The 54,243-nt window shown below is 71.6% G+C and carries 50 protein-coding genes (1 of these 50 cut by a window edge); 29 read left to right on the top strand and 21 right to left on the bottom strand.

Annotated elements, in window-relative coordinates; all coding sequences use genetic code 11:
- Window positions 1-102 precede the first annotated feature (102 nt).
- The 8 genes from ACFC09_RS20580 (at window position 103) to ACFC09_RS20545 (ending at window position 7,155) form a co-directional block, all read left to right on the top strand.
- The gene (locus ACFC09_RS20580) at window positions 103-747 is read left to right on the top strand and encodes an HAD family hydrolase (protein ID WP_376530171.1); all 645 of its coding nucleotides are present in this window, start codon (window positions 103-105) and stop codon (window positions 745-747) included.
- Between the two features lie 100 nt (window positions 748-847).
- Window positions 848-2,065 carry an MFS transporter gene (locus tag ACFC09_RS20575; RefSeq protein ID WP_376530169.1) on the top strand — a complete coding sequence of 406 codons (1,218 nt, stop codon included), beginning with the start codon at window positions 848-850 and terminating at the stop codon, window positions 2,063-2,065.
- The gene (locus ACFC09_RS20570) at window positions 2,016-3,188 is read left to right on the top strand and encodes an acetoin utilization protein AcuC (RefSeq protein WP_376530166.1); all 1,173 of its coding nucleotides are present in this window, start codon (window positions 2,016-2,018) and stop codon (window positions 3,186-3,188) included. Before ACFC09_RS20575 ends, ACFC09_RS20570 begins: the two co-directional genes overlap by 50 nt.
- Before the next feature lie 258 nt (window positions 3,189-3,446).
- Window positions 3,447-4,262: a phosphatase gene (locus ACFC09_RS20565; RefSeq protein ID WP_376530163.1), complete on the top strand. Its 816-nt coding sequence runs from the start codon at window positions 3,447-3,449 to the stop codon at window positions 4,260-4,262.
- A 129-nt stretch (window positions 4,263-4,391) separates the two neighbouring features.
- Window positions 4,392-4,601, top strand: coding sequence for a helix-turn-helix domain-containing protein (locus tag ACFC09_RS20560; protein WP_067299677.1), 210 nt, complete (start codon window positions 4,392-4,394; stop codon window positions 4,599-4,601).
- 132 nt (window positions 4,602-4,733) lie between these two features.
- Entirely contained in the window at window positions 4,734-4,832 is a 99-nt protein-coding gene (locus ACFC09_RS20555) for a 30S ribosomal protein bS22 (RefSeq protein ID WP_003948845.1), read from the top strand.
- Between the two features lie 190 nt (window positions 4,833-5,022).
- The gene (locus ACFC09_RS20550) at window positions 5,023-6,084 is read left to right on the top strand and encodes an NAD-dependent epimerase/dehydratase family protein (RefSeq protein ID WP_376530160.1); all 1,062 of its coding nucleotides are present in this window, start codon (window positions 5,023-5,025) and stop codon (window positions 6,082-6,084) included.
- Window positions 6,085-6,108: 24 nt separating this feature from the next.
- The gene (locus ACFC09_RS20545; protein WP_376530158.1) at window positions 6,109-7,155 is read left to right on the top strand and encodes a lysophospholipid acyltransferase family protein; all 1,047 of its coding nucleotides are present in this window, start codon (window positions 6,109-6,111) and stop codon (window positions 7,153-7,155) included.
- A 66-nt stretch (window positions 7,156-7,221) separates the two neighbouring features.
- Here the strand turns inward: ACFC09_RS20545 and ACFC09_RS20540 are convergent, their stop codons facing one another.
- The 3 genes from ACFC09_RS20540 to ACFC09_RS20530 all read right to left on the bottom strand — a co-directional run bounded on the left by ACFC09_RS20540 (window position 7,222) and on the right by ACFC09_RS20530 (window position 11,072).
- Window positions 7,222-8,439: a DUF5667 domain-containing protein gene (locus tag ACFC09_RS20540; RefSeq protein ID WP_376530155.1), complete on the bottom strand. Its 1,218-nt coding sequence runs from the start codon at window positions 8,437-8,439 to the stop codon at window positions 7,222-7,224.
- Between the two features lie 247 nt (window positions 8,440-8,686).
- A complete protein-coding gene (locus ACFC09_RS20535) occupies window positions 8,687-9,520 on the bottom strand; it encodes an ECF subfamily RNA polymerase sigma factor, BldN family (protein WP_376530153.1) in 834 nt (277 codons plus the stop codon).
- 577 nt (window positions 9,521-10,097) lie between these two features.
- Window positions 10,098-11,072, bottom strand: a complete 975-nt coding sequence (locus ACFC09_RS20530; RefSeq protein ID WP_376530150.1) for an HAD family hydrolase — start codon at window positions 11,070-11,072, stop codon at window positions 10,098-10,100.
- 129 nt (window positions 11,073-11,201) lie between these two features.
- On the opposite strand from ACFC09_RS20530, the gene ACFC09_RS20525 reads away from it, so the two are divergent.
- The 7 genes from ACFC09_RS20525 to hemB all read left to right on the top strand — a co-directional run bounded on the left by ACFC09_RS20525 (window position 11,202) and on the right by hemB (window position 19,342).
- On the top strand, window positions 11,202-11,564 hold the full coding sequence (locus ACFC09_RS20525; RefSeq protein WP_376530148.1) for a glutaredoxin family protein: 363 nt from the start codon (window positions 11,202-11,204) through the stop codon (window positions 11,562-11,564).
- Window positions 11,565-11,844: 280 nt separating this feature from the next.
- Window positions 11,845-12,606 carry a redox-sensing transcriptional repressor Rex gene (locus ACFC09_RS20520; protein ID WP_376530146.1) on the top strand — a complete coding sequence of 254 codons (762 nt, stop codon included), beginning with the start codon at window positions 11,845-11,847 and terminating at the stop codon, window positions 12,604-12,606.
- On the top strand, window positions 12,603-14,375 hold the full coding sequence (locus tag ACFC09_RS20515; RefSeq protein WP_376530143.1) for a glutamyl-tRNA reductase: 1,773 nt from the start codon (window positions 12,603-12,605) through the stop codon (window positions 14,373-14,375). The genes ACFC09_RS20520 and ACFC09_RS20515 overlap by 4 nt, the downstream gene beginning before the upstream one ends.
- Window positions 14,372-15,334, top strand: coding sequence for a hydroxymethylbilane synthase (gene hemC / locus ACFC09_RS20510; protein ID WP_376530140.1), 963 nt, complete (start codon window positions 14,372-14,374; stop codon window positions 15,332-15,334). The genes ACFC09_RS20515 and hemC overlap by 4 nt, the downstream gene beginning before the upstream one ends.
- The gene (locus ACFC09_RS20505; protein ID WP_376530138.1) at window positions 15,331-17,040 is read left to right on the top strand and encodes a uroporphyrinogen-III synthase; all 1,710 of its coding nucleotides are present in this window, start codon (window positions 15,331-15,333) and stop codon (window positions 17,038-17,040) included. The genes hemC and ACFC09_RS20505 overlap by 4 nt, the downstream gene beginning before the upstream one ends.
- Before the next feature lie 268 nt (window positions 17,041-17,308).
- Entirely contained in the window at window positions 17,309-18,244 is a 936-nt protein-coding gene (gene bla / locus ACFC09_RS20500) for a class A beta-lactamase (RefSeq protein ID WP_376530136.1), read from the top strand.
- A gap of 105 nt (window positions 18,245-18,349) precedes the next feature.
- Complete coding sequence (hemB, locus tag ACFC09_RS20495) at window positions 18,350-19,342, top strand: porphobilinogen synthase (protein ID WP_376530133.1); 993 nt, start codon at window positions 18,350-18,352, stop codon at window positions 19,340-19,342.
- A gap of 183 nt (window positions 19,343-19,525) precedes the next feature.
- Here hemB and ACFC09_RS20490 read toward each other — a convergent pair whose 3' ends face one another.
- A complete protein-coding gene (locus ACFC09_RS20490; RefSeq protein ID WP_376530130.1) occupies window positions 19,526-20,341 on the bottom strand; it encodes a DUF4232 domain-containing protein in 816 nt (271 codons plus the stop codon).
- A gap of 214 nt (window positions 20,342-20,555) precedes the next feature.
- Between ACFC09_RS20490 and ACFC09_RS20485 the strand changes: the two genes are divergently transcribed.
- Window positions 20,556-22,154 carry a helix-turn-helix domain-containing protein gene (locus tag ACFC09_RS20485; RefSeq protein WP_376530127.1) on the top strand — a complete coding sequence of 533 codons (1,599 nt, stop codon included), beginning with the start codon at window positions 20,556-20,558 and terminating at the stop codon, window positions 22,152-22,154.
- Window positions 22,155-22,408: 254 nt separating this feature from the next.
- Here ACFC09_RS20485 and ACFC09_RS20480 read toward each other — a convergent pair whose 3' ends face one another.
- The gene (locus ACFC09_RS20480) at window positions 22,409-23,278 is read right to left on the bottom strand and encodes a DUF4253 domain-containing protein (protein WP_376530124.1); all 870 of its coding nucleotides are present in this window, start codon (window positions 23,276-23,278) and stop codon (window positions 22,409-22,411) included.
- 164 nt (window positions 23,279-23,442) lie between these two features.
- Here ACFC09_RS20480 and ACFC09_RS20475 point away from each other — a divergent pair, with 164 nt between their 5' ends.
- A complete protein-coding gene (locus ACFC09_RS20475; RefSeq protein WP_376530122.1) occupies window positions 23,443-24,390 on the top strand; it encodes a hypothetical protein in 948 nt (315 codons plus the stop codon).
- Between the two features lie 140 nt (window positions 24,391-24,530).
- On the opposite strand, the gene argS is transcribed toward ACFC09_RS20475, so the two are convergent.
- Window positions 24,531-26,297, bottom strand: coding sequence for an arginine--tRNA ligase (gene argS, locus ACFC09_RS20470; RefSeq protein ID WP_376530119.1), 1,767 nt, complete (start codon window positions 26,295-26,297; stop codon window positions 24,531-24,533).
- A 150-nt stretch (window positions 26,298-26,447) separates the two neighbouring features.
- On the opposite strand from argS, the gene lysS reads away from it, so the two are divergent.
- Window positions 26,448-28,217 carry a lysine--tRNA ligase gene (lysS, locus tag ACFC09_RS20465; protein WP_376530117.1) on the top strand — a complete coding sequence of 590 codons (1,770 nt, stop codon included), beginning with the start codon at window positions 26,448-26,450 and terminating at the stop codon, window positions 28,215-28,217.
- Between the two features lie 204 nt (window positions 28,218-28,421).
- On the opposite strand, the gene ACFC09_RS20460 is transcribed toward lysS, so the two are convergent.
- The 3 genes from ACFC09_RS20460 to ACFC09_RS20450 form a co-directional block, all read right to left on the bottom strand.
- Complete coding sequence (locus tag ACFC09_RS20460; protein ID WP_376530114.1) at window positions 28,422-29,819, bottom strand: DUF2637 domain-containing protein; 1,398 nt, start codon at window positions 29,817-29,819, stop codon at window positions 28,422-28,424.
- A gap of 117 nt (window positions 29,820-29,936) precedes the next feature.
- Entirely contained in the window at window positions 29,937-30,848 is a 912-nt protein-coding gene (locus ACFC09_RS20455; protein WP_376530111.1) for a DUF3558 domain-containing protein, read from the bottom strand.
- Window positions 30,849-30,964: 116 nt separating this feature from the next.
- Window positions 30,965-31,807 carry a DUF3558 domain-containing protein gene (locus ACFC09_RS20450; protein WP_376530109.1) on the bottom strand — a complete coding sequence of 281 codons (843 nt, stop codon included), beginning with the start codon at window positions 31,805-31,807 and terminating at the stop codon, window positions 30,965-30,967.
- A gap of 213 nt (window positions 31,808-32,020) precedes the next feature.
- Between ACFC09_RS20450 and ACFC09_RS20445 the strand changes: the two genes are divergently transcribed.
- Entirely contained in the window at window positions 32,021-33,214 is a 1,194-nt protein-coding gene (locus ACFC09_RS20445; RefSeq protein ID WP_376530107.1) for an RtcB family protein, read from the top strand.
- Window positions 33,215-33,261: 47 nt separating this feature from the next.
- On the opposite strand, the gene ACFC09_RS20440 is transcribed toward ACFC09_RS20445, so the two are convergent.
- Window positions 33,262-33,741: a MarR family winged helix-turn-helix transcriptional regulator gene (locus tag ACFC09_RS20440; RefSeq protein WP_376530104.1), complete on the bottom strand. Its 480-nt coding sequence runs from the start codon at window positions 33,739-33,741 to the stop codon at window positions 33,262-33,264.
- Window positions 33,742-33,764: 23 nt separating this feature from the next.
- A complete protein-coding gene (locus ACFC09_RS20435) occupies window positions 33,765-34,271 on the bottom strand; it encodes a hypothetical protein (protein WP_376530102.1) in 507 nt (168 codons plus the stop codon).
- A 262-nt stretch (window positions 34,272-34,533) separates the two neighbouring features.
- On the opposite strand from ACFC09_RS20435, the gene ACFC09_RS20430 reads away from it, so the two are divergent.
- Both ACFC09_RS20430 and ACFC09_RS20425 read left to right on the top strand, forming a co-directional pair.
- On the top strand, window positions 34,534-34,872 hold the full coding sequence (locus tag ACFC09_RS20430; protein WP_376530100.1) for a YnfA family protein: 339 nt from the start codon (window positions 34,534-34,536) through the stop codon (window positions 34,870-34,872).
- Between the two features lie 78 nt (window positions 34,873-34,950).
- On the top strand, window positions 34,951-35,727 hold the full coding sequence (locus tag ACFC09_RS20425; RefSeq protein ID WP_376530097.1) for an SDR family NAD(P)-dependent oxidoreductase: 777 nt from the start codon (window positions 34,951-34,953) through the stop codon (window positions 35,725-35,727).
- A 236-nt stretch (window positions 35,728-35,963) separates the two neighbouring features.
- Here the strand turns inward: ACFC09_RS20425 and ACFC09_RS20420 are convergent, their stop codons facing one another.
- Window positions 35,964-36,896: a DUF6597 domain-containing transcriptional factor gene (locus tag ACFC09_RS20420; protein WP_376530094.1), complete on the bottom strand. Its 933-nt coding sequence runs from the start codon at window positions 36,894-36,896 to the stop codon at window positions 35,964-35,966.
- Between the two features lie 201 nt (window positions 36,897-37,097).
- Here ACFC09_RS20420 and ACFC09_RS20415 point away from each other — a divergent pair, with 201 nt between their 5' ends.
- The 5 genes from ACFC09_RS20415 to ACFC09_RS20395 all read left to right on the top strand — a co-directional run bounded on the left by ACFC09_RS20415 (window position 37,098) and on the right by ACFC09_RS20395 (window position 42,949).
- Window positions 37,098-38,183, top strand: a complete 1,086-nt coding sequence (locus tag ACFC09_RS20415) for an LLM class flavin-dependent oxidoreductase (RefSeq protein ID WP_376530093.1) — start codon at window positions 37,098-37,100, stop codon at window positions 38,181-38,183.
- Window positions 38,180-38,968 (top strand): FMN reductase, encoded by a 789-nt coding sequence (locus ACFC09_RS20410; protein WP_376530091.1) that lies wholly within the window; start codon window positions 38,180-38,182, stop codon window positions 38,966-38,968. Before ACFC09_RS20415 ends, ACFC09_RS20410 begins: the two co-directional genes overlap by 4 nt.
- Window positions 38,969-39,142: 174 nt before the next feature.
- Window positions 39,143-39,892, top strand: a complete 750-nt coding sequence (locus tag ACFC09_RS20405) for a response regulator transcription factor (RefSeq protein WP_376530088.1) — start codon at window positions 39,143-39,145, stop codon at window positions 39,890-39,892.
- A gap of 90 nt (window positions 39,893-39,982) precedes the next feature.
- Window positions 39,983-41,491 carry an ATP-binding protein gene (locus tag ACFC09_RS20400; RefSeq protein WP_376530191.1) on the top strand — a complete coding sequence of 503 codons (1,509 nt, stop codon included), beginning with the start codon at window positions 39,983-39,985 and terminating at the stop codon, window positions 41,489-41,491.
- 189 nt (window positions 41,492-41,680) lie between these two features.
- Window positions 41,681-42,949 (top strand): ArgE/DapE family deacylase, encoded by a 1,269-nt coding sequence (locus ACFC09_RS20395; protein ID WP_376530085.1) that lies wholly within the window; start codon window positions 41,681-41,683, stop codon window positions 42,947-42,949.
- Between the two features lie 246 nt (window positions 42,950-43,195).
- Here ACFC09_RS20395 and ACFC09_RS20390 read toward each other — a convergent pair whose 3' ends face one another.
- Together ACFC09_RS20390 and ACFC09_RS20385 are read right to left on the bottom strand one after the other, a co-directional pair.
- Window positions 43,196-45,001, bottom strand: coding sequence for a phosphatidylglycerol lysyltransferase domain-containing protein (locus ACFC09_RS20390; protein WP_376530083.1), 1,806 nt, complete (start codon window positions 44,999-45,001; stop codon window positions 43,196-43,198).
- Between the two features lie 335 nt (window positions 45,002-45,336).
- Window positions 45,337-45,678, bottom strand: coding sequence for a hypothetical protein (locus ACFC09_RS20385; protein ID WP_376530080.1), 342 nt, complete (start codon window positions 45,676-45,678; stop codon window positions 45,337-45,339).
- Between the two features lie 127 nt (window positions 45,679-45,805).
- Here ACFC09_RS20385 and ACFC09_RS20380 point away from each other — a divergent pair, with 127 nt between their 5' ends.
- The gene (locus ACFC09_RS20380; RefSeq protein ID WP_376530077.1) at window positions 45,806-46,636 is read left to right on the top strand and encodes a M55 family metallopeptidase; all 831 of its coding nucleotides are present in this window, start codon (window positions 45,806-45,808) and stop codon (window positions 46,634-46,636) included.
- A gap of 74 nt (window positions 46,637-46,710) precedes the next feature.
- On the opposite strand, the gene ACFC09_RS20375 is transcribed toward ACFC09_RS20380, so the two are convergent.
- Both ACFC09_RS20375 and ACFC09_RS20370 read right to left on the bottom strand, forming a co-directional pair.
- Entirely contained in the window at window positions 46,711-47,766 is a 1,056-nt protein-coding gene (locus ACFC09_RS20375) for a cytochrome P450 (RefSeq protein ID WP_376530075.1), read from the bottom strand.
- Window positions 47,767-47,883: 117 nt separating this feature from the next.
- Window positions 47,884-47,964, bottom strand: coding sequence for a tryptorubin family RiPP precursor (locus ACFC09_RS20370; protein WP_359070958.1), 81 nt, complete (start codon window positions 47,962-47,964; stop codon window positions 47,884-47,886).
- Between the two features lie 438 nt (window positions 47,965-48,402).
- Between ACFC09_RS20370 and ACFC09_RS20365 the strand changes: the two genes are divergently transcribed.
- Window positions 48,403-48,591 (top strand): hypothetical protein, encoded by a 189-nt coding sequence (locus ACFC09_RS20365; RefSeq protein WP_376530073.1) that lies wholly within the window; start codon window positions 48,403-48,405, stop codon window positions 48,589-48,591.
- A 178-nt stretch (window positions 48,592-48,769) separates the two neighbouring features.
- On the opposite strand, the gene ACFC09_RS20360 is transcribed toward ACFC09_RS20365, so the two are convergent.
- The 5 genes from ACFC09_RS20360 to ACFC09_RS20340 all read right to left on the bottom strand — a co-directional run bounded on the left by ACFC09_RS20360 (window position 48,770) and on the right by ACFC09_RS20340 (window position 53,233).
- A complete protein-coding gene (locus ACFC09_RS20360) occupies window positions 48,770-49,633 on the bottom strand; it encodes a M23 family metallopeptidase (protein WP_376530071.1) in 864 nt (287 codons plus the stop codon).
- Window positions 49,634-49,924: 291 nt separating this feature from the next.
- A complete protein-coding gene (locus ACFC09_RS20355) occupies window positions 49,925-50,653 on the bottom strand; it encodes an SDR family oxidoreductase (protein WP_376530069.1) in 729 nt (242 codons plus the stop codon).
- 99 nt (window positions 50,654-50,752) lie between these two features.
- Window positions 50,753-51,421, bottom strand: a complete 669-nt coding sequence (locus ACFC09_RS20350) for a nitroreductase (RefSeq protein WP_376530067.1) — start codon at window positions 51,419-51,421, stop codon at window positions 50,753-50,755.
- A 344-nt stretch (window positions 51,422-51,765) separates the two neighbouring features.
- Window positions 51,766-52,251, bottom strand: coding sequence for a MarR family winged helix-turn-helix transcriptional regulator (locus tag ACFC09_RS20345; protein ID WP_376530065.1), 486 nt, complete (start codon window positions 52,249-52,251; stop codon window positions 51,766-51,768).
- 346 nt (window positions 52,252-52,597) lie between these two features.
- Window positions 52,598-53,233, bottom strand: coding sequence for a hypothetical protein (locus ACFC09_RS20340; protein ID WP_376530063.1), 636 nt, complete (start codon window positions 53,231-53,233; stop codon window positions 52,598-52,600).
- A gap of 484 nt (window positions 53,234-53,717) precedes the next feature.
- Between ACFC09_RS20340 and hemL the strand changes: the two genes are divergently transcribed.
- Window positions 53,718-54,243: the beginning of a glutamate-1-semialdehyde 2,1-aminomutase gene (gene hemL / locus ACFC09_RS20335; RefSeq protein ID WP_376530061.1), read on the top strand. Its footprint extends 806 nt past the window's final position; 526 of the gene's 1,332 nt are visible here — the first part of the coding sequence; its start codon is at window positions 53,718-53,720; the stop codon falls past the right edge of the window.

Genomic DNA, 54,243 nt, shown 5'->3' with positions numbered 1-54,243 from the left:
CTGCAGGGGGGACCCTGTGGGAGAGTAGGACGCCGCCGAACTAATTGTGGGGAATCCCCCGTGCTCTTGGGCACGGGGGATTTCTGCGTTTAGGGTCGGAGCATGCGCTACGACCTGGTCATCTTCGACAACGACGGTGTGCTCGTGGACAGCGAGCCCATTTCCAACCGGCTGCTCGCGGACTATCTCACCGAACTGGGGCATCCGACCTCCTACGAGGACTCGCTGCGGGACTACATGGGCGCCGCCATGCATCGCGTACACGATCTGGTGGCGGAACGGACCGGACAGCGGCTGCCGGACGACTTCGACGACACCTTCCACGCGCGCGTGTTCGCCGCGTTCGAGCGGGAGTTGAAGCCGATAGGCGGTGCCGTCGGTGTGCTGGAGAAGCTGGCCGCGGACGGAGTGCCGTACTGTGTGGCGTCCTCCGGGAGCCACGAACGGATCCGGGTGGGGCACCGGACGACGGGACTCGACCGGTGGTTCGAGGAAGCGCGGATCTTCAGCGCGCAGGACGTCGGACGCGGCAAGCCGGCGCCGGACCTGTTCCTGTACGCGGCCGAGCGGATGGGGGTCGCTCCCGGGCGGTGCGTCGTCGTGGAGGACAGCCCGCTGGGCGTGCAGGCGGCCGTCGCGGCCGGGATGGACGTGTACGGATTCACCGCCATGACACCTCCGGAGCGGCTCACCGGCGCCGATCGACTCTTCTCCGACATGGGGGAGTTGCTGGATCTGCTGGTCTGATCCCGGGGGCGGCTCCCGTCGGCCTCGCCGGCAAAGGTGAGGGAAATTCAGCTTTGGTGGGATCTACCCACCGGTACCGCAGGGCCTTACCCTCGCGGCCATGACAGATGTGCTGCGACGCGGCAGGGCTTCGTTGGCGTTCGGCTTCTTCGCCCAGGGCGTCGCGTTCGCCCTGCTCGTCACGCGCATCCCGGCCATGCAGGACCGTTACGGCGTCTCCGACGCGTTATTGCCCGTCTTCCTGGCGGCCGTACCGATCCTCGCCGGAGTCGGCAGCGTCAGCACCGAGCATCTGGTGAAGCGAATACGGCCAAGTCGGCTGCTGCGCTGGTCGCAGCCCGTGGTGCTGCTCGCGCTGCTCGGGGTGGGGGCCGGTGACCGGCTGGTCGTGCTGATGGTGGCGCTGGCGGCGTTCGGACTGGCCGTCGGCGCCCTGGACGCCTCGATGAACATGCTCGGGGTGAGCCTGCAACGGGCGTACGGGCGGAGCATCATGCTCAGCTTCCATGCCGTGTACAGCCTGGGTGGGATGATCGGGGCCTCGCTGGCCTGGGTGGGGGCGCACTGGGAGTTGGCGCTGTGGGTGTCGTACCTGCCGGTCGTGGTGGTGCTGTTGCCGGCGGTTCTGGTGGGGAGCCGGTGGTATGTGGACGGTGAGCCGACGCCTGCGGCGGACGGTCAGGGGGGAGCGGGCGGCGGGAGTGTCGTCTTCCGGATGCTGCTTCCGCTGTGCCTGGTGATGACCTTCGCGTACATCGGGGACTCGACCGTCTCCAACTGGAGCGCGAAGTACCTGAAGGATGTGCTGGGCAGTTCGGAGCAGCTGTCGACCGTTCCGTACAACGTGTACATGGTGACCACGTTGGCGGGGCGGGCCATCGGGGACTTCGGGGTGCGGCGGTTCGGGGCCGTGGCGGTGGTGCGGGTGGGGTCGTTGCTGGCGGCGGCCGGGTTCGCGGTGGTGTCGGTGGCGCCGGGCGCGTGGGTCGGGATGCTCGGGTTCACGCTGCTGGGGCTGGGTCTGTGCGTGTTGGTGCCGCAGACGTTCGCGGCGGCAGGCCGGCTGTTCCCGGGGGCCTCGGACGCGGCTGTCGCGCGGCTCAACATCTTCAACTACGTGGGTTTTCTGATCGGTTCGCCGTTGGTGGGGGTGCTCGGCGACGCCTGGAGCTATCGCGGGGCGATGCTCGTGCCGATGGTGTTGGTTTTGGTGACGCTCGTGTACGCCAGGTCGTTCGAGGCCGGATCGGACCGATACGGTGGCGAGCATGAGCGGCCGCACACAGCTGATGTGGGACGAGGCAGTAACGGGCTATGACTTCGGCGCGGGCCACCCGATGGACCCGGTCCGGCTGGCGTTGACGCGGAGGCTGGTCGGCGCCTTCGGGCTCGATCGCGAGGTGGACGTCGTCGCGGCGCAGCCGGCGGGGGACTCGACGCTGCGGCTGGTCCACCGGGAGGACTACATCGAGGCGGTGAAGGCCGCCTCGGCCGATCCCGCGTCCGCGGACGGTTCGTACGGCCTGGGGACCTTGGACGATCCCGCGTTCGCCGGCATGCACGAGGCGTCGGCGCTGATCGCCGGACAGTCGGTGGCGGCCGCGGAGGCGGTGTGGCGCGGGGACGCGCCGCACGCGGTGAACTTCACGGGCGGGCTGCATCACGCGATGCCCGGGGGTGCCTCCGGGTTCTGCATCTACAACGACGCCGCGCTGGCGATCGCGCGCCTGCTGGAGATGGGCGCCGAACGCGTCGCGTACGTGGATGTCGACGTGCACCACGGGGACGGGGTGCAGGCGGCGTTCTGGGAGGATCCGCGGGTTCTGACGATCTCGCTGCACGAACATCCCCGGACGTTGTTCCCGCAGACCGGGTGGCCGGAGGAGACCGGGGCGGAGACGGCCGCGGGGTCCGCCGTGAATCTGCCGCTGCCGGCCGGGACCGGGGACGAGGGCTGGTTGCGGGCGTTCCACGCGGTGGTGCCGGAACTGATCGCCGACTTCCGGCCCGAGGTCCTGGTGACGCAGCACGGCGCCGATACGCACTTCGAGGATCCGCTGGCGCATCTGGCCGTCTCGTTGGACGCGCAGCGGGCGGTGCAGGTGGCGTGCCATGAACTGGCGCACGCGCACACGGGTGGGAAGTGGATCGCGCTCGGCGGGGGCGGGTACGACGTGGTGGGTGTCGTGCCGCGGTCGTGGACGCATCTCGTGGGGATCGCGGCGGAGCGGCCGGTGGAGCCGGAGACGTTGATTCCCGAGGAGTGGCGGCAGGAGGTGTTCGCCCGTACGCGGCAGTTGGGGCCGATGCGGATGACGGACGGGCGCTGGCCCGTGTCGTGGGCCCACTGGGAGCAGGGGTACGACCCGGCCGACCGTCTGGACCAGGCCGTACTGGCGACGCGGCGGGCGGTGTTCCCGATGCGGGGGATGCTGGCCTGACGGGTCGTCGAGCGCTCTGCTTGGTGGGTGTGGTGGGTGTGGTGGGTGTGGTGGATCGGGTGGGTCGGGTGGGTCGGGTGACGTCTGCGGGTGGGGTGTGGCTGGGCGCGCAGTTCCCCGCGCTCCTGACGGGGCGCTGTGGTGCGGGTGTGGCGCCGTCCCTCCGGGGCCGGGGGTGCCGGCTCGGCGTTGGGCCATGCGTGGGGTCTTGGGGGGAATGCGTTCCGGTGGGGGGTGCGGTCCGTCAGGATCACATGAGTGTTGAGCACCGGAGTCCTCCGCGCGCATCTGCTGGCCGCCCGCCTGGCCGGGCCGGTGGCCACCTCGCGGGAGGCGAGCCTGCGCAGTTATCGGCTGTTCGCCGCTCGTGATCCCCGCGCGCTGATCGGGATCGATCCCGAACTTTCCTGGGGACAACGGGATTTGATCGAACTGATGGCGCAAAGATGTGGGGTTTCGGCGGATCCTCAGCACACATCCGGTCATGATGTGATTGACCCGGAGCTGACGCTGGCCGCGCTCGACGCCTTCGCGGAGCGCATCGGGGTGGTGGCCCGGCATGGTGCCCCCGTGCTGATCGGCACCGGGCACCCGCACCGCCTGCTCGGCTTCTACGCCGCCCTGGCGGACGCGCTCTCGGCGGCGGGATGTGACGTCCTCACCCCCGCGCAGGGTCACTGTGTCGACATAACGACCCGGTTCGGACTACGCACGTACAACCTTGATTACGTACGGGGAGTCGCGCTGGTCCGTGATCCCGGAGCGGAACGCCCCGGTTGTGAGCCCGGCGCGCACACGCACTCCCCCCTGCCGGTTCGGACCGTGCTGGCCGCCGCCGCGGAGGCCGGCGGGCCGCTGCCGGAGCTGGTGATCGGGGACCACGGCTGGGTCTGCGGAGCAGGTCAACTGGGGTTCGAGGCCATGGGGCTGGCCGACACCGACGACCCCGCGCTGTTCGTGGGTGAGGCGGAGGGGCGCGTGTCCGTCGTCGTTCCACTTGATGACGCTGTGCGGTCTGCTTACTACCGTCCGCTTACCCGCTACGTACTCAATCGAGCGTGTCTGTCACGGTAGGCCGCCGATGGGTGCACCTCTTCCCCACTCGCATCACCCGCATCTAGTCTGGGGAGTGAGCACGCAGCGACGAAGAGTCACCGGAAGGGGAAGCCGGTGGCCGTCGAGTGCGGAAGGTTCAGGTGTGTCATGGCTGCTGGCGAGAGGCCTCTGAACGAGGTCGTATTCCTGACCGTGGCGGAAGTCGCTGCGGTGATGCGAGTGTCGAAGATGACCGTGTACCGGCTGGTGCACAGTGGTCATCTGCCCGCGATCCGGGTGGGGCGGTCCTTCCGCGTCCCGGAGCAAGCGGTACACGAGTACCTCCGCGAGAGCTACGTGGGGGTCGAAACGGCCTGACGACGGCCCCGGGTGACCGCCCGGAGCACCTCGATTACGACCTCAGCCCTCGGGCGGGTAGGCTAGCCCCTTGTAGGTCGTATGGGCCCATGGCGCCCAGCACCGAGTGATGAGAAGTGAGCGAGGGTAGTCGTGGGCTCTGTTATCAAGAAGCGGCGTAAGCGGATGGCGAAGAAGAAGCACCGCAAGCTGCTCAAGCGCACGCGTGTTCAGCGTCGTAACAAGAAGTAGGGTTCGACGCGAGCCGCGAGAGCTGTGAATGTGGCCCCCCATCCGGAGTGATGCGGGGCCACAGGCATGTTCCGACCGGGGAATGACTGGGAAATTTCGGTCACCTCCTGCACCGGGTGGCCATGGCAGCGCCACGTCCACCCGCTAAGTTGGCTCGAACAGAGGGACATGCGGAAGGAAGGCGCTGATCTTGGGCAAGGTCGTGCTCGTGACCGGCGTGGCCCGGCAGCTGGGCGGTCGTTTCGTGCGGCGGATCCAGCGTGACCCCGAGGTGGACCGGGTGGTCGCCGTCGACGCGGTGCCGCCCGAGCACCACCTCGGCGGGGCCGACTTCATCCAGGCCGACATCCGGCAGCCCGGCATCGCGCGCGTCCTCGCCGAGACGGCCGCCGACACGGTCGTGCATCTGGACGTGACCGGCATGGCGCTGGGCAGCGGCAGCCGGGCCACGGTCAAGGAGACCAACGTCATCGGCACCATGCAGCTCCTCGGCGCCTGCCAGAAGTCACCGGCCGTGCGGCGGCTGGTCGTCAAGTCCAGTACGAACGTGTACGGGTCGGCCTCCCGTGACCCCGCCGTGTTCACCGAGACCACCCCGCCCAAGTCGCTGCCCAGCGGAGGCTTCGCCAAGGACACGGTGGAGGTCGAGGGGTACGTACGGGGCTTCGCGCGGCGGCGGCCCGACGTGGCCGTGTGCGTGCTGCGGTTCGCGAACATCCTGGGCCCGACCGCCGACACGCCGCTGGCCGCGTACTTCTCGCTGCCGGTGCTGCCGACCGTGTTCGGCTACGATCCGCGGTTGCAGTTCGTGCACGAGGACGATGTGATCGAGGTGCTGCGGATCGCGGCGCACGAACCGGCCCGGTCCACGCTCAACAGCGGGACCTTCAACATCGCCGGTGACGGCGTGCTGCTGCTCTCGCAGTGTTCCCGGCGGCTGGGACGGCCCACCGTGCCGCTGCTGCTGCCCGCGGTCACCTGGACCGGCTCCCTGGTGCGTACGCTGGGTATGACGGACTTCTCCCCCGAGCAGATCCGGCTGCTCACCCACGGCCGGGTCGTGTCGACGGTGCAGATGCGCGAGACCCTCGGCTTCCGGCCGAAGCACACGACCGCGGAGACCTTCGCGGACTTCGCCGGCAGCCGCGGACCCGGTCTGCTGCCGCCCCAGGCCCTGGCCGGGGCCGTCGACCGGATCGCCGCGCTGACCCTGCGGGGCAGCGGCCACAACCCGACGCAGAGCGCCGATTAGCGCCGATCGAGGAGCGCAGCAATCATGGCGGACGCCAAGGTCATTCCGTTCGACGACGACCGCTCCCGCGGCTCCGCCGGGTCGCGGCCCGCGCGGCGCCGGGGCACCGCGGCCCGGCGCTCGGGCGAGCCCGCGGCGGTGGGCGAGGTCCAGGCCCTCCCGGGACGGCCGACGGCGCAGGATGATGTTCCCGTGACCCAGGAGGAACAGCCGCAACAGCAGCCGCGGAGCCGCGGCCTGGACCAGCGCGTCGCGGGCGGCCTGGCCTTCCTGCGCCGCCGGCTGACCGGGGACTACGACGTCGACGACTTCGGCTACGACGAGGAACTGACCGACCAGCTCCTGATGTCGCTGCTGCGCCCGGTGTACGAGAAGTACTTCCGGGTCGAGGTGAAGGGCATCGAGAACATCCCGGCCGAGGGCGGTGCGCTGATCGTCGCCAACCACTCCGGGACGCTGCCGCTGGACGGGCTGATGATGCAGGTCGCCGTGCACGACCACCATCCGGCCGGGCGGCACCTGCGGCTGCTCGCGGCCGACCTGGTCTTCGCGCTGCCACTGGTCAACGAACTCGCCCGCAAACTCGGCCACACCCTGGCCTGCGCGGAGGACGCCGAGCGGCTGCTCGGGGCCGGTGAGCTGGTCGGGGTGATGCCGGAGGGCTTCAAGGGCATCGGCAAGCCGTTCGGCGAGCGCTACAAGCTCCAGCGGTTCGGGCGGGGCGGCTTCGTCTCCACGGCGCTGCGCACGGGTACGCCGATCGTGCCCTGTTCGGTCGTCGGGGCCGAGGAGATCTATCCGATGATCGGCAATGCCAGGACCCTGGCGCGGCTGCTGGGCATTCCGTACTTCCCGCTGACGCCCACCTTCCCGTGGCTGGGTCCGCTGGGCGCGGTTCCGCTGCCGACGAAGTGGACGATCCAGTTCGGCGAGCCGATCCCGACGGACGGCTATCCGCCGGAGGCCGCGGACGATCCGATGCTGATGTTCAACCTGACGGACCAGGTCCGCGAACAGATCCAGCACACGCTGTACAAGCTGCTGGTGCAGCGGCGGTCGGTGTTCTTCTAGCCGCGTGGCCGGGCAGCACGACGGTGGGGCCCTCCCGGGAGGGCCCCACCGTCGTGTCCGTACCGCCTAGTTCAAGTCGTCGCTGTCGATGCCCAGGCCGGGCAGCAGGCCCGGCAGCAGCGGCGGGAGCGTCACGTCCGGCTTGCTGGTGGGGCTCTTGCTGGTCGGCGGGGAGGCGCTGCCGCTGCTCTTCGGCGGGTCGAACAGGCCGCCCGTGGTGCCTCCGAGCAGTCCGTCCTGTGTGCTGCCGGTGGTCTGGTCGCTCGGGCTGCTGCTGGAGCCGCGGCCGGCGGAGGGACGGCTGCCGGCGGAGGGCGTGGACGAGCGGTGCGTGCCGGCGGAGTGCTCGGACGAGGAGCCGGAACCCTGACGCGACCCTTCGCCGGTCCGGGTCGGGGACTGCGGGAGCAGGGACTGGAGCGGCCCGACCTCTTCGTCTATGGCGTCGAACACCGACGAGACCTGGTCGCTGACGTCCCCGAGCTGGACCGGGAGCCTGTCGCGCAGCGCGCCCCACATCTCACGGTGGGAACGCGAGAAGGTGGACAGGGCCTGGATGGGGCCCAGTGAGTTCGGATCGCGCTCGTACGCCTCGTGCAGCAGGCGGTGGCCCTCGGTGACGTCGTGCTGCATGCCCGACAGGGTGCGGCGGATCTCGCCGATGGACTCGTGGTCGAGCCGGCCGCTCCGGTCCCGTTCGAGCAGCCGCCGGGCCTCGCTCAGCCGGGTCGATGCCTGGTCGAGATAGGTCTGGCCGCGCTCGTCGTTCCCGTCGCTGAGGTAGTTCAGCTTGAACTCCTCGATGCCCCGCTTCAGGCCGTACAGCGAATCGCCGGGCAGCGCGTCGGAGCTGGCGGCGGCGACGCCGCCGAAGGCCCCGGCGGCCACTCCGACGCTGAGTCCACCCGCGGCCAGCCCCTTGGACAGCCGGGAACGCGGCCGCAACTTGCCCAGTGGACTCGCCCGGTGCGCCCCCTTGGCCCGGTGCCCCCGCTGCTGGGGCACCGAAGGATCAGCCGCCCCGGGCACGGTGCCCTCTTGCAGCATGGCCTCCATGGCGGCCACGAGCTGGGCCCGATGGACGGCCTTGACCTCCGGGTCGAGCTGCGGCCTGGGCAGTGCGCCGAGATCTGCGGCGAGGGTCAACAACTCGCCCTGCTCCGGCCGTTCGGCTGCCGGGGCGGGTGCCTCGGGCTGCTCGGCCGCCGTGTCCCGGGCGGACTGCTCCTCCAGGGCCTGGGCGAAGGCGTTCGCCCGCCGGTGTGCCGATACGTTCGCGATCACTGGCGGCACCTCCTCTCGTCATGACGGTCGACTCCCCAGGGGGTCCTGAGGGTTGCACGTCCATGACCGCTTCCACACGATCAGGTGATCAGGGTCGGCCAGGACGTGACCACAGGGAGCCTGTATCCCGCACAACGAATGGCGCGGCACTTGGGTTACGGACGACGGATGATCGGCTGGGAAAGTCAACGCACCTTCACGGAGGGTGAGTTGGCCGCCGCGTACCGTGGCGGCGGCCGACCGGGCGTCAGCGTGCGTCGTCCGGCAGCAGCCGGGCGAGGGTGCGTACGGCCCGGTACTGGAGGGTCTTGATGGCGCCCTCGTTCTTGCCCATCACCCGGGCCGTCTCGGCGACGGAGAGACCCTGGAGGAAGCGGAGGGTCACGCACTCCTGCTGCTGGGGGTTGAGCCGCCGTACGGCGTCGAGCAGGGCCGCGTTGGAGAGGGACTCCAGGACGGAGTCCTCGGGGGAGCGCTCGACCTCGTTGGCGTCGAGCATCTCACCGGTGGTGACCTCCAGCCGGAAACGGCTGGACTTGAAGTGGTCGGCGACCAGGTTGCGGGCGATGGTGACCAGCCAGGCGCCGAAGTCGCGGCCCTGCCAGGTGAAGGTGCCGATGCGGCGCAGGGCGCGCAGGAAGGTCTCGCTGGTGAGGTCCTCGGCGGTCGCCTTGCCGCCGACCCGGTAGTAGATGTACCGGTACACGGTGTCGCTGTACTGGTCGTACAGACGCCCGAAGGCGTCGGCCTCACCGGCCTGGGCGCGCTCGACGAGGTCCATCATCCGGGCGCTGTCGCTGTCCGCGGCCGGTCGGCGGGCGGTGGCCGCGCCGGCCGTGCGCCCCCGTCTGCCGGCCGCCCGGCCGTCACCCGAGCGCCGCCCTTCGACGACGGCGCTGCGCGCCGGGCCCTGCTCGATGCCGTCGGCGAGTGCGTAGCACGGGCCTACGGGGGCGGCGGTGGCGAAGGCGGGTACGGCGTACGCGGTGGGGACGAAGCCGCGCAACAGTTCTTGGACCGTCGCGACCGTTGCGCGCAGCGTAGCCAGGCCCGAGGCGTCAACCCCGACGTGTGGGTACACGGGACTCCCAGAGGCAGAGCTTCCATCACGTGCAGTGCGGGACCTTTCACCCGTCGTAGCGACGGAGGGGTACCGGTATGCGTCTGAGGAGAATAACGCTTCGTGCAGGCACTGCTACGCCCAGTTGCTCAAATCATCGATTACGTCGCTTCTGTAACCGATTGACGACCCACCAAGTATCGACGAGTGACCGTTTGTTGATCAGAAGGGTGCGTGTTTCGGCGGAGTGGGGGGCGTGTTGGACAGCGTGCGGCATCATGCGGGCGCCGGGTCCGGCGGCCGGGTCGCAGGGGTTGCCGATACCGTCCGTGTCCGCCGGCGCGGCCCGCGCGTGTCGTCGCGGTGGACGGCCGGGTCGGCGGCGCCAACCGGTGCCGGTGGATACCGGTGAATGCCGATGGACGTCGATGGATGGCGACGGATGCCGGTGGATGTCGATGGATGCCGACATATGTCGGCGGATGCCGGTGGTGTCGCTCCAGTTTGTGGCGGCGTTCTCGTCGCGTGTCGTCATCGACGGTGACCGGTCGGCGTCCGGGGTCGGTCGCCGAGGTCCTTGCCCGGGGGTCTCCCGCCGCTACCGCCGGCGCCGGTGCAGCGCGATGGCCGCCGCCGTGCCGCCCGCGACCGCGCCCACGCCCGCCGCCGCCGGGATGCCGACCTTCGCCGCCTTGCGGCCGGTGCGGTAGTCCCGCAGGCGCCAGTCCTTCTCGCGGGCGTGCTTGCGCAGCTTGCTGTCCGGGTTGATCGCGTAGGGGTGGCCGACCAGCGACAGCATCGGGATGTCGTTGTGCGAGTCGCTGTAGGCGGCGCACCGGGCGAGGTCCAGGCCCTCCACCGCGGCCAGCGCCCGGACCGCCTCCGCCTTGGCCGGGCCGTGCAGCGGCTCGCCGACCAGCTTGCCGGTGTAGATCCCGTCGACCGACTCGGCGACCGTGCCGAGCGCGCCGGTCAGGCCGAGCCTGCGGGCGATGACCGTGGCGATCTCCACCGGTGCCGCCGTGACCAGCCACACCCGCTGGCCCGCGTCCAGGTGGGCCTGGGCCAGTGCCCGGGTGCCCGGCCAGATGCGCTCGGCCATGTATTCGTCGTAGATCTCCTCGCCGATCGACTGGAGCTCGGCGACGCGGTGGCCCTTCACGATCGACAGCGCGGAGTCGCGGGCGTCCTGCATGTGCTCCGGGTCCTCGACGCCGGCCAGCCGGAACCACGCCTGCTGCCAGGCGAACTTGGCGAGGTCGCGGGTCTCGAAGAACTTCCGCTTGTACAGCCCCCGGCCGAAGTGGAACAGCGCGGCGCCCTGCATCACGGTGTTGTCCAGGTCGAAGAAGGCCGCCGCCTTGTCGTCGCCGAGCACGGGGAACTCGGGTTCCTCCGCGGCAGTGTTCCGGGCGTTCTGGATGTCTTGGGCGTCTTGGGCGTCTTGGGCGCCTTGGACGTCCTGGGGGTCCTGCGAGGACTTGCGCGCTGCCTCTGCCGAAGCCTCGCCTGCCAACACGCTCCGCGCGGTGGCGGAGCGCCTACGGGGAGTGAGCCATCCGAGAGCGGCCATGGCGTGAGCATAGCCAGTTTGTTCGGTGCTTCCGGAGCCAAGAGGATGGCACGGTGTGAACTCTCCGCGACCGACCCGTTAAAGAAACGACGCGGGAGCCTGTCCCGGGGTGAGCGCGGGCGCGCGAGAATGGCCGGTATGAGTCCCCTCTTCCGCAGGAAGCCACCCTCCCCCGAGACCTCCGCGCCGCCCGGACGAAGGGGCGCCCCGGGCGTGCTCCCCGCCTCGTCCGGACGGGACGGATCCGCGGCGCGGGACCGGCGCGTCACCCTGATCCGCAAGCCCGGGTGCCATCTGTGCGACGACGCGCAGACCGTGATCGAGCGGGTGTGCGCCGACCTCGGCGTGCCGTGGGAACTGCGGGACATCACCGAGGACCCGCGCCTGCACGACCAGTACTGGGAGCAGATCCCCGTCGTCCTCGTCGACGGGGAGCAGCACACCTTCTGGCGGGTGAACGAGGGGCGGCTGCGGGCGGAACTGACCGGCTAGTCCAAGTGGCTCCGAAAGTCGCCTAGGATCGACCGGGTTCGGTCTCGGGGGCGGGATTCTTCAAGGAGTGTGTGCGATTTTGCCCCCATCGCGGGAAGAACGTCGATGCAGGTCCGCCGGTTCCATAGGACGGTGCCGGGGGCGCGTGACCCCGGTCACGTTGGGTGGACAAATTGGACACAATCTTTGTGCACGCGTTCACAAAGACATAGCCTGCTATCGACGGGGCGGTCCGGGAACGTATGGCCGCCCGCAGCCCCGCGCTACCCGCAGGAGCACCGTGGCAACTGGCCGAACTCACCGACCGGCGACCCGAAGCCGAGGGATTCCCGAGGCCACCGTCGCCAGGCTTCCGCTGTACCTCCGCGCCCTGACGGCGCTGTCCGAGCGTTCGGTACCCACGGTCTCCTCGGAGGAACTGGCCGCCGCCGCGGGGGTCAACTCCGCCAAGCTGCGCAAGGACTTCTCCTACCTCGGCTCCTACGGGACCCGGGGCGTCGGGTACGACGTCGAATACCTCGTCTACCAGATCTCCCGCGAACTCGGTCTGACCCAGGACTGGCCGGTCGTGATCGTCGGTATCGGTAATCTCGGCGCCGCGCTGGCCAATTACGGCGGGTTCGCCTCGCGCGGGTTCCGGGTCGCCGCGCTCATCGACGCCGATCCGGCGATGGCGGGCAAGCCCGTCGCGGGCATGCCCGTCCAGCACTCCGACGAGCTTGAGAAGATCATCGAGGACAACGGCGTGTCGATCGGTGTGATCGCCACCCCCGCGGGTGCCGCGCAGCAGGTCTGCGAGCGCCTGGTCGCCGCCGGTGTCACCTCCATCCTGAACTTCGCGCCGACCGTGCTGTCCGTCCCGGACGGTGTGGACGTGCGCAAGGTCGACCTCTCCATCGAGTTGCAGATCCTCGCCTTCCACGAGCAGCGCAAGGCCGGTGAGGAGCCCTCTCCCGACGGTGCCGCCCCGGCCGCCGCCGCCCGCAAGGAGACCACCGACCAGGGGCCCGACGGGGACGTACCCGCCGTGATGCCGGCATGAGCCTCCTGGTCGTCGGACTGAGCCACCGCAGCTCCCCGGTCAGCGTCCTGGAACGGGCCGCGCTCACCGCGGACGCCCAGGTCAAGCTGGTCCAGGACACGGTCGCCGCGGAACCGGCCGCCGAGGCCGCGGTCCTGGCCACCTGCAACCGGATCGAGCTGTACGCGGACGTGGACAAGTTCCACGCCGGTGTCGCCGAGCTGTCCACGCTGCTCACCCGGCACAGCGGGGTGGGCCTGGACGAGCTGACCCCCCACCTCTACGTGCACTACGAGGACCGGGCCGTCCACCACCTCTTCTCGGTGGCCTGCGGGCTGGACTCGATGGTCGTCGGCGAGGGCCAGATCCTCGGCCAGATCAAGGACTCGCTGGCCAGGGCGCAGGAGCTGCACACCGCGGGCCGGCTGCTGAACGACCTGTTCCAGCAGGCGCTCAGGGTCGGCAAGCGCGCCCACTCCGAGACCGGCATCGACCGCGCCGGGCAGTCCCTGGTCAGCTTCGGCCTGGAGCAACTGGCCCTGGGCACGGACGTGCCGACCTGGGCCCGCGGGAAGAAGGCGCTGGTCATCGGCGCGGGCTCGATGTCCTCGCTGGCCGCGGCCACGCTCGCGCGGGCCGGTGTCGCCGAGGTCGTCGTCGCCAACCGCACCGTCGCGCGCGCCGAGCGCCTCGCGCAGATCCTCGCCGCGGCGGGTGACACGGACGTGGTCGCCCGCGCGGTACCGATGGACGCGGTGCCGGCCGAGCTGGCACGGGCCGACATCGCTGTCTCCTGTACCGGCGCGACCGGACTCGTCCTGACCGCGGAGGCGGTCTCCGCCGCCGTCGAGGGCCGTGTCGCGGGCGGCCCGGACGCGCCCCGCACCGAGTCCGCCGCCGACGTCCGTACGGCCGCCGCCGCGGCTGCCACCGGCGTGACCGCCCCGGTTGAACAGGCCGGACCGGCCGGGCCGCAGGACGGCACCGACCGCGACGACGAGAACTGCCCGCTCGACCTGGCCGCCATGCCGGGCACCGCCGCCTTCTCCGTACTGGGCGAGGCGGCCGTGGCCGGCATGGCGGCGGCCGAGCTGGAGCAGCACGCGGTCTGGGTCGACAAGGGCGACACCGCCGGGCGCGCGCCGCGACGGCCGGGCGGCGAGGACGACGCGGCCGACGACGCCGACGCCATCGCCGCGCTGGCCGCCACCGTCGCGGTGACCGGGCGCGTCCCCGAGCGCCGGGGACCCGAACCGGTGCCCGCGATCCCGCGTCCGGCACCGGCCCTGTATGTTCTCGACCTCGCCATGCCCCGCGACGTCGACGCCGCGGTGCACCGGCTGGCCGGAGCGCGGCTGGTGGACATCGAGTCGCTGGCCGAGGCGTCCGCCGACGCTCCGATGGCGGCCGACGTCGAAGAGGTCCGGCGGATCGTCTCCGACGAGGTCGCCGCCTTCGGGGCGGCGCAGCGGGCCGCGCACATCACGCCCACTGTGGTCGCCCTGCGTACGATGGCCGCCGACGTCGTCGCGGGTGAGATCGCCCGGCTCGACGGGCGCCTGCCCGACCTGGACGAACGCCAGCGCGGCGAGATCAGGCAGGCCGTGCACCGGGTGGTCGACAAGCTGTTGCACGCGCCGACCGTACGGATCAAGCAGCTCGCGGCCGAACCCGGTGGCGCCGGGTATGCCGACGCGCTGCGGACCCTGTTCGACCTCGACCCCGAGACGGTGGCCGCCGTCTCCCGGGCCGGTGGCGGCGCCGACGAGAAGAACCGAGGGCCGGCATGAGCAAGACAGCGGCGCTGCGGCTCGGGACCAGGCGGAGCAGACTCGCCCTGGCCCAGTCGGGTCAGGTGGCGCAGACCGTGCGCCGGATCACCGGGCGCCCCGTGGACCTGGTCGAGATCACCACGTACGGCGACACCTCGCGCGAGCACCTGGCGCAGATCGGCGGCACGGGGGTGTTCGTGACCGCGCTGCGCGAGGCGGTGCACCGGGGCGAGGTGGACTTCGCCGTGCACTCGCTGAAGGACCTGCCGACGGCACAGCCCGCCGGCCTGGTGCTGGCCGCCGTGCCCGCGCGCGAGGACCCGCGCGACGTGATCGTCGCCCGGGACGCGCTGAAATTCACCGACCTGCCCCGCGGGGCGCGCATCGGCACCGGCTCGCCGCGCCGCATGGCCCAGTTGAACGGGTACGCGCGCGTCCACGGGCTGGACATCGAGACGGTCCCGATACGGGGCAACGTCGACACCCGCATCGGATACGTGCGGGCCGGCGAGCTGGACGCGGTCGTGCTGGCCGCGGCCGGCCTGAGCCGCCTCGGCCGCATCGACGAGGTGACCGACTTCCTGTCGGTCGACACGGTTCTGCCCGCCCCCGGCCAGGGGGCCCTGGCGATCGAGTGTGCCGCGGACGACGCGGACCTGATCGCCGTGCTCGGCGGACTCGACGACCCGCGCACGCGGGCCGCCGTCACCGCCGAACGTTCACTGCTCGCCGCCCTGGAGGCCGGCTGCAGCGCCCCGGTGGGCGCTTTGGCCGACCTTCTGGCCGACGGGCAGATTGTCAAGGAAATGCGCCTGCGGGGCGTCGTCGGCACGCCCGACGGATCCCGCATGGTGCAGCTGTCCACCACCGGTCCCGTGCCCGAGACCAACGACCAGGCAATGGCGCTCGGTCGCGAACTCGCCACCGAGATGCTTGCCCAGGGCGCGGCCGGTCTGATGGGGGAGCGAGCACATTGAGCCCCACCACCCTTCCCGCCGCCGGCCCTGAACACGGTCACGTCACCTTCCTGGGTGCCGGACCCGGGGATCCGGGACTGCTGACTCTGCGCGCCGTGGAGGCGCTGGCGAACGCGGACGTACTCGTCGTCGAGCACGATGTGCTGGACGTGGTCCGTACCCACGCCAGACAGGGCGTCGCCGTCCTGCGCGTCGACGCGGACCCCTCCGCCGACACGCGGCCCGGTCCGGGCACGTCCCAACGGGCGGTCGTCGACGGTGTGTCGACAGCCGCTGCGGTCCCGCCGACGCGGGATGCCGCTCATCTTGTCATGGAGGCCGCGCGGGGCGGCAGGCGGGTCGTCCGTGCGGTGTCCGGGGACCCCGGGCTCGACACGTACGCCGCCGAGGAGATGCTGGCGTGCGCCGCCGCCGGGGTGCCCTTCGAGGTGGTCCCCGGTGTCGCGGCGGCGGTCGGCGTGCCCGCGTACGCGGGGGTTCCGCTGCGGGACGCGCAGGGCGCGGACGTCCGGTTCGTGGACGCCCGGACCGCCTCGGACCGGTGCTGGACCGAGGTGGGCGCCTCGGACGGCACGGTCGTCGTCTCCGCCTCGCTGGACTCGGTCGCCGCGGCGGCCGGTGAACTGGTGGCCGCGGGCCGCAAGCCGGACACCCCGATGACGGTGACGGTCGCCGGTACGACGACCCGGCAGCGCACCTGGACCGCGACCCTCGGCACCGTCGCGCAGACCCTGAAGCAGTCGAAGGCGCTGCCGTCACCGGACGGCGGCCGGCCGGTGATAGCCGTGGTCGGCGAGCGTTCCGCCGCCGCCCAGCGCGACCAGTTGTCCTGGTTCGAGTCCAAGCCGCTGTTCGGCTGGAAGGTCCTCGTGCCGCGGACGAAGGAGCAGGCGGCGTCGCTCTCCGACCAACTGCGCTCGTACGGGGCCGTACCGCACGAGGTGCCGACGATCGCCGTCGAGCCGCCGCGGACGCCCCAGCAGATGGAGCGGGCCGTGAAGGGCCTGGTGACCGGGCGGTACGAGTGGATCGCCTTCACCTCCGTCAACGCGGTCAAGGCGGTGCGGGAGAAGTTCGAGGAGTACGGGCTCGACGCGCGGGCCTTCGCGGGGATCAAGGTCGCCGCGGTCGGCGAGCAGACGGCGAAGGCGCTGGTCGCCTTCGGTGTGAAGCCGGACCTGATGCCGAGCGGCGAGCAGTCGGCCGCGGGTCTCCTGGAGGACTGGCCGCCGTACGACCCCGTCTTCGACCCGATCGACCGGGTCTTCCTGCCCCGGGCCGACATCGCGACGGAGACCCTGGTGGCCGGGCTCATCGAGCTGGGCTGGGAGGTCGACGACGTCACCGCCTACCGGACCGTGCGGGCCTCGCCGCCGCCGGCGGAGACCCGGGAGGCGATCAAGGGGGGTGGCTTCGACGCCGTTCTCTTCACGTCGTCCTCCACGGTGCGCAATCTGGTGGGTATCGCGGGCAAGCCGCACAACGTGACCGTGATCGCGTGCATCGGTCCGGCCACGGCGAAGACCGCCGAGGAGCACGGGCTGCGGGTGGACGTGATGGCCCCGGAGCCGTCCGTGCACCGGCTGGCGGAGGCGCTGGCGGACTTCGGGACGAAGCGGCGGGCGGCGGCGCTGGAGTCCGGGGATCCGGTGACGCGGCCCAGCGAGCGCCGTCCGGGGGCACGCAGGCGCCGCAACTCCGGCTGACGGCCGCGCGGCTCGGGCACGGTTCGCCGTATGACGTCGGCAGTCGGTCGGCGTGATACGGCGAACCGTTTCTTTGTGGCACGGGGGTTGGGGCTGGGGGCTTGGGGGCTTGGGGGGTGGGGCTCGGAGTCCGGAGTCCGGAGTCCGGAGCGGTCAGGTGGCCGCGCCGCCCGCCGGGAACGTATGAGCGGACCGCGGCGGAACTGCATGATCCGTACAAGCGTCTCCATCTGGGAAAGGTGTGACACCAGATGGAAGGCAGTCAGTCTTGAGTGACGCGAAATCACGCCTGTCCCGTCGCGCGGCGCTGGCGCTCGGAGTCGGCGCGGGACTGGCCGCGGCCGTGCCCGCGACCGCGAGCGCGGCGGAGAGCGGTACGTCACCGCGCCGGAAATCGGGCCAGGAGGAAGTCCTGCGGCAACTGGCGGACCTCGAACGGAACCATTCCGCCCGGCTCGGGGTGTTCGCCCGGAACACCGCCACCGGGCGGACGGTGCTCTACCGGGCGGACGAACTCTTCCCGATCTGCTCGACGGCCAAGACCCCGGCCGTCGCGGCGGTCCTGCGGGACCTCGACCGCGACGGCGAGTTCCTCGCCCGACGCATCCGCTACACCGAGCAGGACACCACGGACTCGGGCTACGCCCCCGTCACGGGCCTGCCGGAGAACCTCGCGAACGGCATGACCGTCTCCGCCCTGTGCGCCGCGGCCATCGACTACAGCGACAACGCCGCGATGAACCTCCTGCTGCGCGAGTTGGGCGGCCCGACCGCGGTCACCCGTTTCTGCCGCTCCATCGGGGACCGGACGACCAGGCTCGACCGGTTCGAGCCCGAGCTGAACTCGGCCGAGCCGTGGCGGGTGACCGACACCAGCAGCCCGCACGCCATCGGGGAGACCAACGCCCGGCTCGTCCTCGGCGACGCGCTCGACCGCGCGGACCGTGAGCGGCTGACCGACTGGATGCTGGCCAACACGACCAGCGGCCAGCGTTTCCGCAAGGGCCTGCCCGCCGACTGGACGCTGGCCGACAAGACCGGCACCGGCGAGTACGGCACCACCAACGACGTGGGCATCGCCTGGACGCCGAAGCGGCAACCGGTGGTGCTGGCCGTGCTGTCCACCCAGCCGGAGGCCGACGCGGTCGCCGACGAACCGCTGGTCGCCGAGACCGCCGCGCTGCTCGCCGCCGCGCTCGGCTGACGGAAGCAGTACCGGCACGCCTCCCGCGCGGACCCGCCGCCGGGGGCGCGGCGGCCGACTGCGCGTCGGCAAAAGGGGTGCCGGGGCGGGCGTAGCGTAGCTGTCATGACGAAGTACGGATCCTTCCCCGGTACCCGTCCCCGGCGCCTGCGCACCACCCCCGCCATGCGCCGCATGGTCGCCGAGACCCGGCTGCACCCGGCGGACTTCATCCTGCCCGCGTTCGTGCGGGAGGGCGTCAGTGAGCCGGTGCCGATCGCGGCCATGCCCGGTGTCGTGCAGCACACCCGGGACAGTCTGAAGAAGGCCGCCGTGCAGGCGGTCGAGGCGGGGATCTCCGGGATCATGCTGTTCGGGGTGCCGGAGGAGGCCAAGAAGGACGCCGTCGGGAGCGCGGGGACCGACCCGGACGGGATCCTCCAGGTCGCGATCCGGGACGTGCGGGCCGAGGTCGGCGACGAGCTGCTCGTCATGTCGGACCTGTGCCTGGACGAGACCACCGACCACGGGCACTGCGGGGTGCTCGACGCCCAGGGCCGTGTCGACAACGACGCCACCCTTGAGCGGTACGCCGAGATGGCTCAGGTGCAGGCCGACGCCGGCGCCCATGTGGTGGGGCCCAGCGGGATGATGGACGGCCAGATCGGTGTCGTCAGGGACGCGCTGGACCAGATCGGGCGGGAGGACGTGGCCGTGCTCGCCTACACCGCCAAGTACTCCTCGGCCTTCTACGGGCCGTTCCGGGAGGCCGTCGCCTCCTCGCTGACCGGTGACCGGAAGACGTACCAGCAGGATCCGGCCAACTGGCGTGAGTCGCTGCGGGAGCTGGCGCTCGACCTGGAGGAGGGGGCGGACCTGGTGATGGTGAAGCCCGCCGGGCCCTACCTCGACATCCTGGCCCGGGTCGCCGACGCCGTGGACGTGCCCGTCGTCGCCTACCAGATCTCCGGCGAGTACTCGATGATCGAGGCCGCCGCGGAGAAGGGCTGGGTCGACCGGGACCGGGCGATCACCGAGACGCTGACCGGCATCAAGCGGGCCGGGGCCCGCACCATCCTCACCTACTGGGCCACCGAGGTCGCGCAGCGCCTGCGCTGACGGTCCGCGCACGGGCCGGCGGCCGGAGACCGGACGCGCCCCGGGCCGCACCGGCGCCCGGCGTCCCGCATCGCCCGGCTCCCGCATCGCACGGCGTCCCGCATCGCACGGCGTCCCGATCGCCCGGTGTACGGCCGCCGGCGTGTCGTCCGGGGGCCGTACGGCCTGGCCGGCGACCGGTGTTCACCACTGGAGGGCGTCGCTCGCCTCCTGCTGCCAGAAGCTGACCTTCAGCGAACTGTCGTAGTACACGCCCTTGGCCGGCAGCGTCGCGAGCGCGGACGCGCCGCCACTGCTGTTGGGCGTCTTGCCCTGGAAGGCGACGGTGAGCTTGTGGCCGGTCGTGCCGCCGTCGCCCTCGGGGGACTCCAGCATGACGCCCGCGTATCCGGACTCACCCGGCGCGAGGGTCACCACGGCCTGCGGCTGGGTCTTCTTCTCCCCCTGCGGCGCCCACTGCATCTCGTCGAAGCGGAGCACGGGGTAGTACGTCAGGTCGCAGTACTTCGAGCCGGTGTTCTTGACCGTGATGAGCATGTGGTTGAGGGGGCGGGACACCGGCTCGGCGGTGACCCGGGTGTTGGAGCCGTTGCACAGGACGCGGTTCTCCGGGTCCCACGGGTCCGAGGCGCTGCCCGAACCGGACGAACCAGACGAAGCCGCCGAACCAGACGACGCGGCCGAGCCGGAGGCCGAACCGGAGTCGGAGCCGGACGACTTGCCCGAACCGGAGTTGCCGCTCTGCTGGGAGGTGCCGGTGCCGGTGCCGGTGCCGGTGCCGGCGGTGGCCGACTTGACGGCATCGCCGGTCTTCTGCTCCGGCGGCGTCGAGTGGTCGGTGGAGCCGGCCGGGGTGGAGGCGGAGAACGACGCCCCCTCGTCCCGTGTACCGGTGCCGTCGTTGCACGCCGTGAGCGCGAGGGCGGCGACCGCGACGCCGGTCGCGGCGAGCAGCCGGGTGCGGGAGCGGGCGGAGCGGGCGACACGGAAGGCGCGCATGTCTGCATCCTTTGCGGGAGACGGAGACCGGGGCGCCGCTCGACCGGGTGCCGGGAGCGGCTGTGGACACGGCCACAGCCTGTGCGATGATCCGTCCCGACCACCACACACGACGGCCGATCAGGGACACTGGAACGGCTGCACCAGCTCTGACCTGAGGAAACGACCCATTCCTGGAACGGTGGGATGGGATACCGGGGGATGGAGGACACTCGTGTCGGACGGCACGTACGGATCCGATTTCGCGGAACTCCTGCGCACACTGAAGGACCGCTCGCGGCTCAGCTACGGGGTGCTGGCGAAGCGGCTCCACGTGAGCACGTCGACGCTGCACCGGTACTGCAACGGGGACGCCGTACCGACGGACTACGGTCCGATCGAGCGTCTGGCCCGGCTGTGCAAGGCCACGCCCGAGGAACTGGTCGAACTGCACCGGCGGTGGGTGCTGGCGGACGCGACACGGGGGAAGAAGACGGCGGCGTCGACGGGGACCGAGCCGGCCCCGGGGGAGACCGCCCCGGTCCCGGCGCGGGAGGCGCGGACCGCCTCGGGCACGGCGGAGAACCCCGCGGCGGACGCGGAGGCTCCGGTGGCGGACGCGGAGGCTCCGGTGGCGGACGCGGAGACCCCCGCGGGGGACTCGGAGGCTCGTTCGGGAGAAGCAGGACCTCCTGAGGGAGAGGCGCGGGCCCGCGCGGAGGACGCGGCGGGCGGTCCGGCGGATACCCGGGCCGTCCCGGCGGGCGCGGCGTACCCGGCTTCGCGCCCGGACACCGCGGCGACCGGTCCGGGCGCCGCGGCACCCGGTACGGACGCCGTCCCGTTCGCCGCCGACACGGTGGCGAACGACGTCCTGGGCGCTCCCGGGGACCTCACCGCCCCCGGCCGGCCCACTCCGCCCGACCGGCCCCGCCACTCCCGCCGCACCGCCGTGCTCGCCGGTGTCGCCGTGGCCGCGGTGCTCGGGGTCGTGGCGCTGACCCTGAATCTGGCGTCCGGCGGCAAGCAGGGCGACGACGGCCGCAGCCCCGTCGGGGCCGCCGCGCCCGACGACGTCTCCGCACCGGCGACCGGGGTCTCGCCCTCGTCCTCGGCCTCCGCCTCGAAGCGGGCCGAGCCCGGGGCGAAGACGTCGCCGTCCGCCACGGGCTCCGCGACCCCCAGCCGGACCGGCGACGCGCCCGCCGGCGGCGACGGGACGAACACCGGGCCGCTCCTCACCGTGAACACCAAGCCGTTCACCTGGGAAGACCCCTGCTCCCAGCACTATTTGATCGACCGGCCCCCGACGGAGATCGGTCCGCCGCCGGTGGAGCAGGACGCGCCGGCCTGGGTGGCGGCGTACAAGGCGGTGTCGGCCGGGGAGCAGTTGCTGACGGTCACGGTGCAGGGCACCGGCGCGGACACGGTGGTCCTCGACGGGCTCCAGGTCCGGGTGGTCGGCAGGGACGCGCCGCTGGCCTGGAACGACTACGCCGTGGGCGTCGGCTGCGGCGGCAATGTGCCGACCCGCCCCTTCACCGTCGCCCTCGATGCCGCGCGGCCGGTCGTGGTGGCCGGGTCAGGGCAGCGGAACTTCCCGTTCAAGGTCAGCGAGTCGGACCCGGAGGTCTTCCGGATCACCGCGCAGGCGTCGGCGTACGACGTGACCTGGTACCTGGAGCTGGCCTGGTCCAGTGGCAACCGGAAGGGCACCCTGGTCATCGACGACCACGGGAAGCCGTTCCGGACCAGCGGCAACAACGGGCGTCCGGCGTACGACTTCCCGCTCGGCGGCGAGAAGTGGGAGAAGGCGCCGGTCAACTCCTCCTGAGCGGTGCCGGGTCCCGAAGGCCGTCCGGTCCACCGACCGGGCGGCCTTCCGCTTTCCCACCGCCCGGGTCCGTGCGGGCCCCGGGCCGCATGAGGCGCCGGGCCGCATGAGGCGCCGGGCCGCATGAGGCGCTGGGCCGCACGGGGCCCGGGGCGCACGGGGCCCGGGGCGCACGGGGCCCGGGGCGCACGGGGCGCCGTGGGTTCAGCCCCGGTGGGGGCCCGGTGGGGGCCCGGGGTCCGGGCGAGGTCCTGTCAGTCCCACCAGAAGGACCAGACGCGTTCTCCGACCAGCTCCTGCGCGTAGGCGCTCAGGCCGGCCGGGCCGTCCTGGGTGATGTTGTCCGGGCAGAAGGCGAAGTGCTCGGCCGCCAGTGCCTCGGCGTCGGCCCGGTCGGCGGGCGGTGCGGCCACGGAGACGACCAGTGAGTCGAAGCCGAGGGCGACCACGCGTATGCCGAAGCGGTCCTCCCACGACCGCAGGACCGCACAGAGCCGGGCCACGTCGTCCTCGTGGTTGACCGGGCCGGACCAGCCGATGGCGGCGGGGATGTCGGCGGAACGGCGGGCCGGGACGAGGGCCAGATGCGGATCCTTGAACCCGGCGGGGGCCCGACCGCCCGCGTCGGCACCGCTCAGGAGATCGGCGACCTGGGCGGCACAGGTGCCGGGTTCGACGGTGAGCGACCCGGCGGGGGCGAACCCGGGCCAGTCCGCCGCGGCGGACGCGTGGCGCCGGTCCGGCCCGGAGCCGTCCCCGTCCGCCGCGCCGTCCTCGCCCTCGGCCTCCCACGGCCCCGCGTCCCAATGTTCAGCGAGCACGTCCTCGGCGTCGTGGTCGCCCGGGTACGAGGTGTGCGCCGGGGACAACTGCCAGTGCTCCGGCCCCCCTTGGGGGTTGCCCAGATCGAGGAGCACGGGCAGCAGGCCCACGCGGCCGGCCGGTGCGCCCAGCGCCGCCCAACTGCCCGGCGTCGCCGACTTCTCGGCGTGCCACAGCAGGGGCTCCGGCCACGGCCCGTCGTCCGTCTCGTCGATCAGCCTCCCGGGCGGGAGTTGCAGCCCGAGGGAACGCCCGCTCGGGTCGGCCGCCAGCTTGGGCAGCGGGTTGGGAAGAGTCGCCATGCGGGTGACTGTAGAGGCAGCCTCTGACAGAACGGCAGGAGCCTCGGCCGACGGGGCCCCCGCGGGCGGCGGCAGGAAATTCGAACGACGTTGTCAGTGGCGGCTGTTACAACGGTGGTGCGGGTGTCCAACAGGGGCATCCCACTCATGGAGGGGGTACATCTGTGCGTACACGCACAGGATGGCGACGCACCCTGGTCGGCGTACTGACGGGCCTGACCGCGACCTTCGGCCTCACCGCGGCTCTGACCGAGCCCGCGGCCGCGGCGACCGGGACTCCGGCGGCCGTCACCAAGTACAGCTACACCAGCGCGGCCGGGGACTACATCGGCCAGGGCCAGACCGCGTCGTACACACCCGGCACGGCGACGATCAACGCCGGGGGCACCGCCGCATACGTGCGCTTCCGGGTGCAGACCGACACCACCTGGTGGGACGTCGAACTGGCCGCTCCGCAGGGGGAGGAACTGCACCCGGGCGTCTACCGCAACGCCGAACGGGCGGCCTTCCGCACGGGCCGCGCGCCGGGCCTGGACGTCTCCGGCGACGGGCGCGGCTGCAACGAGGTCTACGGGCAGTTCTCGATCAACCAGATCGAGACCGACGACTCCGGCGCGATCACCGTGCTCGACGCCGGCTACACCCAGCACTGCGAAGGCGCCACGGCCCCGGCGCTCAAGGGTGTCGTCAAGTACCGGGCGTTCCCGTTGTCCTACGGCTACACCAGCGACTCCGGCGACTACATAGGCCAGGGGGCCGCCAAGAACTTCACCGGGTCCACCAGCACCTTCTCGCTCAGCGGTAACGCCGGCGGGGTCTCGTACAACGTCTCGGGCAACCGTGAGTACTGGACGGCACGGCTGAGCGCGCCCTCCGGCGAGCAGTTGGAAGCCGGCCGGACCTACCAGGCCGAGCGGTTCAACGGAGCCGGTGTCGCCGGCCTCGACGTGTACGGCAGCGGGCGCGGCTGCAACCAGGTGTCGGGCGAGTTCACCGTCACCAAGCTCGCGCTCGACACCGACGGCAGCGTCAAGGCGCTGGCGGCGACCTTCGTCCAGCACTGCGAGGGCGTCGACGCGGCGCTGCACGGCACGATCCACTACTACGCCTGACAACATCCTGCGCAGTTGACGGCGACCGCTCCGACGGCAACCACCACATCTGACGGTGGCGATGCCTGACGGTGGCGACGCGGTCCCGTACCCGGCGAGCGAGCCGGGTGCGGGACCGCGGGGTCGGATCGACCGGGGGGTCAGAGCCGCTCGGGCGTCCGGATGCCCAGCAGGCCCATGCCGCGATGCAGCGTGCGGGCCGTGAGGTCGACGAGGAACAGCCGGTTCTCCGTCTGCTCCGGGGTGTCGGCCTTCAGGACCGGGCACTGGTCGTAGAACGTCGTCAGCAGCGTGGCCAGGTGGTACAGGTACGAGGCCAGTTTGTGCGGCTCGTACCCGGCGGCCACCTCGCGGATCGTCTCGGCGAACTGGTCCAGGTGCAGGCCCAGTGCCCGCTCGGCCGGCGCCAGCGGCAGCTCCGGACGGGCGGTGGGCGAGGCCCCGCCGGCCTTGCGGAGGATCGACTGGACACGGGCGTACGCGTACTGGAGGTAGACGGACGTGTCGCCGTTCAGCGACACCATCTGGTCCAGGTCGAACTTGTAGTCCCGCACCGCCGACGTCGACAGGTCCGCGTACTTGACGGCGCCGATGCCCACGTACCGGCCGTTCTCGACGATCTCCTGCTCGGACAGGCCCACCTTCTCGGCCTTCTCCCGGACGACGGCCGTCGCACGCTCGGTCGCCTCGTCGAGCAGGTCCTCCAGCCTGACCGTCTCGCCCTCACGCGTCTTGAACGGCTTGCCGTCCTTGCCGAGGACCGTGCCGAAGGCCAGCTGCTGCGCCTTCACGTCCTCGTTCAGCCAGCCCGCCCGGCGGGCCGTCTCGAAGACCATCCGGAAGTGCAGCGACTGGCGGGCGTCGACCACGTACAGCAGCGTGTCCGCCTTCAGGTTGAAGACGCGGTCCCTGATCGCCGACAGGTCCGTCGCCGCGTAGCCGTAGCCGCCGTCGGACTTCTGCACGATCAGCGGGACCGGGTTGCCGTCCGGGCCCTTGATGTCCTCGAAGAAGACGCAGAGCGCGCCCTCGGAGCGGACCGCCACGCCAGACTCCTCCAGGAGGCGGCAGGTCTCGGCCAGCATGTCGTTGTAGCCGGACTCGCCGACGATGTCCGGGTCGCGGACCTCCATGTCCAGCTTCTCGAAGACGGAGAAGAAGTAGATCTTCGACTCGTCCACGAACTTCTGCCACGTGGCCAGCGTCTTCGGCTCGCCCGCCTGGAGGTCGACCACCCGGCGCCGGGCCCGCGTCTTGAACTCCGCGTCGGAGTCGAACAGCTTGCGCGCCGTCTTGTAGAGGCGGTCGAGGTTCGACATCGCCTCCTCACCGGTCACCTGGCCGGCCTTGTGGTCCAGCTCGTGCGGGTGCTCGTCCAGGTACTGGATGAGCATGCCGAACTGGGTGCCCCAGTCGCCGATGTGGTGCCGGCGGACCACGTTCTCGCCGGTGAACTCCAGGATCTGGACCACCGCGTCGCCGATGACGGCGGAGCGCAGGTGGCCGACGTGCATCTCCTTCGCCACGTTCGGCTGGGCGTAGTCGATCACCGTGGTGCCCGGGTGCTCGGCGTGGGGCACACCGAGGCGCTCGGTGTCCGCGTACCGCGCGGCCAGGTTCCGGGTGATCGCCCCGTCGGCGACCGTGATGTTCAGGAAGCCGGGTCCGGAGACCTCGACGTCCTCGATCACGTCACCGGTGGCGACCCGGGAGACGACCTGCGTCGCCAGCTCCCGGGGGTTCGCCTTGGCCTTCTTGGCGAGCGCCAGGATGCCGTTGGCCTGGAAGTCGGCCCGGTCGCTTCGTCGCAGCAGCGGGTCCGCGCCGGCGGCCTCGGGCAGGGTGGCCGAGAGGGCGGACGCGAGGTGCTGCTGGACGGAGTCGCTGAGGGACGTGACCGAGGCCATAGGAAGGGGTGCCGTTCTCCTCGTGGGAATGGATAGACCCAGTCAGTATCCCACGGGGGGTAAAGCGGTTTTCCCGGGTGCGCGGCGGTCTGGGAGAATGGACCGGTCAGCCGTGTGACCGTACGGGCTGCCCTCCGGAGAAAGAAGGACGTGCCGACCGTGGCTCAGAGCACCGAGAACACCGACTGGGTCTCCCGTTTCGCGGATGAGGTCATCGAGGAGTCGGAGCGTCGGGCCCCGGGCAAAGCGACGCCTGTCGGCACCGCTCCGGTGATCGTCGTGGCGTCGGGACTCTCCCCCTCCGGGCCCATCCACCTGGGCAACCTCCGCGAGGTCATGACCCCGCACCTGGTCGCCGACGAGATCCGGCGGCGCGGCCACCGGGTGCGGCACCTCATCTCCTGGGACGACTACGACCGTTACCGCAAGGTGCCGGCCGGTGTCGCGGGCGTCGACGAGTCCTGGGCCGAGCACATCGGCAAGCCGCTGACCTCGGTGCCCGCCCCGAAGGGTTCCGCGCACCCGAACTGGGCCGAGCACTTCAAGGCCGCCATGATCGAGTCGCTGGCCGAGCTGGGTGTGGAGTTCGACGGGATCAGCCAGACCGCGCAGTACACCTCGGGTGTCTACCGCGAGCAGATCCTGCACGCCATGAAGCACCGCGGGGACATCGACGCGATCCTGGCCCAGTACCGGACCAAGCCGAAGCCCGCGAAGAAGCAGCAGCAGAAGGCGGTCGACGAGGCCGAGCTGGAGGCCGAGGAGGGCTCGGGCGCGGCCGGCGAGGACGACGGCAGCTCCGGCTCCGCCGGGTACTTCCCGTACAAGCCGTACTGCGGCAGCTGCGAGAAGGACCTCACCACCGTCACCGGGTACGACGACGACACCACCGAGCTGACCTACACCTGCGACGCCTGCGGTTTCTCGGAGACCGTGCGGCTGAGCGAGTTCAACCGCGGCAAGCTGGTGTGGAAGGTCGACTGGCCGATGCGGTGGGCGTACGAGGACGTCGTCTTCGAGCCCTCCGGCGTCGACCACTCCTCGCCGGGGTCGAGCTTCCAGGTCGGCGGCCAGATCGTCGGGATCTTCGGCGGCAGGCAGCCGATCGGCCCGATGTACGCCTTCGTCGGGATCAGCGGCATGGCGAAGATGTCCTCGTCCCGCGGTGGTGTGCCCACCCCGGCCGACGCGCTGAAGATCATGGAGCCGCAGATCCTGCGCTGGCTGTACGCCCGCAGGCGGCCCAACCAGTCCTTCAAGATCGCCTTCGACCAGGAGATCCAGCGGCTCTACGACGAGTGGGACAAGCTCGCCGGCAAGGTCGCCGCGGGAGACTCCGCGCTCCCCGGGGACGTGGCCGCCTACACGCGTGCCGTCGGTACGGCCGCCGGTGAGCTGCCGAGGACGCCGCGCCCGCTGCCGTACCGCACGCTGGCGTCCGTCGCCGACGTCACCGCGGGCCACCAGGACCAGGCCCTGCGGATCCTGTCCGAACTCGACCCGGCCGACGCGCCGGCCTCGCTCGACGAGGTCCGCCCGCGGTACGACAAGGCCGAGGCGTGGATCAACACCTATGTCCCGGCCGACCAGCGCACCATCGTGCGTGAGGAGCCGGACGCCGAGCTGCTGAAGTCGCTGGACGAGCCGGACCAGCGGTCGCTGCGGCTGCTGCTCGACGGCCTGGCCGGGCAGTGGTCGCTGGACGGGCTGACCCACCTCGTGTACGGCGTGCCCAAGGTGCAGGCCGGGTTCCCCGCCGACGCCACGCCGAAGGAACTGCCGCCGGAGATCAAGACCGCCCAGCGGTCGTTCTTCGCGCTGCTGTACCACCTGCTCGTCGGACGCGACACCGGACCGCGGCTGCCCACGCTGCTGCTTGCGGTCGGGCAGGAGCGGGTGCGGGCCCTTCTCGGGGAGTAGGGGGCTTTTTGCTGGGTGGGGTGCGGGGTTGTTGTTCGGCTGCGGGTTCGTTGTGGGTTCTGCGCAGTTCCCCGCGCCCCTGATGGGGGTGGTGCGTTGTTGGTCGGGTGCGGGTTGGTTGAGGGTTTGCGCAGTTCCCCGCGCCCCTGATTTGGTTCCCCGCGCCTCTGGTTTGGTTCGCCGCGCCCCTGAGGGGCGGGGGTGCTAGGCGATGTGGTCTTCTTCCAGTTCCGCGGTGTGGCGGTTGGTGAAGCGGTTGACCATGCGTTTGGCCTCGTCCGCGGGGAGCGTTCGGCCGAACTCGGCCTCGACGTTGTCGCCGAACTCGCGCGGGGTCGGGTAGCTGCCGTTGATCGACTTCTTGAACACCTGGTAGTACGAGTCCTCGTCCGGCTCGGAGGCCGGGGTGCCGCCGCCCTCGCCCAGTTCACGGGTGCGGTTCGGGCCCACCGGGATCGGGAAGCTGCCGGTGTCCTCCGGGGAGGGCGCGGGCGGCTCGGGCTCGGTGTACTGCTGCTCGGCGGCATGCCGCTGGTCCGCGAACTGCTGCTCTGCGTACTGCTGGTCCGGGAATTGCGGGCCCGCGTACTGCTGATCCGGGAACTGTCGGCCCGGGAACCGTCGGTCCACCTGTGGATCCGTGGCCTGCTGGGCCTCGAACCACTGCTGTTCGTACTGTTCGTCGCTGCCGGTGCCGTACCCGCGGGGGTCGAATCCGGGGTCGTAGCCGCCCTGGTAGTCGACGTGCTGCGGGGGAGTGTGGAACCACGGGTTCTGGTTCGGGTTCTGGTTCTCGGCCGGGTCCGGCTCTCCGGAGCGCTGCTCGGGGATCGTGGGGTGCGCCGGTGCCTGCTGGAGCGGTGCCGGGTCGGCGGCCCGCTCGGGGGCGGGCGTCGCGGGCAGCTCCGGCTGCTGCGGCGGCGCTGGTATCAGGGCCGGTTCGATGCCCGCGGCCGCCAGGCCCGAGGGGGCCGTGTCCGCCAGCGGCACCCCGTACTTCGCCAGCCGTAGCGGCATCAGGGATTCCACCGGGGCCTTGCGGCGCCAGGAACGGCCGAAGCGGGAGCGCAGCCGGGCCTGGTAGACGAGCCGTTCCTGCTCCAGCTTGATGACCTGCTCGTAGGAGCGCAGCTCCCACAGCTTCATGCGGCGCCACAGCAGGAACGTCGGAAGCGGGGAGAGCATCCAGCGGGTGAGGCGGACGCCCTCCATGTGCTTGTCGGCCGTGATGTCGGCGATACGGCCGATGGCGTGCCGGGCGGCCTCGACCGCGACCACGAACAGCACCGGGATCACCGCGTGCATGCCCACGCCCAGCGGGTCGGGCCAGGCGGCCGCGCCGTTGAAGGCGATCGTCGCCGCGGTCAGCAGCCAGGCCGTCTGGCGCAGCAGCGGGAACGGGATGCGGATCCAGGTCAGCAGCAGGTCCAGGGCGAGCAGGACGCAGATGCCGGCGTCGATGCCGATCGGGAAGACGTAGGCGAAATTCCCGAAGCCCTTCTTGAGGGCCAGTTCACGGACCGCGGCGTAGGAGCCGGCGAAGCCGATGCCGGCGATGATCACGGCGCCGGTCACGACCACGCCGATGAGAACGCGGTGCATCCGAGTCAGCTGAATCGGCGCGGCCACCCGTACTCCCTCCCCTTGCGTGTTCTTGCGCGCAACAGGGTGGCACATGTGTGCGGCGCGCGCGTCGCCGGTACGTCAGCAGGCCGCCCGTCAGCCCTTCTTGGCCGACGATTCGGACGGGGACGCCTCCTTGGAGGGCGACTTGGAGGCCGACTTGGCCGGGGACGGCGACTTGTCGGCGGACTCGGACGGCGAGGAGGACGGCGACGCGGCGCTGCCCGTGTTCGCCGACGCCACCGCGGTCACGGCCTCCTTGACGGCCTGCTGCGCGGACTTCAGCAGGTCGTCGGCGTTCGGGGTCTTCTCACCGGCCAGTCCGGCGCCGTTGTAGTCGAGGGTGACGACGACGTTCTCGACGCGTGCCACGACCGTCTGCTGCTTGAAGTCCCCCTCCTTCTTCTTCAGGTCGTAGCGCAAGGCCGTCGCCTCGTCGCCCGTGCCGCTGACGGCCTGCGACTTGAGGTTCTTCGCCCCGGTCACCGCCCGGACGTCCTGGACCTGCTTGGTGTAGTACGCCCGCGCCTGCTCGTCGGCGGAGCCGCGGCCGGTACCGGACTCGAAACGCAGGAGGGAGACGTTGAGCCAGCGGAACTGGGAGCCCTTCACCCCGTTGTCGTCCAGGCTGCTCCAGGAGCAGCTGGCCCGGGACGCCGCGTCATTGGAACTACCCTTTTTGCCGGACTTGGAGCCTTTGGGTACGAGTTGACCCAGTGTCTTCTTCGACAGGACGGAGCACGACTCGGGCAGCGTGCGGTACGCGGCGGCCTGCACGGTCGGCGTGGGGCTCGCGGAGCCGGTGCCGGTGCCGGTGCTGCTGTCGCTCGCCGACTGCTTGGCGTCGCCGCTCGGGGAGCCGGAGTCCGAGGAGCAGCCCGCTGCGGCGAGCGCGGCCGACACGGCGGCCGCGCAGACAAGGGCGCGGCGCAACCGTCCCGCTCGCCCTTCACGCTGATCAGGCTGGTCGTCTCGCTGGGCTGCTCGCTGCATGGTTCCTTCACTCATGACGCTCGTGTTCCTGCGGTCGGATCGTCCGAGGGGCCCACGGTACGCGGTGAGTGAGCGGTGCGGTTCCGGTTCGGCGGCCCGGCGGAGCCTCCCGTCAGGAGCCGAGGGGGCCGTCAGCCGGACAGCGAGCCGGCCAGTTGCACGGCCAGATTCCGTGCCCTGTCCTGCATTTCCTTGCTGTCGGGGGTCGCGCCGACGGTCATCGACTGCTCCGCGTACTCGATGGTCACGATCACGTTGGACGTGCGAAACACCACAGTCACCGTCCGCTGTTCGGCCGTCGAACCCGAGGTGCCGAGTTGGTCGTCGAGGAACGCCTCGTCGCCCAGGCCGTCGAGCACACGCGGCTGGAGATCGGCGGAGGCGGTGCCGTCGGACTCGCCGGCCGAGGGCGCCGAGGACGAGGACGAGGACGAGGGAGAGGGCGTGCCGGAGGGCGAGGCGCCGACGACCGGCCCGGCGCCCGCCATCGGCGCCAGGGAGGATCCGGACGCGGGCGCGCTGGGCACGGGCAGGTCGGCCGCCGTCTCCCTGCTCGCGAACAGCTTCTGAGCCTGGTTGTCGTCGCTGACGGAGTTGTCGTACGAGACGACCCGTTCGAAGTCGACGTAGAGATGGTCGGCGGCGTCGGCGGACTGGACCTTCCAACGGCAGCCGACCTTGCGGTCGGTGTCGTACGTCAGCGTCGCGGTGCCGTCGTACGCCTTGCTCCGCTGGTCCGGGTCGGGAAGCTCCTTGATCCCGGGCAGCAGGGAGTCGAGCGTGCCGCGGCCGACCGCGCCACAGGGTTCGGGGAGCGTGCGGTACTTGCCGGGCTGGGCCGCCTCGGTGGCGGTGCCCGCGTCGCCGGGGTTCGCGTTGTCCGCCGCCCCCGTGGCCGCGGAGCCGCCGGTGCAGCCGGTCAGCAGCGCCACGAGGAGGGCTGCGGTGCCGGTCACATACGCCTTCCGCTGCACGGTCAGGCTCCTCTCGACGCTGTCGGCGCGTTGGGTCCGCCGGTGTCCCCGCCGGTATTTCGCTTGCCGCCGCGGGGCGCCACCTGGAGACAATGTGTATCGCACGCGCCGCCGCCCATGCCGGTCCGTTGTCGCATTTCATCGACCTTGGCGCTGCTTCTGCCCTATTTCGGTTCTAGGGCTTTTTGTGACTCATGGGGGAATGGGGAAGACATGTCGTACACAGAAATACCGGGTGCCAAGGTCCCCATCCGTATGTGGACCGATCCCGCCACGGTCGAGGAGGGCGCGCTCCAGCAACTGCGCAACGTCGCCACGCTGCCCTGGATCAAGGGCCTGGCCGTGATGCCCGACGTCCACTACGGCAAGGGCGCGACGGTCGGTTCGGTCATCGCGATGCGGGGCGCCGTCTGCCCGGCCGCGGTGGGCGTGGACATCGGCTGCGGCATGTCCGCCGTGCGGACCTCGCTGACGGCGAACGACCTGCCCGGGGATCTCTCCCGCCTCCGTTCCAAGATCGAGCAGGCGATTCCGGTGGGCCGCGGGATGCACCGGGACCCCGTCACCCCGGGCCGCTTCCACGGGCTCGCGACTTCGGGGTGGGAGGGCTTCTGGGACCGGTTCGACTCGGTCGCCGAGGCGGTCAGGTTCCGGCGTGAGCGGGCGGCCGTGCAGATGGGCACGCTGGGCTCCGGCAACCACTTCTGCGAGGTGTGCGTCGACACCTCCGGCTCGGTGTGGCTGATGCTGCACTCCGGTTCCCGCAACATCGGCAAGGAACTCGCCGAGCACCACATCGGGATCGCCCACTCGCTCCCGCACAACCAGGGCCTGGTCGACCGCGACCTCGCCGTCTTCGTGGCGGACACCCCGCAGATGGCGGCGTACGAGCACGACCTGTACTGGGCGCAGGAGTACGCGAAGTACAACCGGTCGATCATGATGGCGCTCCTCAAGGACGTCGTCCGCAAGGAGTTCAAGAAGGCGAAGCCGGCCTTCGAACCCGAGGTGAGCTGCCATCACAACTATGTGAGCCGTGAGCGCTACGACGGCATGGACCTGCTCGTCACCCGCAAGGGCGCGATCCGCGCCGGCTCCGGTGAGTACGGGATCATCCCGGGTTCGATGGGCACGGGTTCGTACATCGTGCGGGGCCTCGGCAACGAGAAGTCCTTCAACTCCGCGTCGCACGGCGCCGGTCGCCGGATGAGCCGCAACGCCGCGAAGCGCCGCTTCTCCACGAAGGACCTGGAGGAGCAGACGCGCGGCGTGGAGTGCCGCAAGGACTCCGGGGTGGTCGACGAGATCCCGGGCGCCTACAAGCCGATCGAACAGGTCATCGACCAGCAGCGGGACCTGGTGGAGGTCGTCGCGAAACTGAAGCAGGTCGTCTGCGTGAAGGGCTGACCGGCGGGCTCCGGCTCACCGGCCGCAGCCGCCCGGGGTCCCGCGTCCTACGGCCGGTTCTCGCGCAGGTGGCCGATCCGGTCGGAGCTGAAGGCCACCGTCCGCTTCAGGTGGCGGGCGACCGCGGCCAGTTCGGTGTCGTCCAGGTCCTCGAAGAGGGCGGACCAGTCACCGCCCAGCCGTTCCCACGCCCGCTCGAACTCCGCGATCCTCCCCGGCACGGTGGCCACCAGTACCCGCCGCCGGTCGGCCGCGTCCCGTTCCCGGACGACGTAGCCCGCCCGTTCCAGCCGGTCCACCAGCCGGGTCGCCGAACCGGTCGTCAGCCCGGTCAGTTCCGCGATCCGGCCGGTCGTCACCGGCGTCCGCTCCAGCGTGAGCAGGTTCAGGCATTGCAGATCGGTGGGGTGCAGGCCCAGGTGGTCGGCGACGGCCTGGTTGAACAGGGCGTACGACGCCATGCAGCGGCGGGAGACGGTGGCCAGCTCCGACAGCAGCCGCGTCCGCGCGCTTGCGTCCCCGGTCATGTCCAGCTCCGCTCCCTCGCCTGTCAGAACGAGTACGGGTCCCCGGTGGCGAGGATCACCACCTGTTCCCGGTCGTTGGCCCGGTTGTCGTCCACCGTGCCGCCGCTCCACACCGTGTCGAGTTCCAGCGTGACCTCCGTGGGCCGGTCCCGCAGCGTCACGCCGAGCCGGATCTGCTCCCCGAAGCCGTCCGCGGCCAGCGGTCCCGTCCCGCAGACCAGCACCCGCTCGCCCGTGCGCGCACACCCGGCGGGCAGCTCCAGCCGGTCCGCGAGCGGTACCGACCAGCGCAGTTGCACGCTGGCGCCCGGTACGGCGGACGGTCCGTGGTTGCGCGGGGTGAACCGGACGTCGACCCGTCCGCCGCTCAGCACCGCCGACCCGTGGTAGGCCAGATCCGCCTCCGGCGCACGAGCCGCACCGGCCCCACCGGCCGCACCGCCCGTTCCGGTCGCCCCGGCGGGCCCGGCCGCGGCGACCGCGGCCAGTACGGCGGTCCCCCACACGGCGAGCACCCTCGTCCTACGCATGCCACCCACTCTGTGTCCTACACATGTCACCCACTCCGTCGTCCGGTCCGATGTCGAGCCCGTTGCCGAGCCCGTTGCCGAGTGCGTACGCCCATGACCCGCGGACGGCCATGACGACCCCCGGAAGGCCATGACGACCCGCGGAACCCGAGGAAGGCCATGACGTCTGCCGGAGGCCAGGGCGTACGGAGGGATGTATCCCACGCGGAGCGGACGTCAGGCGCCCTCCAACAGGTGACACCGGGCGTGCCAAGCTGCCGCCATGCTGATCCTCCGCTCCGCCGCCCTGTTCGTCGTCGCCGCCCTCTTCGAGATCGGCGGCGCCTGGCTCGTCTGGCAGGGCGTCCGCGAGCACCGCGGCTGGCTGTGGATGGCCGGGGGCGTGCTGGCCCTCGGCGCCTACGGCTTCGTCGCGACCTTCCAGCCCGACGCCCACTTCGGCCGCATCCTCGCCGCGTACGGCGGGATCTTCGTCGCGGGTTCGATCCTGTGGGGCGTGGTCGCCGACGGTTACCGGCCCGACCGCTGGGACCTCACCGGCGCGCTGATCTGTCTCGTCGGGATGGCGGTGATCATGTGGGCGCCGCGCGGCTCCGGCTGATCGTACGGACGCCGCACGGCGGTGCCGGTCGCCTACCCTGGGTGGCGTAGCCCGTACGCCTGTCCGAGGAGCAAGCCCATGGCCCCCGCCGTACCGTCCGCCGCCTCCCGCATCGCCGTCGTCACCGGTGCGAGCAGCGGAATCGGCGCCGCCACCGCCCGCGGGCTGGCCGCGGCCGGGTACCGGGTGGTCCTCACGGCCCGCCGCAAGGACCGCATCGAGGCGCTGGCCGAGGAACTGACCGAGGCCGGGCACGAGGTGACGGCGTACCAGCTGGACGTCACCGACCGGGCCGCCGTCGACGAGTTCGCGACCGCCTTCAGGACGGTCGGCGTGCTGGTCAACAACGCGGGCGGAGCGCTCGGCGCCGACCCGGTCGCCACCGGCGACCCGGCCCACTGGCGCACGATGTACGAGACGAACGTCATCGGCACCCTCAACGTCACCCAGGCACTGCTCCCCAAGCTGGAGGCGAGCGGCGACGGCACGGTCGTGGTGGTCTCCTCCACCGCGGGCCTCGGCACCTACGAGGGCGGCGCCGGCTATGTCGCCGCCAAGCACGGCGAACACGTCCTCGCCGAGACCCTGCGCCTGGAGATCGTGGGCCGGCCGGTGCGCGTCATCGAGATCGCCCCCGGCATGGTCAAGACGGACGAGTTCGCGCTGACCCGCTTCGGCGGGGACGCGGCGAAGGCGGCGAAGGTGTACGAGGGGGTGGCCGAGCCGCTCACCGCCGCGGACGTGGCGGACACGATCACCTGGGCGGTGACCCGCCCGAGCCACGTCAACGTGGATCTGCTGGTCCTGCGTCCGCGGGCCCAGGCGTCGAACACGAAGGTGCACCGGGAGCGGTGATCTCCCCTGGCCCGGTGCCGGTTCGGATCCGGGGGAGGCGGCCGCGGTCGTCGCCCGGCCGGTGCCGCACGGTGCGGCCGGGCCGGCAGGTGGTGTGATGGGGCCGGCGGTTGTCGGGGCCGGGCCGGTCGGTGGTGTGGTGGGGGCGGCGGTTGTCGGGGCCGGGCCGGTCGGTGGTGTGGTGGGGGCGGCGGTTGTCGGGGTCGGGCCGGTCACCGGTGGCTGTGCGGGGCCCGTCACGGGGTCTCCCGCGCCGCCCCGGGGCGTACCGCTGCCGCATAGGAGGTCGGGGACATCCTCACGGTCGCGGTGAAGTCGCGGACCAGGTGGGCCTGGTCCGCGTAGCCGAGGTCGGCTGCCAGGGCCGCCCAGTCCACCGTGCGTTCGGTCTCGGCGCGCTCCAGGGCCTCATGGATGCGGTAGCGCAGGATGACCCACTTCGGCCCTACCCCGACGTACCCGGCGAAGAGACGTTGCAGCAGCCGTACGGACAGGCCCTCGGCGCGGGCGAAGTCGCTGACGCGGCGGATCGTGCGGTCGGTGCGGATGCGGTGCACGAGGGCCGTCGCGAGGTCGGCCTGCGGGTCGGGTCGGGGCAGGCGGCCGAGCAGGAACGCGTCCAGGGCGGCGACGCGGGCGTCCTCGTCGTCCGGGTCGAGCACGGCCCGCGGGTCGGCGTCCGGCCAGACCTCGGTGAAACGGACGCGGCGGCCGGTCCAGTCGGCCACCGGGCGGTCCGGGGCGAAGGGCCGGAAGCCGCCGGGCCGGAACTGGATCCCGCAGACCCGGCCCCGGCCCTCCAGCTTCTGCGCGAACAGACCGAGCCCGACCCCCGCGACCTCGGCGAACGGCTCCTCGCCCGCGAACCGCTGGAAGACCACGTTCACCGACGGGTGCGGCACGACCTGGGAGACGTACGGCCGGCTGAGGTCCCAGTCGATCAGCCAGTAGTGCTCCAGGTAGGGGCGTAGGGGCGGGGCCGGATTCCCGGGGCTGCCGGGTGTCCCGGGGTTGCCGGGTGTCCCGGGGTTGCCGGGTGGGGCGTCGGGGTCGCCGGGTCCGTGTGGGGCCGTGGGCCTGCGGAACGGCTCCCGGCGCCGGAAGTCCACGTGCGCGAAGAGTTCCGCGGGGTCGACGATGCCTCGGGTGTCACGGCGTGGGGCTGCCATGCCGGGATCGTAGGCCGGGGTACTGACAAGGGCCCGGGGCGCCGACGGCGGGCCCCGCTGAACCCGCCGGACCCGCCGGACCCGCTGAACCCGCCGGACCCGCCGGACGCTCGGCACCCGCCGGACCCGCGGAATACGGAGCCGAGGCCGACCGTTGGGCGGGTATAGTTGAATCGTCAACCAATCGGAGGGTGAGCGGCCATGCAGTTCGGGATCTTCAGCGTCGGTGATGTCACGCCGGACCCCACGACGGGCGGTGTGCCGACCGAGCACGAGCGGATCAAGGCCATGGTCGCCATCGCGTTGAAGGCGGAGGAGGTCGGGCTGGACGTGTTCGCGACGGGTGAGCATCACAATCCGCCGTTCGTGCCGTCGTCGCCGACCACGATGCTGGGGTACGTCGCGGCGCGGACGGAGCGGCTGGTGCTGTCCACGTCGACGACGCTGATCACGACGAACGACCCGGTGAAGATCGCGGAGGACTTCGCGATGTTGCAGCACCTGGCGGACGGCCGGGTGGACGTGATGATGGGCCGCGGGAACACCGGGCCGGTCTATCCCTGGTTCGGGCAGGACATCCGGCAGGGCGTCAACCTGGCGGTGGAGAACTACGCGCTGCTGCACCGGCTGTGGCGTGAGGACGTGGTGGACTGGGAGGGGCGTTTCCGCACTCCGTTGCAGGGCTTCACGTCCACGCCGCGTCCGCTGGACGGTGTGCCGCCGTTCGTGTGGCACGGCTCCATCCGTTCGCCGGAGATCGCCGAGCAGGCCGCCTATTACGGTGACGGTTTCTTCCACAACAACATCTTCTGGCCGGCCGAGCACACGAAGCGGATGGTCGAGCTGTACCGGACGCGGTACGCGCATTACGGGCACGGGACGCCGGAGCAGGCGATCGTCGGGCTGGGCGGTCAGGTGTTCATGCGCCGGAACTCGCAGGACGCGGTGCATGAGTTCCGTCCGTACTTCGACAACGCGCCGGTGTACGGGCACGGCCCGTCGCTGGAGGAGTTCACTGCGGAAACCCCGCTGACCGTGGGTTCCCCGCAGCAGGTCATCGAGCGGACGCTCTCCTTCCGCGAGTACGCCGGTGACTACCAGCGCCAGCTGTTCCTGATGGACCACGCCGGGCTGCCGCTGAAGACGGTCCTGGAACAGCTCGACCTGCTCGGCGAGGAGGTCGTACCCGTGCTCCGCAAGGAGTTCGCCGTCGGCCGCCCGGCCGACGTGCCCGAAGCCCCCACCCACGCTTCGCTGCTCAGCGCCAAGGAGGTGTCCGCCGCATGAAGCTCGTCGTCGTCTCGGCGGGACTGAGCGTCCCGTCCTCCACCCGGCTGCTCGCCGACCGGCTGGCCGCCGCCGTGCCGGACGTCGCGGCCGACGCCCAGGTCGTCGAGCTGCGCGAACTCGCCGTGGAGATCGCGCACCACCTCACCAACGGCTTCCCGGGCCGCACCTTGTCCGCCGCGCTCGACGCGGTCACCCGGGCCGACGGGCTGATCGTCGTCACCCCGGTGTTCACCGCCTCGTACAGCGGGCTGTTCAAGTCCTTCTTCGACGTGCTCGAACCGGACGCGCTGGCGGGCAAGCCGGTGCTGATCGCCGCGACCGGCGGCACGGCACGGCACTCCCTGGTCCTGGAGCACGCCCTGCGTCCGCTGTTCGCCTACCTCAAGGCCGTGGTCGTACCGACCGCCGTGTACGCCGCCTCGGAGGACTGGGGCGGGCGGGGTCTCGCGGAACGGATCGACCGGGCGGCGGCGGAGCTGGCCGCGCTGATGACCGGACTGACGGTGAGCAGGGGGAATGAGGGGAAGGTAAGGAAGGCGGGGAAGGCGGGGAGTATGAGGGAATCGGGGCCTGAGAGGAGTGAGGGGGAGCCGGGGACTGTTGGGGAGCCGGGGAATCCGGGGCACGAGGAGACGGTGAGGAGCGCGGGGAGCCTGGGGCAGGCGGTGCGCGCGGGGCGCGCGGCGGGTGGGTCGGGGGACGAGGCCGTCGAGTCGAGGGCCGACGACGTCCTCGACGTGGTGCCCTTCGAGGAGCAGCTGGCGAGGCTCCGCACCGCCTGAGGACCCGCGGTGTGCCCCCTGAGTGCCGGCGCCGCGGCGCGTTCCGGCCGACGGTGAGAAGACGGTAGGCCCCGGCTTCAGGTTGCGTCCGGGACGGTGAGAGCCGGGTAAAAAGGGTGATCGTACGTCCGCTCGGCCCGCTCGAACCGTCGGGGGACTTGGCAAACTGGGTGCGTGCCCCAGACTGTGCTGCTCGCCGAAGACGACCGCGCCATCCGCCATGCCCTGGAGCGGGCCCTGACGCTGGAGGGCTATGAGGTGACGGCCGTCGCCGACGGCGTGGAAGCGCTGGCGCATGCCCACCGCACCCCACCGGACATCCTGCTCCTCGACGTGATGATGCCCGGGATCGACGGCCTCCAGGTGTGCCGGGTGCTGCGCGCCGAGGGCGACCGCACCCCGATCCTGATGCTCACCGCGCTGGTCGAGACCGCCGACCGGATCGCGGGCCTCGACGCCGGGGCCGACGACTACGTGGTCAAGCCGTTCGACGTCGAGGAGGTCTTCGCCCGGCTGCGTGCCCTGCTGCGCCGTACCACCCCGGTGGCCGCGGGCGGCAGCGGAGGCGGCGGCAGCAGCGGGGGCGCCGGTGCCGCCCCGGTCCGCGAGGCGCACGCCGACGACCGCCAGGTGGAGGCGGCCGGGCTGCGCATGGACCTCCAGGCGCGTCGGGCCTGGCGCGGCAAGCGGGAGCTGGAGCTGACCCGCACCGAGTTCGAACTGCTGGAACTGCTGGCCCGCAACGCCGGCATCGTGCTCGACCACTCCACCATCTACGACCGCATCTGGGGCTACGACTTCGGACCCGGCTCCAAGAACCTCGCCGTCTACGTCGGCTACCTGCGCCGCAAGCTCGACGAACCCGGCGCACCGCAGCTCATCCACACCGTGCGGGGCGTGGGTTACGTGCTGCGGGAGGACTGAGTGGGCCGCCTGCGCCGGTCGACGGCCCCGCGCAGGCCGCCCGCGCTGCGCGGACTGTCGGCCCTGCGCAGTTCGCCCGCGCTGCGCAGACTGTCGGCGTTGCGCCGGCTGACGGTGCTGCGTCGGCCCAAGCTCGTCTCGCTGCGCACCACCTTCGCCGTGTCCTTCGCGGCCATCACCGCCACCGTCACGATCCTCGTCGGCATCCTGTCCTACAACGCCGCCGCCCGGCTGGTCCGCGTCGACCAGCAGTCCGTGTTCACCCAGGTCGTGCAGGACGTGCAGAGCGAGGTACGGCAGAAGGAGATGGTTCCGCAGGACTTCAGCTCCACCCGGCCGGGACACGACGTGGTCCGGCCCAGCCGCACCGACGTCCAGGTGCTCGGCGCCCAGGGCGAGATCGTCGACCACGGCAGCCCGGTGCTGCCGGTCACCGTCAAGGACCGGGGCGTCGCCACCGCCAAGGAGGCCGGGCGGACGGTCCAGTACACCGACGTGCGGGTCGCCGACGACCTGTTCCGCGTCGCCACCGTCGCGCTCGGCGACGGGCGGGGCGCCGTGCAGGTCGCGCAGGAGTTCAGCGACACCGAGGACCTGCTGCGGGCGCTCCAGCAGCGCACGCTGGTCCTGATGGCCGCGGTCGTGATCGCCGCGGGACTCGTCGGCTGGTGGCTGGCCCGCCGGATCACCCGGCGCCTGGTCATCCTCACCACCACCGCCGAGGACGTCGCCCGCACCCGCCGGCTGGGCATCCAGGTGCCCGTCGCCGGCCTCGACGAAGTCGGCCGCCTGGGCCGGGCGTTCGACCGGATGCTGGGGCGGCTGGCCCAGTCGGAGGAGGACCAGCGGCGGCTCGTCCAGGACGCGGGCCACGAACTGCGCACCCCGCTGACCTCCCTGCGTACGAACATCTCCCTGCTGCGCCGCATCGACGAGCTGCCGCCCGGCACCCGCGACGACCTCGTCGCCGACCTCACCCAGGAGGCCCGCGAGCTGACCGACCTGGTCAACGAACTGGTCGACCTCGCCGCCGGGCAGTCCGACACCGAGCCGACACAGCGGATCGACATCGCGGACATCGCCGAGGACGTGGTGGGCCTGGCGCGCCGCCGCACCGGCCGGGAGATCACGCTGCGGACCGGCGGGGACACCGTCACCGACGGACGACCCGGCATGCTCCAGCGCGCGCTGTCCAACCTGGTGGAGAACGCCGCCAAGTTCGACAGCGACCGCGGCTCGCCCATCGAGGTCCGGATCACCGGCCCGGCGCCCGCCACGGCCCGGCAGTTCTTCCGTCCCTACGAGGGCGGGGCGGGCTCGGCCCGGGTGCACGCCCGTCCGGCCGGACCGGTGCGCGTCGAGGTCCTGGACCGCGGACCGGGCATCGCCGACGGCGACCTGATCCGTATCTTCGACCGCTTCTACCGCGCCGCCGACGCCCGCTCCCTGCCCGGCTCCGGGCTGGGCCTGTCCATCGTGCGGGAGGTGGCCATGGCACACGGCGGAGCACCGTTCGCGCTGCGCCGGGACGGCGGCGGCGCGGTGATCGGTTTCACGGTGGGCGGGGGCGTCACCGGGGATCCGGGCGACGGGACATGAGGGCGACGGGACATGAGGGAGATCGCGAGCGAGGGTGTTCGGCGCGTCCGCCACGAGGGAGATCGCGAGGGAGACCAAGAGGGAGGTCGCGAGGGAGGTCGCGAGGGAGCGATACGAAGATCGTGACGAAGACCGTGACGGAGATCGTGACGAAGGCCCGGCAGCCGGGAACGGCCGAAGGAGCACCGCATGCTGACTGACGCGGAGGCCGCCGCCCTCGCCCACCTCGACGAGGCGGACATCGGCCGGACCCTGCTTGAGCTGATCGCGATCCCCAGCGTGACCGGGAGCGCCGCCGAGTCCGAACTCCAGCACCACCTCGCCGGGCGCCTGGAGCGGCTCGGACTGGAGGTCGACCTGTGGTCCATGGACCTGCCGGCCCTGCTCGCCGACCCCGCCTTCCCCGGACTGGAGGCGCCCCGCGACGAGGCATGGGGCCTGGTCGGGCACACCACAGGGGACGGCGACGGGCCCACGCTGATCCTCCAGGGCCATGTGGACGTCGTACCGCCCGGGGACCCGGCGGCCTGGGACGGCGACCCGTTCGTACCGAGGGTGCGCGGGGACGTGGTCCACGGGCGCGGCGCCTGCGACATGAAGGCCGGGCTGGTGGCGCACCTCGCCGCGCTGGCCGCGGTCCGGGCGGCGGGGGTGCGTCCGCGCGGCCGGGTCGCGGTGCACTGCACGGTCGGTGAGGAGGACGGCGGGATCGGTGCCTTCGGCACGCTGCGGCGCGGGCACACCGGTGACGCCTGCGTCATCACCGAGCCGACCTCCGGCACCCTGATCACCGCCAACGCGGGTGCCCTCACCTTCCGGCTGGCCGTTCCCGGCCGGGCGGCGCACGCCGGTTCGCGGGAGGCCGGGGTCAGTGCGGTCGACGCCTATCTGCCGCTGCACCGGGCGCTGGCCGCTCTGGAGGCCGACCGCAACTGCGATCCGTCCCCGCTGATGGCCGAGTACCCGCTCCCGTACGCGCTGTCCGTCGGCACCCTCCGGGCCGGCGACTGGGCGAGCACCGTGCCGGACCTGCTGGTCGCCGAGGGCCGGCTGGGCGTCCGGCTCGACGAGGAACCGGCCGACGCGCGCGCCGAGTTGGAGCAGCGGGTGGCCGAGGCGTGCGCCGCCGACCCGTGGCTCGCGGCGCATCCGGCGACCGTGAGCTGGCCCGGCGGGCAGTTCGCGAGCGGGCGGCTGCCTGCCGGACACCCGCTGCGCGACGAGGTGCGTGACGCCTGCACCGACGCCAACGGCTGGGCGGCCCGCCCGCGGGAGCGCGGCGCTCCCTACGGCAGCGACCTCAGGCTCTATGCCGCGGCGGGTGTGCCGACGCTCCAGTACGGGCCGGGCGACGTACGGGTGGCGCACAGCGCGCACGAGCACGTGTCCGTGCGGGAGGTGGTGGAGGTGGCGCGGACCCTGGTGGTCACGGTGTTGCGGGTGGCGGGGACGAGGTGACCCGCGGATCGCGGAGCGGGCTGCGGCGGCGCGTGCGGGCAGCGGGCTGCGGCGGCGCGAGCCGGAAGCGGGCTGCGGCATCTCGGTGGTCGCCGGCCGACAAGCGGCCGGTGGCCGACAAGCGGCGACGAGGTGAGCGACGAAGTGAGCTACGAAGTCAGCTACGAAGTCAGCTAAGGGCGGGTCCGCGGGCCGGGAGGTGAGCGGGTGAGGTGAGCGGGAAGTGAGTGGGGAGCGACCGGGACCCTAAGCGCGCGGCGCGCGCCTGAGCCGGGTCAGGGACGGCAGGCCGGGCCGGGTGAGGAAGCCCGGCGGAGTGAGGAAGCCCTCCGCACGGGCGCTCGCCAGCCCGATGCGCGGGATGTCGCTGCTCTTGGCGAACAGCAGGAACCGCGGTTCCCACAACGGCCGGTACTTGGCGTTCGCCCGGTACAGGGACTCGATCTGCCACCAGCGGGAGAAAAACGTCAGCACCGACCGCCACAGCCGCAGCACCGGGCCCGCCCCCAGCCGGGAGCCGCGCTCGAAGACGGACCGGAACATCGCGAAGTTCAGCGACACCCGCCGCACGCCCAACTCCCCGGCACGCAGCAGCAGTTCCACGACCATGTACTCCATCAGCCCGTTCTCGCACGCCCGGTCCCGGCGCATCAGGTCCAGGGACAGGCCGTGCCCGCCCCAGGGGACGAAGCTGAGCAGCGCGCGCGGTTCCCCCGTCGCGTCCCGGCACTCCAGCATCACGCAGCGCCCGTCCGCCGGGTCGCCGAGGCGGCCGAGAGCCATGGAGAAGCCCCGTTCGGTGGCGCCGTCCCGCCAGTGGTCGGCGCGGTCGACCAGCAGGGCCATCTCGGCCTCGGGGATGTCCGCGTGGCGGCGGACGCGCACCGTGTACCCGGCCCGCCGGACCCGGTTGTGCGCCTGGCGGACCACGCGCATCGCCCGTCCCTCCAGCGTGAAGTCGGCCAGCTCCACGATCGCCTCGTCGCCCAGCTCCAGGGCGTCGAGGCCGTGCCGGGCGTAGACGGTGCCGGCCTCCTCGCTCGCGCCCATCACCGCGGGCGTCCACGCGTGCCGGCGCGCCTCGGCGAGCCAGGCGTCGATGGCACCGGGCCACGCCTCCGGGTCGCCGATCGGGTCGCCGGAGGCCAGGCTGACGCCGCTGACCACTCGGTAGGTGACGGCGGCCTTGCCGCTCGGGGAGAAGCGGGCCGCCTTGTCCCGGCGCAGCGCGAAGTAGCCGAGCGAGTCGCGCTCGCCGTGCAGCTCCAGCAGGGTCCGCAGCCGCTCCTCGTCCTCGGCGGCGAGCAGCGCCCGGCCGCGCGGGGCGCGGAAACAGGCGTACAGCACGAGGAGGACGGTGGCGGCCATCAGGACGTTGACGACGATGTCGACCCAGTGGGGCGCGCTCACCGCGTCGACCCGGTCGGCGAGCGGGCCCACGCTGACGCCGCGCAGCAGGGTGTACGCGATCCGGTCCTGGAGGCTCGCTCCCGACTGCCGGTTCGTCGCGCTCACCAGGAGCGTGCCGAGGGCGCCACTGACCAGGAGGCCGCCCGCGCCGGCGGCCGCCGCGAGCCGTGGGTTGGAGCGGTCGCCGATGGCGTCGAACTCACGGCGGCCGATCAGCAGCGCGGCCACGAACAGGCCGGTGAGGGCGGTGGAGAGCCAGTTGAAGAGGTGCGCGCCGTAGGTGCCGGTGGCGAGCGCGAGCACATAGAGGCAGCACAGGGGGCCGGCGAGGAGCAGGTTGAAGACCCAGGCGGCGCGTTTGCGGCGGCGCATCACCACCGCGAGGAACACCGCGAACGCCGCCGAGCCCAGGCCCGCGGTGGCCAGGTACGGCGTGAAGAACTCGCCCCCGTTGTGCTCGTGCACCTCCTCCCGGAACGGCAGCGACACGACCGCGGCGATGTTGAGCACGGCGAGCAGCCGCAGGTACCAGACGGTCGCGGCGGCCGCCCGCGCCCGCAGCCGGGCGGGCACGGCGGGGCGGCGGCGGTCGTGCCGCACGGGGACCTGAGCGGAAGTCGGCGTCGACTGCTGTACGGGCATGGTGACCGGCACCTTGGGACCGGAAGGGGGACGGGGGACCGGAAGAGGAACGGAAGCCAAGTCCAACAACCCTACAACTTGTAGGGTATTGGCCAGGTAAGAAGACGGACGGAGAGGGGCAAGGAGAATCGCCCGCCCGTGCCCTGGCCCACTGGCCCGACTCTCTGTGACCCGCCTCGCCGTTCGCTGTGCCCGCTGCCCGCTGCCCGCTGCCCGCTGCCCGCTGCCCGCTGCCCGCTGCCCGCTGCCCACCGCGCTCCGCCCGCCGGCCCGGCTCGCCGCCCGCCGGCCCGGCTCGCCGCCCGCCGGCCCGGCTCACCCCACTCCGGCCCGGCTCACCGCTCCGTGGCCCGGCCCGCCGCTCTCCGCTCCGCCCCGGCGGTCTCCGTGCCACTCCGGGTCGACGCCAGGTGCCAGGCCAGATTGCCCACCGCCGCCCCGGCCGCCACCACGGCGACGATCACACCGCCGGTGGCGAGCCCGTCGCTGAACAGATGCGGCCGTCGGTCGAGGCTGTGCAGCCCGAATCCGCACAGCTCGTACACCCCCACGGCGGCGATGGCGAGGCTTACGACGAGTACGGCGATGGTGGGCGCGAGGCCGCCGACCCCCGCTCGCGCGCCCGACTGCGGGCGCCGTGCCTGCTGTGCGTCGGTACCCGCGTTCGTGCCCTGCATGATGCCCCCGAAGAAGGAGTCGTACGGCCCTGGACAGCTGGGAACCTACATCACGTAGGGTCGGAGGGGCCTAAGCTCGCTCGCCGTGCGGATTCAGTAGATCTATAGATCTATAAGCTCGGGCTCCGTGCGTATCTATTTGAGCGTGGACATGGAAGGCATCACCGGGCTCGTCGACGCCGACGACGTGCAGCCCGGCGGCCGGGACTACGAGCGGGGCCGGTCGATGATGGCCCAGGACGTCAACGCGGCCGTACGGGGCGCCCTCGCGGCCGGTGCCACCGACATCCTCGTCAACGACGCCCACGGCCCCATGCGCAACCTGTACCCCGAGGCCCTGCACCCGGCGGCCCGCCTGATCCGGGGCAGGCCGAAGCAGATGGTCATGCTGGAGGGGCTCACCGCCGACCACGACGCGGTCGTCTGCGTCGGCTACCACTCGCGGGCCGGGGCGCTCGGCGTGCTGAGCCACAGCTTCATGGGCCACGAGATCGAGGACATCTGGCTGGACGGCCGCCCGGTGGGCGAGATCGGCCTGGCCCAGGCCACCGCGGCGGCCCTCGGCGTCCCGGTGGCCGTGCTCACCGGCGACGACGCGGCCTGCGCGGAGGCCACGGCGTGGGACGACCGGATCGCCACGGTGCCGGTGAAGTACGCCCGTGACCGCTTCGCGGCGGAACTGCGCCCCGAGGCGGAGGCCCGGCAGGCGATCGAGGACACGGTCGCCGCGGCCCTGTCGCCCGCCCCGAAGCGGCCGTCCGCCGCTCCGTCCGACGCCACCCTCACGGTCCGCTGGCAGTCGTCCTCGGTGGCCGCCACCCTGACGGGCCTCCCCGGAGTCACCGCCACCGACAGCCGCACGGTCCGGGCCGAGGGCCGACTGCCCGCGCTGTACCGCCAGTTCGGGGTCTGGATGCGGGTGGCGGCGTCCCTGACCCAGCAGCCGCCGTACTGCTGAGTCCCGCGGCCGGCCGACCACGGGGTCTCAGCCGTACGCCGGCCGGGCCGGCGGAGTCGGACAGCGGGAGACGTTCACCGCACGCGGGCCGCCTTCGTCAGGCGCACCTCCTCGACACCCAGCAGACCGAGGAGCGGCACCTTGCCGACGCGCTGGTCCGGGTCGACCACCAGTCCGGAGCCGCGGATCAGGTCCAGGAGGAGTTCGGCCAGCGGCATGACCATGTGCCGTCCCCAGCACCGCTCGGAGGAGTGGCCGAACGGCAGGTAGCCCGGCGCGGTGTCGGGATCGAGTTCGTTCCAGCGCTCCGGACGGAAGGCGTCCGGGTCGTCCCACAGAGCCGGATCACGGTGGGAGAGCAGCGGCAGCAGGAGGACGTCGTCCTTCTCGCCGATCCGGCCGTCGACGGCCGGATACTCGGGGGAGGCGTTGCGCAGGATGTTCCAGGAGGGCGGCAGCAGCCGCAGGGACTCGTGGATCAGGTTCCGGTTCGGCGTGTCGTCGGCGAAGGGCGCACCGAGCCAGAGCGCGTTGGCCACGAGGGTGGAGACGGTGAAGCAGACCGGTGCGGCTGCCCTGCGGTAGACGCCCATCGCGTACCGGCGTTCCTGGTAACCCGTCGCCCGCGCCGCCCGGTTCGCGAGTCCGGTGAGGTCGTCGCCCGGCCGGGGCCAGCCGGGAAGCGCGGCGCCGAGCGCGATGACCGACCAGGTCAGTTTGGGGGTCAGTTCGAGGGTGCGGCTCATCAGCATGCGCAACCGGTACGGGTCCCGGCCGAGGATGAGGTCGCGCAGGAACAGGTGCCCGGTCAGCGGCCAGGGCCCGGACAGGTCGACGTCTTTCGGCAGCGTCCCCTTGAGCGCGTCGCGTACGTCGTTGCCGATGGTCCGGGTCACTGTCGACGCCTCGGTGCGTGAGATCGAGCGCCCGTGCAGTGGCTTGAACGTGGGCCGTTCGGTCTCCGTGGCACGGCGCGCGGCGAGAATCCGGTCGGCGACCTCGTGCCCCGCGATGCCGATGGTGTCGGGTTCCAGACGGAAGACGTCCTGGCCCACGTGGTCGTCGATGAGGGCGGCCAGTCGCGGAGAGAACACGGTGGTGCGTGCGCGCGGCGGCGTTGACGTGGTCATGGATGCTCCGGAAGGGGTCGCGGACGGCACGCCGTCGTCCGGCCGGACCGCGGAACAGCGGATACGGTACGGCCGGACAACGATGTCAACTCGGCAGTACGGCCGAGAGGTCGGGCGTCAGTACCAGAGGTACCAGGCGTTCGCCTTCAGGCTCTTGCTTGCCGCGACCTTGTTGCGGATGGCGAAGAGAAGCTTCATCACTGCACCTCCTGTCGGAGTGGGCGAGTGGCGCGTGACGGTCCCGGACGGGCCGGTGAAGATCACACACCGGTGGCCCGGTGAGACTGCCCAAGTCCGGCAGACGGCTAATCCAGGAACATTTAAAAGGTTGGTATGCGATCACTTTCAGACAGCCTGGGGCCTGGATCGCTCGCTCTGACGCGGTCGCCTTCTTCGGTTCGGCACGGTTCCGATCACCCTGTGCGATCCGCAAGTTGGCCGAAAATCGTGCAGGGGGGCGCCGTCCACCCTCGAACAGGCGACACAGGCGACACAGGCGACACAGGCGGCACAGGCGGCTCGGCCTCGCAGGCCACTGGTGACGCAGGCGACCCGACCCGGGAGTGTGGGCCACCCTGCGAACGAGCAGCATGTGAGCCCGCGATCGATGTCGTATGCGCCTTCGCGCCACAGGAGTTGGGCGCCTACATCAAGTCCTTCGGTGACGGCCCGCTCGTCATCGACACGCTGGTCGGCGACCTCCAGCGGGTGATCGAGTACCCGAAACCCGGCTTCGCGATCGAGCAGGACGTGCCGGGGGAGGTGCACGACGCCTACGAGCGGCTCGTGCGGGCCGGGTTCGACAGCCACCTGGTCGCCGACTGACGGTGCGTCGGTGTCGCGGCTCGCCCCGCGACGAGGGCCCGTTCCGCGACGAGGGCCCGTTCCGCGGCGGGAGCCCGGCGCACCACGGGAGCCCGGCGCGCGGCGGTGTCCGTTCACCCCGTCAGCTCCCCTATCAGAGCGCCGACTTCCGTATCCGCGCCTCCGTTCCCGTATCAGCTCAGCGCGTCGGCTCCCCTGCCGGCCGTACGGGCGCGGGCACGAAGCACGTCCCGTCCCCGGGGACGCCGGTGCGGGTCTCGCCGTCGTCGTCGACGTACCGCCACTCGAAGGGCACGCCCCGCGCGGTCACCGGATCGGGGCCGTCCATGAGCTGGAAGTGGAGGTGCGGTTCCGAGGAGTTGCCGGAGTTGCCGCAGTCGGCCAACCGCTGCCCGGCCGACACCCGGTCGCCCACGGAGACACGCAGCGAGCCGCGTCTGAGGTGCGCGAAGCAGGCGTACACCCCGTCCCCGAGGTCGAGGACGAGGTGATTGCCGAAGAGGTGCCCCCGCCGCCCCAGAGTCCGTACGAAGCCCTCCACGCCCAGGTAGGCGAAGCCCGGCAGCGAGGTGCGGGTGAGGTGGTCCCGGTGTCCGCCGACGGCCGCCACGACCCGCCCGTCCCCGGGGGCCGGCACGGGCCGGCCGAAGGCCGGGTAACGCTCCGGTCGGCGGACCGGCGGCCAGACCGCCGCGAACTCGGGTGCCACTGCGGGTGTTTCGGACTCCCCGCCCGACGCGCGAGGACGATGGATCAGATCGATGGCGTAGGTCTGCGCATGGCTGTGGGTGTGGCTGGGGATCTTGGTGGCGGGTCCGTTGGCCGCCTCCCAGCGCCCGGCGACCGGCACCCCGACCCGGACCGGCACCCGCCCCGGCGGCGGCCGTTGGGCCCGCACCAGCACCCACCGCATCACCATGCCGACCAGGAGCAGCGCGACCCCGGCCCACCACAGCGGCCCGAGTCCCTGCCCGTTGACCACGACCAGGACCGCCCCGACCACGAAGACGGGCCCGTGGGCCCGGCACAGGGACGTGAACAAATCGGCACACCTCACCGGCGTCAATAAATCAGCACACCCCACCGGCGTCGGAACCGAATCCGTCACCCTTGTGTCGTCGAGACGGCGCGCGGTGCGGCGGGGCCGCCCCGCCGCACCGCGCGTCAGGGCCGTTCCCCGTAGTAAGGCTGACGCTCCCGCTACAGGCAACCGGTGGCTGGAATCCTGCCTTTCACGCAGCGAGGGGAGAGGGGCAGGGCACAGATCTGGTCACCCGGCGGGCGCGACGAAGAGACCGCCGGGCTGGGACCGGGCGCGCAGAAGGCGCCGGGGTCAGGAGAGCCAGTCGGCGTAGCGAGTGGTAGCCAGGCGGGCGTTCTTGTCGGTGAGGACGTCGCCCTTGACCATGGCGAACATGCCGGCGCTGGGGTCGGTGACGACGGTGCGGCGGTCGCCCTTGTGGGCCAGGGTGATCCGGCCCAGCTCGTCCAGGGTGAAGATCTCGGGGCCGGCGATGTTGCGGATGCCGTTCAGCGGGGCGCCCGCGGCGACCTCCGCCACCGCGGCGGATACGTCCTTGGCGGCGATCGGCTGGATCGGCGTGGCGGGCAGCCGGACGGTGCCGCTGTCGGCAGTCCAGGACAGGACGGCGTCCATGAACTCCATGAACTGCGTCGCCCGGACGATCGAGTAGGGGATCGACCCGGCCGCGAGGAGGTTCTCCTGGAGTGTCTTGGCCCGGTAGTAGTCCAGCTCCGGCACCTGGTCCGTACCCACGATCGAGAGGATGACGACGTGGCCGACGCCGTTCTTGCGGGCCGCGGCCAGAAGGTGGTCCATCGAGGTCTGGAAGAAGGCCGGGGAGGCGTCGTCGAAGGTCGGGGAGTTCGTCAGGTTGACGACCACGTCGGCGCCCGCCACCGCCTCGTCCAGTCCCTGGCCGCCGATGACGTCGACGCCGGTGGACTTCGAGTGCGGTACCGCCTCGTGCCCGGCGGCGGTCAGGTTCTTGACGACCTGCGACCCGATCAGTCCGGTGCCGCCTATGACTGCGATCTTCACGGGACATGCCTTTCGTGAGGTGATGTACGGAATATGGCATACGAACGGTTACGTGGGTGGGACAAGAAACGGTCCCTTGGCCGCCTGCGGAGGGGGGCGTCACAGACAGTCGGCGAATGTGACCGTCTCGTCGAGCGGCGCCCGGCCTATGCGGGTGTCGCCTGCGGTGACGTCCTCGAACCCGATCGACATGCCGCAGAAGAGGATGAGCTCGTCCGGGGGTGACAGGACCTTTGCGACGGTCCTGTGAAACTTCGCCCAGGCCATCTGCGGACAGCTGTGCAGCCCTTCGGCGCGCAGCAACAGCATGACGGTCTGTAGATACATTCCGACGTCCGCCCATTGGGCCGGGCCCATGCCGCGGTCGATGTAGCAGAACAGGGCGGCGGGTGCGCCGAAACAGTCCCAGTTCGCGGCGGCGGCTCTCTGACGCGCCTGCAGGTCCTCGCGCGGGATGCCGAGTGCGCCGTAGCGCTGCTCGCCGAAGGCGGATCGGCGCTCGCGATAGGGAGATTTCAGTACGGGTGGGTACATCTCGTACTCCGGCTCGTCCCAGGGATCACCTGAGGTCAGGCGCTCGCCGGTGCGCTTCTTGATCTCGGCCAGTGGCGCACCGGTCACCACATAGGTGTGCCACGGCTGGATGTTCGATCCGGACGGCGCCCAGGCCGCGGCGGACAGGGCGCGCTCCAGTGCCTCCCTCGGGACGGGGCGGTCGGTGAACGCGCGCACCGCTCGCCGGCTCGTGACCGCCTGGTAGGCATCCATGATCGCCTGCCTCCATCCGCTCGACGGGTTCGCTTCGCCATTCAATAGTATTACACGATATGGTATCGTGTAATACCGAGTGGGCTGCCGGCCGTCTCTGCCGACTCTCAGTCCTTGGCTCCACTTACTGGCGCTGTGCCTTGCGGGAAATGGCGGACGCCCGGCGGTGCCGGTGCCCTCGTGGTTCCGGGGCGGGGCGGGGCGGGGCGGCCCGGTGCGGCGGGCGGCCGGGTGTGCGGCCGGTCGGCGCGGCTCGCGGCAAGGCGGCGCTGACGCCGGGCGCGAGGGCGACGCGCGCTCACCCCGGGTGCCCCGACGAAACGGGCGCGCCTGCGCCTCGTCGCCTACGCCTCGTCGTCCGCGGGGTGGGCGAGCCGGGTCAGCAGATCCGTCAACTGCTCGCGCTCGCCGTGCCCCAGCTCGGCAGTCAGACTCGCGGCCAGTGGTTCCGCCGCCACGTGGGCGGCGTCGAACAACTCCAGTCCCTGTGGCGTGATTTCCACGGCCCGGACCCGGCGGTCACCCGGAACGGCCTTGCGTACGGCGAGACCCTTGCGCTCAAGGTCGTCCACGATGCGCATGATCCCGGCCTTGTCCGTTCCCGTCGCCGCCGTCAGATCCCGCTGCGCCGTGGGTCCGTGATTGACCAGCTCGATGAGTACCGCGAAATGCCGCAGCTCGATGCCGAGTGGCCGGAGCGCCTCTCCCATCACCGCGGCCGCACGCCAGTGCGCCCGGCGCAGCAGCAGGCCGAGGGCGAAGGGCGAGGGATCCCCGGGGCGGTCGGTCGTGTGCGGGGTGGTGGTGCGGTGGGGAACGTCGGTAGCCATGACGCCAAACTACTTCATTCAATACGGTATCGTTTGAAACTAAGTGTTGCGGTTCGCGGATCTCGGGTTCGCCACCGCGTCCGGTACCAGGGACTCGCCACGGCCATTCGCCGCCCACTGCACCGCACTGGGCCCGACGGCCGTGCTCCGCTGCGAGGCGACGGTCTGTACTCCGCATCTCCGAGCACCTCGGCCGACATGAGTCGCGGTCCGCAACCGGCTCTCATCCAGCCCTCAACCTGCCTTGGGCGGCCCCCCGTTGGCCGGGCCCTGGCCGCTGCCGACCACCGTCGGACACTGGCCGGGGCGGAGCCCGAAGCCCCACCCGATCCGCAGGAAACTCGACTCAGGGCCACACCAGGCAATACGGCTGATGCCCCGCCTCGTGCAGCCGATGGCTGAAGTCCTGCCATTCGTGGAGGAGTTGGTACACGTTGAACGCGTCCCGTGGGCCGCCGCGGTCCGGGACCGTGGACCAGATGAACGCCGCCGCGCCCACCGATTCCTCGCCGATGCCGCGGAGCGGGTCGACGACCGTCATCGGCAGCCTGACGACCGCGTAGTCGGGGTGCAGGACGACGAGTTCGAGCGGCGGCACCTTGTGCAGGGGCACGCCCTCGATGCCGGTCAGCACCATCGCGGCCATCGTCTCCGGCTTGATCTTGGTGAACATGCCGTTCATGCCCAGCTCGTCGCCGCCGAGTTCCTCGGGGCGCATCGAGATCGGGACGCGGGCCGCGGTCGCGCCGTCCGGCGCGCCGAAGTATTTGTACGTCACCCCCACCCGACCACCATTTCTGCTCGCCGCCCGAAGGCGGTCCACCCGGGGGTCGGCCCGCCGGTCGCTCCGCTCTGGCTCTCCCGGTACACCCTGTGGCGGACGTGCTTCGGTCTCCTCCGCGTCGCGCCGGTGCCTTCCCCGCCGGGCGCGTCGAGGACCCAGGTCATCGGTCCCCTCGCCCAGTCCGCCACCGCGATGCATATCTCCACCCGACTGCTTTTCTAGGACGCGTGGCGCCCGCCGCGCAACCCGATCATCGTGTCAGTGACCTCCCCCACGGCCGCCCGCCGAAACGTGCGGTGAAACACCAGTCCGCAAGATCTTCACGGCCCCCGGTCACCGTGTGCCGTGCGAGCTGTGCCGAGCTGCGTCGAGCTGTGTGTCCCTCTGTGTGTGTCAGGCCCGTCCGGGCCCCAGTCTCGCAGATCGCGGATGATCGACAACGTGTTTGCCGGTGTGATGACGGCGTCGGCCTACCCTGAGGAGGTCACCGCGCAAACCGGAGCCCGAGAAGCTCCGATTTACGTCGAGTGGCGCCAGATGGCTCCATGCAACTCCAATAAATCCGGTAACTCCAAGTAACTCCAAAGTAGCTTCAAGTAACTCCAAGTAACTAACTTCAAGCAACTCCGAGAAATACTGAGAAATTCGGAGAAGGTCCGAGAGGTCGGAGAAGTCGCAGGTCATGAGTGAATCGTCCCCTTCAGGTGTGCCCTACCCGCGGGAAGCGCCCGTCTCCCAGGCACTGTTCGACCGCGCGTCCGCCGTCACGCCGGGCGGCGTGAACTCGCCGGTGCGTGCCTTCCGCGCCGTGGGCGGCACTCCCCGGTTCATGGTGTCGGGCTCCGGTCCGTATCTGACCGACGCCGACGGGCGGGAGTACGTCGACCTCGTGTGTTCCTGGGGCCCGATGATCCTCGGGCACTCGCACCCCGAGGTGATCGCCGCCGTCCACGAGGCCGTCGCGCGTGGTACGTCCTTCGGTACGCCGGGTGAGGGCGAGGTGGTCCTCGCCGAGGAGATCGTCGCCCGGGTCGAGCCCGTCGAGCAGGTGCGGCTGGTGTCCAGCGGGACCGAGGCGACCATGTCCGCCATCCGGCTGGCGCGCGGGTTCACCCGCCGGGCCAAGGTGATCAAGTTCGCCGGCTGCTACCACGGGCACGTCGACTCGCTGCTGGCCGCCGCCGGGTCCGGGGTCGCCACCTTCGCGC

The sequence above is a fragment of the Streptomyces sp. NPDC056161 genome, from assembly GCF_042268025.1.
GTDB lineage: Bacteria > Actinomycetota > Actinomycetes > Streptomycetales > Streptomycetaceae > Streptomyces.
This window is presented reverse-complemented; position numbering and strand designations above follow the sequence as displayed.

Excerpts from the sequence above, each read along its gene's own strand:
- ACFC09_RS20525 (WP_376530148.1), top strand. The coding sequence starts at position 11,202 with ATGGCCGGTATGAGTCCCCTCTTCCGCAGGAAGCCACCCTCCCCCGAG.
- ACFC09_RS20390 (WP_376530083.1), bottom strand. The coding sequence starts at position 45,001 with ATGCCCGTACAGCAGTCGACGCCGACTTCCGCTCAGGTCCCCGTGCGG.
- ACFC09_RS20350 (WP_376530067.1), bottom strand. The coding sequence starts at position 51,421 with ATGGATGCCTACCAGGCGGTCACGAGCCGGCGAGCGGTGCGCGCGTTC.
- ACFC09_RS20430 (WP_376530100.1), top strand. The coding sequence starts at position 34,534 with ATGCTGATCCTCCGCTCCGCCGCCCTGTTCGTCGTCGCCGCCCTCTTC.
- ACFC09_RS20575 (WP_376530169.1), top strand. The coding sequence starts at position 848 with ATGACAGATGTGCTGCGACGCGGCAGGGCTTCGTTGGCGTTCGGCTTC.
- ACFC09_RS20415 (WP_376530093.1), top strand. The coding sequence starts at position 37,098 with ATGCAGTTCGGGATCTTCAGCGTCGGTGATGTCACGCCGGACCCCACG.
- ACFC09_RS20420 (WP_376530094.1), bottom strand. The coding sequence starts at position 36,896 with ATGGCAGCCCCACGCCGTGACACCCGAGGCATCGTCGACCCCGCGGAA.
- ACFC09_RS20375 (WP_376530075.1), bottom strand. The coding sequence starts at position 47,766 with ATGACCACGTCAACGCCGCCGCGCGCACGCACCACCGTGTTCTCTCCG.
- ACFC09_RS20445 (WP_376530107.1), top strand. The coding sequence starts at position 32,021 with ATGTCGTACACAGAAATACCGGGTGCCAAGGTCCCCATCCGTATGTGG.
- ACFC09_RS20580 (WP_376530171.1), top strand. The coding sequence starts at position 103 with ATGCGCTACGACCTGGTCATCTTCGACAACGACGGTGTGCTCGTGGAC.
- ACFC09_RS20530 (WP_376530150.1), bottom strand. The coding sequence starts at position 11,072 with ATGGCCGCTCTCGGATGGCTCACTCCCCGTAGGCGCTCCGCCACCGCG.
- ACFC09_RS20435 (WP_376530102.1), bottom strand. The coding sequence starts at position 34,271 with ATGCGTAGGACGAGGGTGCTCGCCGTGTGGGGGACCGCCGTACTGGCC.
- hemC (WP_376530140.1), top strand. The coding sequence starts at position 14,372 with ATGAGCAAGACAGCGGCGCTGCGGCTCGGGACCAGGCGGAGCAGACTC.
- ACFC09_RS20370 (WP_359070958.1), bottom strand. The coding sequence starts at position 47,964 with ATGAAGCTTCTCTTCGCCATCCGCAACAAGGTCGCGGCAAGCAAGAGC.
- ACFC09_RS20425 (WP_376530097.1), top strand. The coding sequence starts at position 34,951 with ATGGCCCCCGCCGTACCGTCCGCCGCCTCCCGCATCGCCGTCGTCACC.
- ACFC09_RS20480 (WP_376530124.1), bottom strand. The coding sequence starts at position 23,278 with ATGGCGACTCTTCCCAACCCGCTGCCCAAGCTGGCGGCCGACCCGAGC.
- argS (WP_376530119.1), bottom strand. The coding sequence starts at position 26,297 with ATGGCCTCGGTCACGTCCCTCAGCGACTCCGTCCAGCAGCACCTCGCG.
- ACFC09_RS20570 (WP_376530166.1), top strand. The coding sequence starts at position 2,016 with ATGAGCGGCCGCACACAGCTGATGTGGGACGAGGCAGTAACGGGCTAT.
- ACFC09_RS20545 (WP_376530158.1), top strand. The coding sequence starts at position 6,109 with ATGGCGGACGCCAAGGTCATTCCGTTCGACGACGACCGCTCCCGCGGC.
- ACFC09_RS20455 (WP_376530111.1), bottom strand. The coding sequence starts at position 30,848 with ATGAGTGAAGGAACCATGCAGCGAGCAGCCCAGCGAGACGACCAGCCT.
- ACFC09_RS20340 (WP_376530063.1), bottom strand. The coding sequence starts at position 53,233 with ATGCATCGCGGTGGCGGACTGGGCGAGGGGACCGATGACCTGGGTCCT.
- ACFC09_RS20410 (WP_376530091.1), top strand. The coding sequence starts at position 38,180 with ATGAAGCTCGTCGTCGTCTCGGCGGGACTGAGCGTCCCGTCCTCCACC.
- ACFC09_RS20440 (WP_376530104.1), bottom strand. The coding sequence starts at position 33,741 with ATGACCGGGGACGCAAGCGCGCGGACGCGGCTGCTGTCGGAGCTGGCC.
- ACFC09_RS20515 (WP_376530143.1), top strand. The coding sequence starts at position 12,603 with ATGAGCCTCCTGGTCGTCGGACTGAGCCACCGCAGCTCCCCGGTCAGC.
- ACFC09_RS20395 (WP_376530085.1), top strand. The coding sequence starts at position 41,681 with ATGCTGACTGACGCGGAGGCCGCCGCCCTCGCCCACCTCGACGAGGCG.
- ACFC09_RS20490 (WP_376530130.1), bottom strand. The coding sequence starts at position 20,341 with ATGCGCGCCTTCCGTGTCGCCCGCTCCGCCCGCTCCCGCACCCGGCTG.
- ACFC09_RS20560 (WP_067299677.1), top strand. The coding sequence starts at position 4,392 with ATGGCTGCTGGCGAGAGGCCTCTGAACGAGGTCGTATTCCTGACCGTG.
- ACFC09_RS20460 (WP_376530114.1), bottom strand. The coding sequence starts at position 29,819 with ATGCACCGCGTTCTCATCGGCGTGGTCGTGACCGGCGCCGTGATCATC.
- ACFC09_RS20385 (WP_376530080.1), bottom strand. The coding sequence starts at position 45,678 with ATGCAGGGCACGAACGCGGGTACCGACGCACAGCAGGCACGGCGCCCG.
- hemB (WP_376530133.1), top strand. The coding sequence starts at position 18,350 with ATGACGAAGTACGGATCCTTCCCCGGTACCCGTCCCCGGCGCCTGCGC.
- ACFC09_RS20345 (WP_376530065.1), bottom strand. The coding sequence starts at position 52,251 with ATGGCTACCGACGTTCCCCACCGCACCACCACCCCGCACACGACCGAC.